Annotated in this window: 45 protein-coding genes and 7 pseudogenes (1 of these 52 cut by a window edge); 22 read left to right on the top strand and 30 right to left on the bottom strand. The window is 73.4% G+C overall.

Annotation, left to right across the window (positions count from 1 at the left end):
* Positions 1-359, top strand: partial view of an aminopeptidase P family protein gene (locus D9753_RS07625; RefSeq protein WP_121786309.1) — the 3' end only. The gene continues 769 nt to the left of window position 1, outside the view; 359 of the gene's 1,128 nt are visible here — the last part of the coding sequence; the start codon falls outside the window, past its left edge; the stop codon is at positions 357-359.
* A gap of 49 nt (positions 360-408) precedes the next feature.
* The gene (locus tag D9753_RS07620) at positions 409-1,344 is read left to right on the top strand and encodes an aminoglycoside phosphotransferase family protein (protein ID WP_121786308.1); all 936 of its coding nucleotides are present in this window, start codon (positions 409-411) and stop codon (positions 1,342-1,344) included.
* Positions 1,345-1,362: 18 nt separating this feature from the next.
* Here D9753_RS07620 and treZ read toward each other — a convergent pair whose 3' ends face one another.
* Positions 1,363-3,108, bottom strand: a complete 1,746-nt coding sequence (gene treZ / locus D9753_RS07615; protein WP_121790955.1) for a malto-oligosyltrehalose trehalohydrolase — start codon at positions 3,106-3,108, stop codon at positions 1,363-1,365.
* Positions 3,109-3,303: 195 nt separating this feature from the next.
* Between treZ and D9753_RS07610 the strand changes: the two genes are divergently transcribed.
* Positions 3,304-3,855 carry a DUF1707 and FHA domain-containing protein gene (locus D9753_RS07610; protein ID WP_121786307.1) on the top strand — a complete coding sequence of 184 codons (552 nt, stop codon included), beginning with the start codon at positions 3,304-3,306 and terminating at the stop codon, positions 3,853-3,855.
* A 108-nt stretch (positions 3,856-3,963) separates the two neighbouring features.
* Positions 3,964-4,377, top strand: a complete 414-nt coding sequence (locus D9753_RS07605) for an SSI family serine proteinase inhibitor (protein ID WP_121786306.1) — start codon at positions 3,964-3,966, stop codon at positions 4,375-4,377.
* A 40-nt stretch (positions 4,378-4,417) separates the two neighbouring features.
* Here the strand turns inward: D9753_RS07605 and D9753_RS07600 are convergent, their stop codons facing one another.
* Both D9753_RS07600 and D9753_RS07595 read right to left on the bottom strand, forming a co-directional pair.
* A complete protein-coding gene (locus D9753_RS07600) occupies positions 4,418-5,668 on the bottom strand; it encodes a M14 family zinc carboxypeptidase (protein WP_121786305.1) in 1,251 nt (416 codons plus the stop codon).
* A 136-nt stretch (positions 5,669-5,804) separates the two neighbouring features.
* Positions 5,805-7,322: a dihydrolipoyl dehydrogenase gene (locus tag D9753_RS07595; protein ID WP_121786304.1), complete on the bottom strand. Its 1,518-nt coding sequence runs from the start codon at positions 7,320-7,322 to the stop codon at positions 5,805-5,807.
* Positions 7,323-7,410: 88 nt separating this feature from the next.
* On the opposite strand from D9753_RS07595, the gene D9753_RS07590 reads away from it, so the two are divergent.
* Positions 7,411-8,346, top strand: coding sequence for a LysR family transcriptional regulator (locus tag D9753_RS07590; RefSeq protein ID WP_121786303.1), 936 nt, complete (start codon positions 7,411-7,413; stop codon positions 8,344-8,346).
* A gap of 15 nt (positions 8,347-8,361) precedes the next feature.
* Here D9753_RS07590 and treY read toward each other — a convergent pair whose 3' ends face one another.
* Positions 8,362-10,731 (bottom strand): malto-oligosyltrehalose synthase, encoded by a 2,370-nt coding sequence (gene treY, locus D9753_RS07585; protein WP_205614085.1) that lies wholly within the window; start codon positions 10,729-10,731, stop codon positions 8,362-8,364.
* Positions 10,732-11,262: 531 nt separating this feature from the next.
* Positions 11,263-13,374, bottom strand: coding sequence for a glycogen debranching protein GlgX (gene glgX, locus D9753_RS07575; RefSeq protein WP_121786300.1), 2,112 nt, complete (start codon positions 13,372-13,374; stop codon positions 11,263-11,265).
* 284 nt (positions 13,375-13,658) lie between these two features.
* Here glgX and D9753_RS07565 point away from each other — a divergent pair.
* From D9753_RS07565 to D9753_RS07555, 3 genes and pseudogenes are all read left to right on the top strand, one after another.
* Positions 13,659-14,152 (top strand): annotated as a pseudogene (locus D9753_RS07565) (copper amine oxidase); the annotation flags it as partial.
* A 115-nt stretch (positions 14,153-14,267) separates the two neighbouring features.
* Entirely contained in the window at positions 14,268-15,506 is a 1,239-nt protein-coding gene (locus tag D9753_RS07560) for an SAV2148 family HEPN domain-containing protein (RefSeq protein WP_121786299.1), read from the top strand.
* A gap of 102 nt (positions 15,507-15,608) precedes the next feature.
* Positions 15,609-16,331 (top strand): 3'-5' exonuclease, encoded by a 723-nt coding sequence (locus tag D9753_RS07555; RefSeq protein WP_121786298.1) that lies wholly within the window; start codon positions 15,609-15,611, stop codon positions 16,329-16,331.
* Positions 16,332-16,348: 17 nt separating this feature from the next.
* Here D9753_RS07555 and D9753_RS07550 read toward each other — a convergent pair whose 3' ends face one another.
* Together D9753_RS07550 and D9753_RS37065 are read right to left on the bottom strand one after the other, a co-directional pair.
* Complete coding sequence (locus D9753_RS07550; protein ID WP_121786297.1) at positions 16,349-17,212, bottom strand: phosphotransferase enzyme family protein; 864 nt, start codon at positions 17,210-17,212, stop codon at positions 16,349-16,351.
* A gap of 152 nt (positions 17,213-17,364) precedes the next feature.
* Positions 17,365-17,532: a hypothetical protein gene (locus D9753_RS37065; protein WP_205614084.1), complete on the bottom strand. Its 168-nt coding sequence runs from the start codon at positions 17,530-17,532 to the stop codon at positions 17,365-17,367.
* Between the two features lie 299 nt (positions 17,533-17,831).
* Here D9753_RS37065 and mgt point away from each other — a divergent pair, with 299 nt between their 5' ends.
* Positions 17,832-19,043, top strand: coding sequence for a macrolide-inactivating glycosyltransferase (gene mgt, locus D9753_RS07540; RefSeq protein WP_121786296.1), 1,212 nt, complete (start codon positions 17,832-17,834; stop codon positions 19,041-19,043).
* 55 nt (positions 19,044-19,098) lie between these two features.
* On the opposite strand, the gene D9753_RS07535 is transcribed toward mgt, so the two are convergent.
* Positions 19,099-21,351 carry an MMPL family transporter gene (locus tag D9753_RS07535; protein ID WP_121786295.1) on the bottom strand — a complete coding sequence of 751 codons (2,253 nt, stop codon included), beginning with the start codon at positions 21,349-21,351 and terminating at the stop codon, positions 19,099-19,101.
* A 228-nt stretch (positions 21,352-21,579) separates the two neighbouring features.
* On the opposite strand from D9753_RS07535, the pseudogene D9753_RS07530 reads away from it, so the two are divergent.
* Together D9753_RS07530 and D9753_RS07525 are read left to right on the top strand one after the other, a co-directional pair.
* Positions 21,580-21,762, top strand: a pseudogene (locus D9753_RS07530) (ketopantoate reductase family protein); the annotation flags it as partial.
* Positions 21,763-22,456: 694 nt separating this feature from the next.
* Positions 22,457-22,780: a hypothetical protein gene (locus tag D9753_RS07525; protein WP_121786294.1), complete on the top strand. Its 324-nt coding sequence runs from the start codon at positions 22,457-22,459 to the stop codon at positions 22,778-22,780.
* A 187-nt stretch (positions 22,781-22,967) separates the two neighbouring features.
* Here the strand turns inward: D9753_RS07525 and D9753_RS07520 are convergent.
* From D9753_RS07520 to D9753_RS07450, 15 genes and pseudogenes are all read right to left on the bottom strand, one after another.
* Positions 22,968-23,709, bottom strand: a pseudogene (locus tag D9753_RS07520) (sirohydrochlorin chelatase).
* Between the two features lie 6 nt (positions 23,710-23,715).
* Positions 23,716-24,600, bottom strand: a complete 885-nt coding sequence (locus D9753_RS07515; RefSeq protein WP_121786293.1) for an ABC transporter permease — start codon at positions 24,598-24,600, stop codon at positions 23,716-23,718.
* Positions 24,587-25,367 (bottom strand): annotated as a pseudogene (locus tag D9753_RS07510) (ABC transporter ATP-binding protein). Before D9753_RS07510 ends, D9753_RS07515 begins: the two are co-directional and overlap by 14 nt.
* 36 nt (positions 25,368-25,403) lie before the next feature.
* Positions 25,404-26,507 carry an ABC transporter substrate-binding protein gene (locus tag D9753_RS07505; RefSeq protein WP_121786292.1) on the bottom strand — a complete coding sequence of 368 codons (1,104 nt, stop codon included), beginning with the start codon at positions 26,505-26,507 and terminating at the stop codon, positions 25,404-25,406.
* Positions 26,508-26,730: 223 nt separating this feature from the next.
* Entirely contained in the window at positions 26,731-28,062 is a 1,332-nt protein-coding gene (locus tag D9753_RS07495) for a sulfate adenylyltransferase subunit 1 (RefSeq protein WP_121786290.1), read from the bottom strand.
* Positions 28,063-28,064: 2 nt separating this feature from the next.
* On the bottom strand, positions 28,065-29,000 hold the full coding sequence (gene cysD / locus D9753_RS07490; protein ID WP_121790954.1) for a sulfate adenylyltransferase subunit CysD: 936 nt from the start codon (positions 28,998-29,000) through the stop codon (positions 28,065-28,067).
* Complete coding sequence (cysC, locus tag D9753_RS07485; protein ID WP_240468074.1) at positions 28,997-29,533, bottom strand: adenylyl-sulfate kinase; 537 nt, start codon at positions 29,531-29,533, stop codon at positions 28,997-28,999. The genes cysD and cysC overlap by 4 nt, the downstream gene beginning before the upstream one ends.
* A 26-nt stretch (positions 29,534-29,559) precedes the next feature.
* Complete coding sequence (locus D9753_RS07480) at positions 29,560-30,270, bottom strand: phosphoadenylyl-sulfate reductase (protein ID WP_121786288.1); 711 nt, start codon at positions 30,268-30,270, stop codon at positions 29,560-29,562.
* Positions 30,267-30,449: a hypothetical protein gene (locus D9753_RS07475; RefSeq protein WP_121786287.1), complete on the bottom strand. Its 183-nt coding sequence runs from the start codon at positions 30,447-30,449 to the stop codon at positions 30,267-30,269. The genes D9753_RS07480 and D9753_RS07475 overlap by 4 nt, the downstream gene beginning before the upstream one ends.
* Positions 30,446-32,144, bottom strand: a pseudogene (locus tag D9753_RS07470) (nitrite/sulfite reductase). Before D9753_RS07470 ends, D9753_RS07475 begins: the two are co-directional and overlap by 4 nt.
* Before the next feature lie 125 nt (positions 32,145-32,269).
* Complete coding sequence (locus D9753_RS38945; protein ID WP_309486338.1) at positions 32,270-32,353, bottom strand: putative leader peptide; 84 nt, start codon at positions 32,351-32,353, stop codon at positions 32,270-32,272.
* A 127-nt stretch (positions 32,354-32,480) separates the two neighbouring features.
* A complete protein-coding gene (locus tag D9753_RS07465; RefSeq protein WP_121786286.1) occupies positions 32,481-33,053 on the bottom strand; it encodes a GNAT family N-acetyltransferase in 573 nt (190 codons plus the stop codon).
* A 48-nt stretch (positions 33,054-33,101) separates the two neighbouring features.
* Positions 33,102-34,433 (bottom strand): hypothetical protein, encoded by a 1,332-nt coding sequence (locus tag D9753_RS07460; protein ID WP_121786285.1) that lies wholly within the window; start codon positions 34,431-34,433, stop codon positions 33,102-33,104.
* Positions 34,434-34,572: 139 nt separating this feature from the next.
* Positions 34,573-35,913: a helix-turn-helix domain-containing protein gene (locus D9753_RS07455; RefSeq protein WP_121786284.1), complete on the bottom strand. Its 1,341-nt coding sequence runs from the start codon at positions 35,911-35,913 to the stop codon at positions 34,573-34,575.
* 356 nt (positions 35,914-36,269) lie between these two features.
* Positions 36,270-37,904: an acyl-CoA dehydrogenase family protein gene (locus tag D9753_RS07450; RefSeq protein ID WP_121786283.1), complete on the bottom strand. Its 1,635-nt coding sequence runs from the start codon at positions 37,902-37,904 to the stop codon at positions 36,270-36,272.
* Between the two features lie 151 nt (positions 37,905-38,055).
* On the opposite strand from D9753_RS07450, the gene D9753_RS07445 reads away from it, so the two are divergent.
* The 4 genes and pseudogenes from D9753_RS07445 (at position 38,056) to D9753_RS07430 (ending at position 40,951) form a co-directional block, all read left to right on the top strand.
* On the top strand, positions 38,056-39,210 hold the full coding sequence (locus D9753_RS07445) for a YihY/virulence factor BrkB family protein (protein WP_205614083.1): 1,155 nt from the start codon (positions 38,056-38,058) through the stop codon (positions 39,208-39,210).
* Positions 39,211-39,276: 66 nt separating this feature from the next.
* Positions 39,277-39,660 (top strand): annotated as a pseudogene (locus D9753_RS07440) (ThuA domain-containing protein); the annotation flags it as partial.
* A gap of 158 nt (positions 39,661-39,818) precedes the next feature.
* On the top strand, positions 39,819-40,682 hold the full coding sequence (locus D9753_RS07435) for an isocitrate lyase/PEP mutase family protein (RefSeq protein WP_121786281.1): 864 nt from the start codon (positions 39,819-39,821) through the stop codon (positions 40,680-40,682).
* The gene (locus D9753_RS07430; RefSeq protein ID WP_240468073.1) at positions 40,679-40,951 is read left to right on the top strand and encodes a hypothetical protein; all 273 of its coding nucleotides are present in this window, start codon (positions 40,679-40,681) and stop codon (positions 40,949-40,951) included. The genes D9753_RS07435 and D9753_RS07430 overlap by 4 nt, the downstream gene beginning before the upstream one ends.
* 135 nt (positions 40,952-41,086) lie before the next feature.
* Here the strand turns inward: D9753_RS07430 and D9753_RS07425 are convergent, their stop codons facing one another.
* Positions 41,087-41,290 carry a hypothetical protein gene (locus D9753_RS07425; protein WP_121786280.1) on the bottom strand — a complete coding sequence of 68 codons (204 nt, stop codon included), beginning with the start codon at positions 41,288-41,290 and terminating at the stop codon, positions 41,087-41,089.
* Positions 41,291-41,320: 30 nt separating this feature from the next.
* Positions 41,321-42,397 (bottom strand): LacI family DNA-binding transcriptional regulator, encoded by a 1,077-nt coding sequence (locus tag D9753_RS07420; protein WP_121786279.1) that lies wholly within the window; start codon positions 42,395-42,397, stop codon positions 41,321-41,323.
* Between the two features lie 154 nt (positions 42,398-42,551).
* On the opposite strand from D9753_RS07420, the pseudogene D9753_RS07415 reads away from it, so the two are divergent.
* Positions 42,552-42,923: pseudogene (locus D9753_RS07415) on the top strand (carboxylesterase family protein); the annotation flags it as partial.
* Between the two features lie 18 nt (positions 42,924-42,941).
* On the opposite strand, the gene mmuM reads toward D9753_RS07415, so the two are convergent.
* The gene (gene mmuM, locus D9753_RS07410) at positions 42,942-43,868 is read right to left on the bottom strand and encodes a homocysteine S-methyltransferase (protein WP_121786278.1); all 927 of its coding nucleotides are present in this window, start codon (positions 43,866-43,868) and stop codon (positions 42,942-42,944) included.
* Between the two features lie 304 nt (positions 43,869-44,172).
* On the opposite strand from mmuM, the gene D9753_RS07405 reads away from it, so the two are divergent.
* The 3 genes from D9753_RS07405 (at position 44,173) to D9753_RS38655 (ending at position 46,965) form a co-directional block, all read left to right on the top strand.
* On the top strand, positions 44,173-45,267 hold the full coding sequence (locus tag D9753_RS07405) for a glycoside hydrolase family 43 protein (protein ID WP_121786277.1): 1,095 nt from the start codon (positions 44,173-44,175) through the stop codon (positions 45,265-45,267).
* A gap of 1 nt (position 45,268) precedes the next feature.
* Positions 45,269-46,678, top strand: coding sequence for an RICIN domain-containing protein (locus D9753_RS07400; RefSeq protein ID WP_121786276.1), 1,410 nt, complete (start codon positions 45,269-45,271; stop codon positions 46,676-46,678).
* A 161-nt stretch (positions 46,679-46,839) separates the two neighbouring features.
* A complete protein-coding gene (locus D9753_RS38655; protein ID WP_276209425.1) occupies positions 46,840-46,965 on the top strand; it encodes a hypothetical protein in 126 nt (41 codons plus the stop codon).
* Positions 46,966-47,018: 53 nt separating this feature from the next.
* Here the strand turns inward: D9753_RS38655 and D9753_RS07395 are convergent, their stop codons facing one another.
* From D9753_RS07395 to D9753_RS07380, 4 genes are all read right to left on the bottom strand, one after another.
* The gene (locus D9753_RS07395) at positions 47,019-47,720 is read right to left on the bottom strand and encodes an alpha/beta fold hydrolase (RefSeq protein ID WP_121786275.1); all 702 of its coding nucleotides are present in this window, start codon (positions 47,718-47,720) and stop codon (positions 47,019-47,021) included.
* The gene (locus D9753_RS07390) at positions 47,713-48,297 is read right to left on the bottom strand and encodes a TetR/AcrR family transcriptional regulator (protein WP_205614082.1); all 585 of its coding nucleotides are present in this window, start codon (positions 48,295-48,297) and stop codon (positions 47,713-47,715) included. The genes D9753_RS07395 and D9753_RS07390 overlap by 8 nt, the downstream gene beginning before the upstream one ends.
* 71 nt (positions 48,298-48,368) lie before the next feature.
* Positions 48,369-51,299: a glycoside hydrolase family 2 TIM barrel-domain containing protein gene (locus D9753_RS07385; protein ID WP_121786274.1), complete on the bottom strand. Its 2,931-nt coding sequence runs from the start codon at positions 51,297-51,299 to the stop codon at positions 48,369-48,371.
* Positions 51,300-51,747: 448 nt separating this feature from the next.
* Positions 51,748-53,106, bottom strand: coding sequence for an FAD-binding protein (locus D9753_RS07380; RefSeq protein ID WP_121786273.1), 1,359 nt, complete (start codon positions 53,104-53,106; stop codon positions 51,748-51,750).
* Positions 53,107-53,214: 108 nt separating this feature from the next.
* On the opposite strand from D9753_RS07380, the gene D9753_RS07375 reads away from it, so the two are divergent.
* The 3 genes from D9753_RS07375 to D9753_RS07365 all read left to right on the top strand — a co-directional run bounded on the left by D9753_RS07375 (position 53,215) and on the right by D9753_RS07365 (position 57,591).
* The gene (locus tag D9753_RS07375; protein ID WP_121786272.1) at positions 53,215-54,222 is read left to right on the top strand and encodes a hydroxyacid dehydrogenase; all 1,008 of its coding nucleotides are present in this window, start codon (positions 53,215-53,217) and stop codon (positions 54,220-54,222) included.
* 181 nt (positions 54,223-54,403) lie between these two features.
* On the top strand, positions 54,404-55,747 hold the full coding sequence (locus D9753_RS07370) for a radical SAM protein (protein ID WP_121786271.1): 1,344 nt from the start codon (positions 54,404-54,406) through the stop codon (positions 55,745-55,747).
* Positions 55,748-56,064: 317 nt separating this feature from the next.
* A complete protein-coding gene (locus D9753_RS07365; RefSeq protein WP_121786270.1) occupies positions 56,065-57,591 on the top strand; it encodes a cellulose-binding domain-containing protein in 1,527 nt (508 codons plus the stop codon).
* Positions 57,592-57,671 lie beyond the last annotated feature (80 nt).

The following is a 57,671-nucleotide window of genomic DNA, read 5'->3' as shown; positions in this document are numbered from 1 at the left end:
AGGAACGCCGCGTCCACGACGTCGTGCGCGCCGCCCAGGAGGCCGGCTTCCGGGCCGTACGCCCGGGCGCGGCCTGTCAGGACGTCGACCGCGCCGCCCGCGCGGTGATCACCGACGCCGGGTACGGCGCGTACTTCATCCACCGCACGGGGCACGGCATCGGCGTCACCACGCACGAGCCGCCGTACATGATCGAGGGCGAGGCGCAGCCCCTGGTGCCCGGCATGTGCTTCTCCGTGGAGCCCGGTGTCTACCTGCCCGGCCGCTTCGGAGTGCGCATCGAGGACATCGTCACGGTCACCGGGGACGGCGGTCGCCGACTCAACAACACCACGCGTGAGATGGTCATAGTGGACTGAGAGCACCTGGAGACACCTCGACCACACCCGGAACGGCGACGCGCGATCCATGACCCAGGCACCGGCACCCACCGCGGACACCGTCCGCCGACTGGTCCGCTCGCTGCTCAAGGAGGGCGGTGACGGCAGCGGAGGACCCGATGTGCGCCCCGTGTCGCAGGAACGGGAGCACACCTGGTGGGTCGGCAGCCGGCATGTGCTGCGGCTGGCGCCCGACCGCGAGGCCTCCCTGCGCCGCCGCCGGGAGCTGCGCCTGCGCGACCTGGTCCGGCCGCACCTGCCCGTCGCCGTCCCGGCCAGCGTCGCGCACGGTGACTGGGCGCCCGGCCTCGCCTACACCCTCGACACCAGGGTGCCCGGGGGCACCGCCGACGAGTACGACGTCTCCGCCGTCGGCGAGGCCGACCTCGCCGGGCTGCTCGGCGGGCTGCGCGCGGTGCCCGTGCGCCAGGCGGAGGCACAGGGTGTGCCGCGGACCGCGCCGCGCTCCCTGGAGGCGCTGCGCCGGATGGCCGTGCACGCCGCCGAACGGCTCGCCGCGGCCGACGAGTTCGACACCGCCCGGCTGAACCAGCTCACCCCGGCCGGCGCGGCCCAGCTCGCCGCGCAGGCCGCCACCGCCGTCCTCACCCACCACGGGCTGACCGGCGCGCACGTGCTGGTCAGCGCCGACGGCCGGGTGCGCGGCATCCTGGACTGGACCGCGGCCAGCGTGGGCGACCCCGCCGAGGACATCGCCGGGCTCGCCCTCGCCGTGGGCTCCCCGGCGGCCGTCCGCGCCGCCACCCTGGCCGGTTACGGCGCCCGTCCCTGCCTGCGCGGCCTGTGGCTCGCCCGCTGCGACACCGTCCTGCGCCTCACCGGCCGCCTGGAAGGCCGCACGGACGGCTCCCTGCCCCTGCTGCGGATCCAGTTGGGGCGCGCCTGGGAGCCGATCCTGCTGGAGCGGGTGACGGACTTCCAGGAGGGCGGGACGGAGCCCTGAGAGAGCCGCCGGGGCCCCTCAGGGCTGTGTCAGCACCACGCAGGACTCCCCGGGCACCTGGAGCAGTCCGTCCGGCCCCGGCTCCTCGACCTGGCCCCAGGCCGCCAGGACCTCCACCCGGCCGGTGCCCAGCGGGATCGCCGCCGGTCCCTTGCCCAGGTTCACCGCCACCCGTACGTCTCCGCGCCGGAAGGCGAGCCAGCGGGCCTCCGTGTCGTAGGCCACCTTGGTGTCGGCGAGATCCGGGTCGGTGAGGTCGGGCTGTGCGCGGCGCAGGGCGATCAGCTGCCGGTACCAGGCCAGCACGCGCGCGTGCGGCTCGCGTGCCGGCTCCGACCAGTCGAGGCAGGACCGCTCCCGGGTCGCCGGGTCCTGCGGGTCGGGCACGTCCTCCTCGGCCCACCCGTGCTCGGCGAACTCCCGCCGTCTGCCCCGCCGTACCGCCTCGGCCAGCTCGGGGTCGGTGTGGTCGGTGAAGAACTGCCAGGGCGTGCCCGCCGCCCACTCCTCGCCCATGAACAGCATCGGTGTGAACGGCGCGGTCAGCGTGAGCGTGGCCGCGCAGGCCAGCAGGCCGGGGGAGAGGTGGGCGGCGAGCCGGTCGCCCTGGGCGCGGTTGCCGACCTGGTCGTGGGTCTGGCTGTAGCCGAGCAGCCGGTGGCCGCCCACGCGCGCGCGGTCCAGCGGGCGGCCGTGGTGGCGGCCCCGGAAGCTGGAGTACGTCCCGTCGTGGAAGTAGCCGCCGGTGAGGGTCTTGGCGAGCGCGGCGAACGGTTCGCGCGCGAAGTCGGCGTAGTAGCCCTGGGACTCGCCGGTCAGCGTGGTGTGCAGGGCGTGGTGGAAGTCGTCGTTCCACTGGGCGTGCAGGCCGAGGCCGTGCTCCGTGCGCGGGGTGATGAACCGCGGGTTGTTCAGGTCGGATTCGGCGATCAGGAACAGTGGCCGGCCCAGTTCCCCGGCGAGAGCGTCCACGGCCGCCGACAGCTCCTCGAGGAAGTGGCTCGCGCGCGTGTCGTACAGCGCGTGCACGGCGTCCAGCCGCAGCCCGTCGAGCCGGTAGTCCCGCAGCCAGGCCAGCGCGCTGCCCAGGAGGAAGGCGCGCACCTCGTCCGAGCCGGGCGCGTCCAGGTTCACGGCCGAACCCCACGGCGTGGTGTGCGTGTCCGTGAAGTACGGCCCGAACAGCGGCAGATAGTTGCCCGACGGGCCCAGGTGGTTGTGCACGACGTCCAGGACGACGCCCAGTCCGAGGGCGTGCGCGCGGTCGACGAAGCGTTTCAGGGCCTCGGGGCCGCCGTACGGCTCGTGCACCGCCCACAGCGACACCCCCTCGTACCCCCAGCCGTGCCGCCCCGGGAACGGGCAGAGGGGCATCAACTCCACGTGGGTCACGCCGAGCCCCGCCAGGTGCTCCAGTTGCTCGGCGGCGGCGTCCAGCGTGCCCTCGCGGGTGTACGTGCCCACGTGCAGCTCGTACAGGACCGCACCCGGCAGCCCGCGCCCCGCCCACTCGCTCCGCCACGTGTACCGCCCGTGGTCCACGACCGCGCTCAGCCCGTCCGGGCCGTCGGGCTGGCGGCGCGAACGCGGATCCGGCAGCACGGGACCGTCGTCCAGCGCGAAGCCGTACCGTGCCCCGTCCCCGGCCTCCGCCTCCCCCGCCCACCAGCCGACGCGCCCGGGGTCGCGCGTCAACGCGCGCGTGCCGCCCTCGCAATGGAGCGTCACTCGGTCTGCCTGCGGTGCCCACACCTCGAACTGCACGGACGGCTCCCCTTCGTCTACCTGTGTCGGTGCGTCTGCCACCGTGATCTCCCGCGTTCCCATCGTGCCGTTCCGCACAACCGGTCCGCCCGCGAATCCTCCGTTTCCCGGCGGGTGTCGTGGAAGTACCCGCACACCGGCACCGATCCCACGTCTTCTGGACACCCCAGGGTCCACTGCCCGACAATCACCCTCGTGACGCCGTCCTTCGAGTTCTCCACCTACCCCGCGCGTCCGTCCGACGCGGAGCGCGACAAGGCGCTCCAGGTGCTGCGTGACGGCGTCGCCATGGGCAGGCTCTCGCACGACACGTTCGTGCGCCGCATGGAACTGGCGCTCGTGGCCCGCCGGTCCGACGAACTGGCCGTGCTCGTCGCCGACCTGCCCCGGGAGAACCGCTTCTCCCGCGTGGTCCTCGGCTCCGTGGAGGCCGTCTCCGGGTTCACCGTCCGGCTGCGCCGGGCCTGGCAGGCCGAGCGGCTGCCCAAGTTGCTGCTGCCGCACCCGGCGCACACCCATCCGCTGCGCATCGGCCGCGACCCCGCGAACGGGCTGCGCCTGAACAACGAGACCGTCTCGCGCGTGCACGCCGAACTCCGCCGCCAGGACGAGCTGTGGATCCTCCGGGACCTGGGGTCCACCAACGGCACCACCGTCAACGGCCGTCGGCTCGTCGGGTCGGTCGTCGTCCGCGAGGGCGACCAGGTCACCTTCGGCAGGGTGGCGTTCCGGCTCGCGGTGGCCTGAGCGGTCCTGGCCGGCCGCGTTCGAACTGAGGTGCGTCGAGGGGCGCGTACCGCACCGATCGGGTGAGCCGGACTGCGGAAGACGGGCCGCCGTGCCGATCAGACGGACATGACCTTCCTCACCAGAGCGGCAGCGGCGGCCGGTGCCCTGCTGGCCGCCGCCGGCCTCCTCACCGCCGGCCCGGCCCACGCCGCCTCCCGCGACAGCCGCCCGGACAACTGGCTCCACCTGACGGTCACCAGGGGTGACGCCCGGTCCGGCGACACGCGTAGCGCCGTACTGCTGTGCGACCCGCCCCAGGGGCACGCCCACGCGGCCGACGCGTGCGCCGAACTGGACGCCGCCGACGGCGACGTCGGACGCATCCCCGCCAAGAAGGTGTTCTGCCCGATGATCTTCGCCCCGGTGACCACCCACGCGCGCGGGCAGTGGAACGGCCGGGCGGTCGACTTCCAGCAGACGTACACCAGTGTGTGCGTGATGAACGCGCGGACCGGGTCCGTCTTCGCCCTGGACGGCTGACCGGCCCGCGGTGACCGGGCGGGCGTGGGCCGGCACCGGCTCACGCCACCCGGTCACGCGCCTGCTGCGCCGCCACCAGCACCGTCCGCGACTGGTGCTCCACCTGGTGCTCCAACGGCACCCAGCGGGCCCCGAAACGCTCCGCGAAGGCGTCGCACCAGGTCGCGACCAGCCCCTGCAGCCGGGGCGCCGCCCGGTCGTCCGCCTCCCGCAGCACCCGGAGCAGCATCGACGCCGCCCGCAACGGCAGCCGTCGCCCGAAGGCGTCCACACTGCCGACGTACGCCATCGTGGTGCCGGCCGGCGGCGTGTGGACCCAGTCCTCGGCCAGGCCCGGTGCCAGCTCCAGCGCCCACCGCGCGGCCCGCAGCAGCGGCCCGTCCCGGCCGTCCAGCCGGGGCAGTGCCTCGGCGAGGACGCGCTCCACCTCCCGTGCGTCCCGCAGCAGCCGTGCCGCCAGGCGCTGTATGGCCGCGGCCGGTGCCGGGTGCGGTGCCGGGTCGTCCACCAGGTCGCTGGCCCACATCGGCACCTCCACGACGGCCGTCAGACCGCCGTACCGGTGCGCGTGGTACCAGGTGCTGTGCCGGGCGTCGTCCGGCATGCTCGGGTAGGCCACGCCCGTCTCCGGGCCGGGCATCACATGCACCCCGGGACCGGAGGCCGGCCAGAGCGCCGCGTCCGAGGCCCCGGTCTCCACCGGAATGCGCAGCTCCGCCGCGGATTTGGCGAACGGCTCGGCCAGCCCCGGCACGTCCTTCGTGAGCTGCACCCAGCTACCGCCCAGATCGGTGCCGTGCAGCGTCACCTGGAGATACGGGCGCAGTTCGTCGATGACCCCGGTCAGCGTCCGCGTCTCCGGCGGCAGCCGGTCCGGGGGCAGCACCGACGGCGACCACTCCGGCTGCTCCGCGCCCGTCGGCCGGTAGAACCCGAGGTGGTAGTCGAGCAGGCTGCGCGGCGCCGGGGTCACGTGCAGGCTCGCCCCGTCCGGGTCCGCGCACAGCAGGAAGTGCCAGGAGGTGTCCCCCCGCAGTTCCCGTTCCGACAGCACTCTTTCGGCCAGCACCCGCAGGGTGGAACCGCCCGCCGGCTCGTTGGCGTGGGCGCCCGCCACGACCAGCACCGCCCGGCGGGCATGACCCACCGACAGCAGGTGCAGGGGTCTTCCCGCGCGCGACACACCCACCTCGCGCAGCGCGCACAACCCGGGTTCACGAGCGGCCAGCGTCCGCGCGCAGGCGACCAGTTCGGGAACGCTGGGATAGCGCAGCTCCGGCAGAAGACTCACCCCCGTCTGGTTCCGCCCGGCTTCGCCCTCTCAGTCCCGCACGGCAGGGGTGAACTGTCAAGCAGGCGGCGGGCGACGCCCCGGCCCCCGGGCGGGATCCCCCGGCGGGGCCGCGGCCCCGCCGTGTGCCGTGGGCTCACTGCTGGTGCAGGCCGCGTCCCGCGAGCGTCAGGAACACCTCGCCCACCGCCTCCGACAGCGTGGGATGCGCGTGCACATGCCGGGCCACGTCCGCGGGCTCGGCGTCCCAGCCGACGATCAACTGGCTCTCGGCGATCATCTCCGACACGTGCGGGCCGACCAGATGCACGCCGAGCACCCGCCCGCCACCGGCCTCCGCCACGACCTTCACCATCCCGCCCTGCCCGTGCACCATCCCCTTGGCCACGGCGGTCAGCGGCATGGTGTTCACGCACACGTCGTGCCCGCGCACGCGTGCCTCGGCCTCGCCGAGCCCCACCGCGGCGGTCTGCGGCGAGGAGTACGTCACCCGGGGCACGGCCGCGTAGTCGACCGGCGCCGACGGCAGTCCCGCCAGCGTCTCGGCCACCAGCAGGCCCTCCGCGAACGAGGCGTGGGCGAGGCCCGGCGAGGGCGGCGGCAGCAGGTCGCCGACCACGTGGATGCCGGGCACGGCCGTCTCCAGCCGGCTCCAGTCCGCCGGTACGACGAACCCCCGCTCGTCCGTCGTCAGCCCGGCCGCCTCCAGGCCCAGTCCCTCGGTGACCGGGGCCCGGCCGACGGCCACCAGCAGCCGCTCCGCCTCCACCGTCCGGATCTCGCCCCGCGCGTCCCGCAGGCGCGCGCGCACGCCGTTCTCCAGCAGCTCCGCGTCCAGCAGTCGCGCTCCCGCCCGGACATCGACCCCGCGCTTCTTCAGACCCCGCGTCAGATACCGGCTCACGTCGGCGTCCTCCAGCGGCACGATCCGGTCGGCGGCCTCCACGAGGGTGACCTCGGCGCCCATGGAGCGGTGGAAGGAGGCGTACTCCACGCCGATCGCGCCGCCGCCGAGCACCAGGACGGACGCCGGGAGTCCCGGCGCGAACAGCGCGTCGTCGCTGGTCACCACGCGCCGCCCGTCCGGCGCCGGCCCCGGGAGCGTGCGCGGGCGCGACCCGGTCGCCAGGACGACGGCGCGGCGCGCGACGAGGTCGCGGGTACGAGGGGCGGTGAGGTCGTGCGCGCGGGGCGCGGGATCGTCCCGTGCGCCCGGCGCGGCATCCGTGCGCACGCCCGGCACCCCCTGGGCGCCCTCCGTACCCGGCACGTCCTCCACGCGCACGGTGCGCGTCCCCGTCAGCCGTGCGCTGCCCCGCACGACCCGCACACCGGCGTGCGCGAGATGCGCCTCCACGCCCTTGTGGTTGCGCGCCACGATGTCGTCCCGCGTGGCCACGAGGGCCGGCCAGTCGACGGAGTCCACCGTGGCCCGCACGCCCCAGCGCTCACGTGCCTCGGTGATCCCGTCGACCAGCTCGGCGGCATGCAGCATCGCCTTGCTCGGGATGCAGCCCCGGTGCAGGCACGTTCCGCCGACCTTGTCGCGTTCGACGAGGACGACGTCCAGCCCGAGAGCGGCGGCGCGCAGAGCGGTGCTGTAGCCGCCCGTGCCGCCACCGATGACGATCACGTCGGATGTGTTGATGGTCATGGCATCCACCCTCCGTCCACCCCTTGTCATGCGTCCAAGGCAATGTTGTTGTGGGATCCATGCACGATCGTCATGGGAGGGCGGGACGTTGAGCCTGCGGCAGATGGAGTACTTCCTGACGGTCGTCCAGGAGGCGTCCTTCACCCGCGCGGCGGACGCCCTGCACGTCACCCAGCCCGCGCTCTCGCACCAGCTCAAGGCGCTGGAGAAGTCGGTCGGCGGCCCACTGCTGGAGCGCCTGTCGCGGGGCGTGCGCCTCACCCCGATGGGGCGCGCCTTCCTGCCGCACGCCGAACTCGCCGTCCGCAGCGCCGCCCGGGCACGCCGCGCGGCCCGCGCCACCGCCGGCGCCGAGGGCGGCGAACTGCACGTCGCGACCCTGCACTCCCTCGCGGTCGGCGGCCTGCCCGACGTCTTCGCCCGCTGGACCGCGGCCCACCCGCGCGTCCTGCTGCTCCTGCACGAGTACGCCACCGCCGACGCCCTGGAGGAGGCCGTGCAGCGCGGCACCGCCGACCTCGCGGTCGGCCCCGAGCCCGCCGGCCGGCCCGGCACCGTGATCCCCGTCGGGGAGGAGGAGATCGTCCTCGTCGTACCCTTCGACGACCGGTTCGCCGGCCGTACGACGGTCACGCTGCCGGAACTCGCCGACCGCCCCTGGATCCGCTGTGCCATGGAACCGGTCGTGCACGGCGAACGCTTCCTTGACCGGGTCTGCGGACAGGCCGGGTTCCGGCCCCGGACCGCGGTGTGGACGGAGCACACCTCCACGGCCGTGCGCATGGCCGCCGCCGGCGTCGGGGTGTGCACCGCGCCCGCCCACCTGGTGCGCGGTGCCGTCGGCGAGGACTGCGTGGTTCTCAGCCCGGAACGGGCCTGGAAGCGCCCCGTGACCGTCTACGCGCGCGTGCCGCCCACCGGGGCCGCCGCGGCCTTCGTGGACCTCCTGCGCGACACCTGGCCGGCCCCGGGCGCCACCGGTCCGTCCGAGGACTGCGTGGCGCCCGCCGCCCCGGCCCTGTGAGCCGGCCCCGCTCCCTCAGTCCTCCCCGGCCCGCTCCAGCAGCACCACCGGCGACCGGTCGAAGAGGTCCGCCACGCGCGCGTGGCCGGTGAACTCCCGTCCCGGAGCGAGGACGTCCGCCCAGCGCCCCGGCGGCAGCGCCAGCCGCGTGTCCCCCCAGCCGCCCGCCTCCGCGAGCCGCAGCGACAGCCGGGTCACCGCCGTGACCACCTCGCCGGAGCGCGCGAACGCCAGGCAGTGCCCGGCCGCCGGACCCTCGGCGGCCAGCGGCTCGTACGACGCGCCCGCGCCGAACGCGCCGGGCCGCCGGGCGCGCAGCCGCAGCGCCGCCGCGGTCAGCGCGTCCTTCTCGCCGGGTCCCTCCGGCGGGAACGCCACGGGCCGCCGGTTGTCCGGGTCCACCAGCGCCCGGTACTCGCCCTCCGTGCCCTGGTACACGTCCGGCACGCCCGGCATCGTCAGGTGGACCAGCGCGGTGCCGAGGACGTTGGCCCGCACATGCGGCTCCAGCGCCTTGCGGAACGCGGCCACGCGCTCGCCGGGCGGCCCGCACGGCCCCGCGGCCAGGAAGGCGGTCACCGCCTCCTCGTACGGCGGCTCCTGCTCCGTCCAGCTCGTGTACATGCCCGCCTCGCGCACGTGCTTCAGCAGCGCCTCCCGGACCCGCTCCTCCTCGGCCGGTCCCAGCCCGAACACCGTCTGCCAGGCGGCCCAGGCGAGCTGCCCGTCCGGCACCCCCTCCTCGGCCCGGGTCACCTCGGCGAGCAGCTCCGCCCAGCGGTCCGGGCACTCGGTGAGCACGGCCAGCGCCGCGCGCACGTCGGCGCTGCGCTTGGTGTCGTGCGTGGTGACGACCGTGCCGGTGAGCGGCCAGTCGCGCTGCACGCGCGCGCAGTACGCGTGGAAGTCCTCCGGCGACACACCCGGGCTGCCCGGGTCGCCGCCCACCTCGGTCGCCGACAGCAGCGGCACGAAGCGGTAGAAGGCGGTGTCCTCCACCGACTTGGCGCGCAGCGCCGACGCGGTCTGCGCGAACCGGGTGCGGAACTCCACCCGGTCGGCGTGGTCCGGCGCCGACGGGTCGCCGGGCGGCTCCACCAGCAGCCGGCGCACGATGCCGACGGCCTCGGCCTCCTCCGGCACCACGAAGGCCAGCCGGGCCTCCTCGGCGGCCTCCTCGGTGACGACGGCGGCGGCGTCACCGGAGGCGTAGGGCCGGTAGACCCGCAGCCGGACCAGCAGCTCCTCCACGGCCGTGCGCAGCGCCCAGGGCGCCCGGTCGCGCAGCGACAGGTCGGGCGACGTGGCGCACAGCCGGGTGGCGACCCGGGTCAGCCGGTCGGTCTCGGTGGCCAGTTCGTGCGTGAGCACCTTGTAGGCGGCCCGCCGGGCCGTGGCCTCCCAGTTGCCGCCCCGGTCCGTCTGCGGCGCCGCGAAGGCCCGGTAGCGGCCCAGGAGTCCGTACGCCCCGGTGCGGTCGGTGAACAGGCCGTCGACGTGGCGCAGGGCGTCGTAGCCCGTGGTGCCCGCGACGGGCCAGGCGGCCGGCAGGTGCTCACCGTCGGCCAGGATCTTCTCCACGACCGTCCAGCGCCCGCCGGTCGCCTCGTGCAGCCGCGCGAGGTAGCCGTCGGGGTCGGCGAGCCCGTCGGGGTGGTCGACGCGCAGCCCGTCGAGCACGCCCTCCGCCAGTAGCTGGAGGATCTTGGCGTGGGTGGCGTCGAACACCTCGGGGTCCTCCACCCGCAGCCCGATCAGCTCCGAGATGCTGAAGAAGCGCCGGTAGTTCAGTTCGGTGCGGGCCAGCCGCCACCACACCGGGCGGTACCACTGGGCGTCCAGCAACTGCGGCAGCGGCAGGTGCGCGGTGCCGGGGCGGAGCGGGAAGGCGTGGCCGTGGTAGCGCAGCACGTCACCGTCGACCCGCAGGTGTTCGAGTTCCGCGCCGACCGGGCCCCCGAGCACGGGCAGCAGCACCCGGCCGCCCTGCGCCTGCCAGTCGATGTCGAACCAGCGCGCGTACGGGGAGCCGGTGCCTTCGCGCAGCACCTCCCACAGGGCGTGATTGTGCCGGGGGGACATCGCCATGTGGTTCGGCACGATGTCCGCCACCAGGCCGAGGCCGTACTCCCGCGCGGTGTACGCCAGGGCGCGCAGGCCGTCCTCGCCGCCCAGTTCCTCGCGCACGCGCGTGTGGTCCACCACGTCGTAGCCGTGCGCCGAGCCGGGGACGGCCTCCAGGACCGGGGACAGATGCAGATGCGAGACGCCGAGCGACGCGAGATAGGGGACGGCCGCCGCGGCGGCCGTGAACGGGAACGCGGGCTGGAGCTGGAGCCGGTAGGTGGCCGTGGGCACCTGCGGACCGGGGCGCGCAGAAGTCATGGGAACCTACGTACCCCGCTCGCCGTGTTTCGTGTCACCCCGGCACCGATCCACGCGCACGTGCCCGACGCCGGGCGGGGGACGCCGCGGCCGACTGGGGCGGCGGCAGACGGTCAGCCCGCCGCCGTGCGGCCGGTCGGGGGCTGCTGCCCGGTGACACACACGCTCGGCCGGACGGCCTGCAACCCGCCGGGGCACCTGCCCACCGGCCCCCACGGCGGCCCCCCCGCCGCCAGGCCCGCCGGGAGGCCCGCCGCCAGGCCCGCCGGGAGGCCCGCCGCCAGGCCCGTCGGGAGACCGCCGCCAGGCCCGCCGTCAGGGCCGTTGGGAGGCCGCCGCGAGGCCCGCTGGGAGACCGCCCGGAGGCCCGCCGTCAGGGCCGTCGGGAGACCGGCCCGGGCTCGCTGGGAGACCGCCGCGAGACCCGCCGTCAGGGCCGCCGGGTGACCGCCGTCAGGCTCGCCGGGAGGGCGTCGGCAGGCCGGTGCCGTCGGTGTTCGCGGCAGTGCCCTCCTCCCGGCGGCACGGTGCTCACGCGGGGCGTTGCAGCACCGTCAGGCTGCGGTCCGGCAGGGTGATCCGGTCACCGGCCGCGACCTTCTCGCCCGTGTTCGGCGGCACCCCGTCCGTGCGGGCCGTGTCGACCACCACCTGCCACTGCCGGCCGAGGTCGGCCGGCACCAGGAAGTCCAGCGGCTCGGGCGAGGCGTTGAACATCAGCAGGAAGGAGTCGTCGGCGATGTGCTCCCCGCGCGGGCCGGGTTCCGAGATCGCGTTGCCGTTCAGGAACACCGTCAGCGCGGACGCCGGTGCCGAGTCCCAGTCCTGCTGGGTCATCTCGCCGCCGTCGGGGGTGAACCAGGCGATGTCGGACAGCTCGTCGTGCGGGCCCTCCACCGGGCGGCCGTGGAAGAAGCGGCGCCGGCGGAAGACCGGGTGGTCCCGGCGCAGCCACACCATCGAGCGGACGAACTCCAGCAGGTCGCTCTCCAGGGAGTCCGGCCAGTCCACCCACGACAGCTCGTTGTCCTGGCAGTAGGCGTTGTTGTTGCCGCCCTGGGTGCGGGCGAACTCGTCGCCGTGGCTGATCATCGGCACGCCCTGGGACAGCATCAGCGTGGCGATGAAGTTCCGCATCTGCCGGGCGCGCAGCCCCAGCACCTCGGGGTCGTCGGTGTCGCCCTCCGCCCCGCAGTTCCAGGACCGGTTGTGGCTCTCGCCGTCCCGGTTGTCCTCGCCGTTGGCGTCGTTGTGCTTGTCGTTGTACGCGACGAGGTCGTGCAGCGTGAAGCCGTCGTGGCAGGTGACGAAGTTGATGGAGGCCAGCGGACGGCGGCCGTCGTCCTGGTAGAGGTCCGAGGAACCGGTGAGCCGGGAGGCGAATTCCGCCAGCGCGCGCGACTCGCCCCGCCACAGGTCCCGCACGGTGTCCCGGTACTTGCCGTTCCACTCCGACCACAGGGGCGGGAAGTTGCCCACCTGGTAGCCGCCCTCGCCGACGTCCCAGGGTTCGGCGATGAGCTTGACGCGGCTGATCACCGGATCCTGCTGGATGAGGTCGAAGAACGCCGAGAGCCGGTCCACCTCGTGGAACTGCCGGGCCAGGGTGGCCGCGAGGTCGAACCGGAAGCCGTCGACGTGCATCTCGGTGACCCAGTACCGCAGCGAGTCCATGATGAGCTGGAGCACGTGCGGGGACCGCATGAGCAGCGAGTTCCCGGTGCCCGTGGTGTCCATGTAGTAGCGGGGGTCGTCCGTCAGGCGGTAGTACGACGGGTTGTCGATGCCCTTGAAGGACAGCGTCGGGCCCAGGTGGTTGCCCTCGGCGGTGTGGTTGTAGACGACGTCCAGGATGACCTCGATCCCGGCCTCGTGCAGTGCCCGGACCGCCGACTTGAACTCCAGCACCTGCTGGCCGCGGTCGCCCCAGGAGGCGTACGCGTTGTGCGGGGCGAAGAAGCCGAGGGTGTTGTAGCCCCAGTAGTTGTTCAGGCCCATGTCGACCAGCCGGTGGTCGTTCACGAACTGGTGGACGGGCATGAGTTCGAGCGCCGTCACACCGAGCTTGGTCAGGTGTTCGATGACCGCGGGGTGGGCGAGCCCCGCGTAGGTGCCCCGCAGCTCCTCCGGGAGCCCGGGGTGCCGCATGGTCAGGCCCTTGACGTGGGCCTCGTAGATCACCGTGCGGTGGTACTCGGTGCGGGGCGGCCGGTCGTCGCCCCAGTCGAAGTAGGGGTTGATCACCACCGACGCCATGGTGTGCGGCGCCGAGTCCAGGTCGTTGCGCCGTTCCGGGGCGTCGAAGTGGTAGCCGTACACCTCCTCGCCCCACCGGACCGACCCGCTGACCGCCTTCGCGTACGGGTCGAGCAGCAGCTTCGCGGAGTTGCAGCGCAGTCCGCGCGCGGGGTCGTACGGGCCGTGCACCCGGAACCCGTACCGTTGTCCCGGCATCACGCCCGGCACGTACGCGTGCCGCACGAACGCGTCGCTCTCGCGCAGTTCCACGGCCGTCTCCGAGCCGTCGTCGTGGAGCAGACACAGTTCTACTCGGTCCGCGGCCTCCGTGAAGACCGCGAAGTTGGTACCGGCGCCGTCATAGGTGGCGCCGAGTGGATACGCCTCGCCAGGCCAGACCTGCATGGATACGACTCTCCCAGGTGTGCTGCCGCCGGGAGCCGTGTTGACCCCCGAATGTGCCCGTAAGTGGCGGAACCTTCCGCGACTTACGTCTCTCTTACCCACCGACCAGTGCGCATGGCGGTTCTGGTACCCGCCCTGCGCCGAACCAGCGGGGCGGAACACGTACTCCCGAGGACCACACGCAGCAGGGGGAGGATGTGCGCGGGAAAGTCCACCGCCATCTGGGGAAATCACCGGGGGCGGCGGCCTGCGGGCCGCGGGGCAGGTCCTCGACAGCGCCGGACTCGGTCAAGGGCCTGTGCACGGCCACCCGTTCCCGCGGCCACGCCTACCGGATGTCGGACTCCGGCACCGGCCGGGTCCATCAGACCCAGGGCAAGGACCTGCTGGTGTACACGGTCAACCAGGTCCGCTGGTACGAGTACGTCACCGAGTGGCGGTTGCGGGACGACGGCACCGTCGACATGAACGTCGGCGCGACCGGCAGCCTCTCCTGGGAGGACCGCAACGCCCAGGACGGACGCGGCTGGCCCATCGGCAAGGATGCCAAGGACTACTCCACCAGTCCGTCGACAAGTGGGTCAACGGCCGGACCCTCAGTCACCCGGTGGTCTGGATGAACGTCGGCTTCCACCACATCGCGCGGGACGAGGACCAGCAGCCCATGCCCGTGCACTGGCAGGGCTTCTCCATCGCCCCCGGGGACGTCACGGCTATGAATCCGCTCACTCCCAGGGACCTGGCATGGCAGAACGGTCACTGGGAATGGCGTAGTTGAGCGCGACGGCCGGGCAACCTTCCTGACCGTCCGGCTGCACCGCCGACCCCTCGCGGAGTACCCTTCCTTGATCGTTGAGACGGGAAAGGCCCGGGGGGCGGAAGGCGGTGCGCGGGTGGGCTCGGGAGGGCTGGAGCTGCCTTCTGGTGACGAGGGTCACGGGGGGAACTCCGCAGACGTCCCGCCCGGCGCGGTGTCCCTGGCCCGGCCGATGGACGCGGGATCCATCGGGCCGGAGCTGGACTGGGACGCCGACGCCTGGCGCGAGGTGCACACCCGCGCCCAGCGGGCCGGCCGGGCCTACATCTGGCTGAACCTCGTCGAACAACGGCTGCGCGCGGTCGTGGCCGCCGTGCTGCGGCCGGTCTACGAACCCGTCCACGGCGACGAGTGGGTGGTCGCCGCGGCCGGGCCGGCCGGGCAGGAGTGGGTGCAGCGCGCGGTCGCCGTACGCGAGGTCAGCCGCCGCAAGGGCTATCTGCTCGACCCGGCCGACGACAACGTGCTCAGCTTCCTCACGCTGCCGCAGCTTCGCGAGCTGGTGGTGCAGCACTGGCCGTGCTTCGAGCCCTACTTCGACGAGCGCCGGGACCTCGAACTCGCCCTGGACGAGTTGGAGGTGACCCGCAACGTCGTCTCCCGCAACCGGGCCCTGTCCGAGGCGGTGCTCGGCCAGGCCGAGCGGGCCTCGGCACGGCTGCTGGAGATGCTCGGCGCCGGCGGCGACGTCCCCTCGGCGCGCAGGCTGCCCGTCGACGCCGTCGAGGACCTGGTCGGCGACCGGTACGCCGACGTCGTCGCCGTCCACTCCGACCGGGTGCGGCTGCTGCGCCAGTTCCCGGCCGAGGACATCTTCGACGGCGCCCGCCGGCTCGACGCCATCGGCATCGGGCTCAACCTGCTGGTGCAGAACTTCTCCGGACGGCGCCTGATGCGGCTCGCCGAGTCCGGCTGCCGGGTGCGGCTGCTCTTCCTCAACCCGGCCTCCAGCTCGGTCAAGCGCCGCGAACGCGAACTCGGGATGAAGCGGGGCGAACTGGGGCGCTCTGTGGAGATGAGCATCCTGCACATGCGCCGGGTGCGGTCGAGGCTGCGCGACCCGGGCGCCTTCGAGATCCAGGTGTACGACGAGACGCCCCGCTTCACCGCCTATCTGGTGGACGGCGACGGCGCCGACGGCGTGGCCGTGGTGCAGTCCTATCTGCGCGGGGCGCGGGGGATGGAGTCACCGGTGCTGGTGCTGCGCAACGGCAGCCGGGTGGTCAGGGCGGACCAGGCGGGCGAAGCCGGACTCTTCCGCACATATCGCGAGGAGTTCGAGCTGGCCTGGGCGGATTCGCGCCCTGTGTCCTGAACGGTTCGCGCGGGGAAGTGGAACGCGGTCCTCGGATTGTCAGTGGCGCGTGCGAGGGTGAAGGCCACTGGGGGAAAGCACCACCAAGAAGGGGGGCCGCCCATGGGCTGGCACCAGGAGCTGCTGATCGGCTTCGACCTGGAGACGACCGGAACCGATCCGCGTGAGTCGCGCATCGTCACGGGTGCCGTGATCGAGGTGCGGGCCGGTGAGCCCATGGGGCGCCGGGAGTGGCTGGCCGATCCGGGCGTGGAGATCCCGGCCGACGCGGTCGCCGTGCACGGCATCAGCAACGAACGCGCGACGGCCGAGGGCCGCCCGGCCGACCGGGTCGCCGACGCCATCGCGGACGTCCTGGTGTCCTACTGGACGACGGGCGTCCCGGTCGTCGCCTACAACGCGGCCTTCGACCTGAGCCTGCTCTCCGCGGAACTCCGCCGGTACGGCCTGCCGTCCCTCTCCGACCGGCTGGGCGGCATGCGGCCCGCCCCGGTCATCGACCCCTACACCATCGACCGCTGGGTCGACCGTTACCGCCGCGGCAAGCGGAACCTGGAAGCGGTCTGCGCCGAGTACGGCATAGTCCTCGGCGCGGCCCACGACGCGTGCGCCGACGCCCTGGCCGCGGCCCGTCTCGCCGCCGCGATAGCCGACCGCCACCCGAAGATCGCCGCCCTCGGCCCGGCGGAACTGCACCACCGTCAGATCGAGTGGTACGCGGCCTGGGCGGCGGACTTCCAGGCGTTCCTGCGCCGCAAGGGGGACGCCGGGGCCGTGGTGGACGGGGTGTGGCCGCTGCGGGAGCCGGTGGACGAGCGGGTCTGAGCGGGACGGCCGCCGGCTCAGAACGGATACCAGCGCACCGTCTCGTCGCCGTCGCGCAGGGAGGTCACCCGGCGCCGGAACTCGGCCAGCGCCTTGGCGTCGGCCGGCGCGTGCTGGGCCACCCAGGCGCAGCTCGCCGTCTCCCGGGCGCCACGCAGCACCGCGCAGCCCTCCCACTCCCGCACGTCCCAGCCGTACGCCGAGGTGAAGGAGTCGTAGGCCTCTGCGGGCAGTCCGTACCGGTCGCGGGAGAGGGCCATGACCACCAGGTCGTGCTCGCGCAGATCGGCCGAGAAGGTCTCCAGGTCGACCAATACCGCGCCGTCCGGCCCGATGTGCACGTTGCGGGGCAGCGCGTCGCCGTGGACCGGTCCCGGGGCCAGGCGCGGGGTCAGTGCCGCCGCCCGGGCCGCGAAGCCGTCGCGGCGCGCGCGGAGATAGGCCGCGTCCTCGGGGTCGATCGCGTCGCCCGCGAGCCGCAGCCAGCGCTCCACTCCGCCCAGCAGATCGCGGGGCGGAAGGGCGAAGGGGGGCGGGGGGAGTGCGTGCACGATCCGCAGCAGCCCGGCCAGGTCCCGCGGTTCGGCGGGCCGCACGGGGTCCGGCAGCCGGTGCCACACGGTCACCGGATGGCCGTCCACCAGCAGCGGCTCGGGCTCGGCCGCCCGTACCGCCGGGACGCCCGCCTCGGCCAGCCAGGCGGCGACGGCCAGTTCGCGCCCGGCCCGCTCCAGCAGTTCGGCGTCGCGGCCCACCTTCACCACCAGGCCGCCGGCGACGAACACCGCGTTCTCACCGAGGGCCAGGAGCCGCGCGTCCCGGGCCGGGCCCGGCAGCACTCCCGCCAGGGCCAGTACGTCCCGTGCCCGTGCCTCGTCCATCGTCGTGCCTCCGTGCCGTCCACCGCGCCGTCCATGGGCCCATCGCGTGCGGCGGACGCGGGGCCGTTCCCCGGCCAGTCTCCCATCCGTCCGGTCGGGCCCACGGGCGCGGTCCCTTGACGAGGTGTAGGGCCTTCACGAACCCGAACACGTCAATCAGGGCGGGCGAAGGGGCTGATCCCCGTGACGTCACCGGCCCAGGCGCGGACCCCGCAGGCCGGTGCGCGGCGGCCGGCCGGGCGCCGCGCCACCGGTGACGGCGCCTGGTGCTGCCCGCGCCCCTGCCGATCCTCCTGTTCGGCGTCGGTCCGCTGCTCCACGGCATCCTGCTCGCCTTCACCGACGGCCGGTCCGGCCGCACGACCGCCCCCCGCTGGAGCGGTGCCCGCAATGCCCGGTCCGTCCGCGGCTGCCCGGAGTGGAAGGACACGGTGGCCGCCCCGGCCTACCAGGACCAACAGCGGCGCCATCAGCCTCGCCGAGCTGCGCGACCGGCTGGAGAAGGACGGCAACCTGGTGCCGGCCGGCTGTCAGCGGTGAACGGCCCAGGGGGCGGGGGAGGAACCGGCGCGGGGAAATTTGCTAGACGAGACGTATCGTCTCGCATAGTCTCCGGTACATGACTCCAGTGACCGCACCCGCCCACATCGCCATGTTCTCCATCGCCGCCCACGGCCATGTGAACCCCAGCCTGGAGGTCGTCCGGGAACTCGTCGCCCGCGGCCACCGGGTCACGTACGCCATCCCGCCGGTCCTCGCCGACAAGGTGGCCGCCACCGGCGCCGAACCCGTGCCCTACACCTCCACCCTGCCCGGCCCCGACGCCGACCCCGGCGCGTGGGGCACCACCCTGCTCGACAACGTGGAGCCGTTCCTGGACGACGCCGTCCAGGCGCTCCCGCAGCTCGCCGCGGCCTACGCCGGTGACACACCCGACCTCGTCCTGCACGACATCGCCTCCTATCCGGCCCGCGTCCTCGCCCACCGCTGGGGCGTTCCGGCGATCTCCCTCTCCCCGAACCTCGTCGCCTGGGAGGGCTACGAGGAGGAGGTCGCCGAGCCGATGTGGAGGGAACCGCGGCAGACCGAGCGCGGGCAGGCGTACTACGCCCGGTTCGGTGCGTGGCTGGCCGAGAACGGGATCACCCAGCACCCGGACCCCTTCGTCGGCCGCCCCGCCCGCTCCCTGGTGCTCATCCCGAAGGCGCTCCAGCCGCACGCCGACCGGGTCGACGAACGCGTCCACACCTTCGTCGGCGCCTGCCTGGGCGAGCGCGCCGACCAGGGCGACTGGCAGCGGCCCGCCGGCGCGGAGAAGGTCGTGCTCGTCTCCCTCGGCTCGGCGTTCACCAAGCAGCCCGCGTTCTACCGCGCGTGCGTGCGCGCCTTCGCGGACCTGCCCGGCTGGCACCTCGTCCTCCAGACCGGCCCGCACGTCACCCGCGCCGAGCTGGGCGACGTACCGGCCGGTGTGGAGGTCCATGGCTGGGTGCCCCAGCCGGCGATCCTGCGGCAGGCCGACCTGTTCGTCACCCACGCGGGCGCCGGCGGCAGCCAGGAGGGCCTGGCCACCGCCACGCCGATGATCGCCGTACCGCAGGCCGTCGACCAGTTCGGCAACGCCGACATGCTCCAGGGCCTCGGCGTCGCCCGGCACCTGCCGGCCGAGCAGGCCACCGCCGAGCGGCTCCGCGAGGCCGCGCTCGCCCTCGTGGACGATCCCGAGGTCGCGCGCCGCCTGGCGGAGATCCGGGCACAGACGGTCCGGGAGGGCGGCACCCGGCGGGCCGCGGACCTCATCGAGGCCGAACTGCCCGGCCGCCGCCCTTAGCGGGGACCCGTCAGAGGCAGGTCGCAGTGGGGAAGCCGCGCGGCCACGGGCGGAATCAGACGGTCAGCCGCTCGCCCCGGTCGGGCACCGGCGTCGCGACCGCCTCCGGCACCTCGTCGTGGGTCAGGTCCGGCAGCCGGTGCAGCCACTTCGGCAGGTACCAGTTGCGCTCGCCGAGCAGCGCCATCACCGCCGGCAGCAGCACCCCTCGGATGACCGTCGCGTCGATGAGCACGGCCGCGGCCAGGCCCACGCCCATCTGCTTCATCGACTGCATGGACAGCGTGCCGAAGATCGCGAAGACGGCGACCATGATGACGGCGGCACTGGTGACCACCCCGGCCGTGGTGACCACCCCGTGCCGGATCGCGTCCTTCGTCGCGAGGCCCCTCATACGGGCCTCGCGGATCCGGGACACCACGAACACGTGGTAGTCCATGGACAGTCCGAACAGGATGACGAAGAGGAACAGCGGCAGCCAGGTCACGATCGCGCCGACGCCCTCCGCGCCCACCAGGGAAGCACCCCAGCCGTGCTGGAAGACGGCGACGAGGATGCCGTAGGCGGCGGCCACCGACAGCAGGTTGAGCACGATCGACGTGATCGCGACGGTCAGCGAGCGGAACGACAGCAGCATCAGCAGGAAGGCGAAGACGACCACGAACGCGAAGACCGGGACGACCGAGCCCATTAGCTGGTCGTTGAAGTCGTGGTTGCCCGCGACCTGCCCGGTCACCGGCGCCTGCACGCCCTCGACCCTGCCGAGCGTGGCGGGCCGCACCTCGTCGCGCAGCGTCACCAAACTCGTCGTCGCCCGGTCCAGGTCGGAGCCGCCGACCAGCGGCACGGAGACCAGGGCGACGTTCCGCGCGCCGTACACCTTGACGTCGACCGGGCCGTGCGAGGCGCCCGAGGTGACCGCCCGCTTCCTGAAGTCGGCCAGGGCCCGCCGCACCCCGGGGCTGTCGATGTCCTTGGCCCTGACAACGACCTGGGCCGGCGCGGTGCCGCCCGGGAAGGCGTCGTTGACACGGTTGTACGTCTGCACGATGGGCAGCGAGTCGCCGAACTCCTGGTCCAGGGTGAGCTGCTGGGTCTTCATGCCGAGCGCCGGCGCGGCGACCGCGAGGAGCGCGCCGGCCGCGACGAGGACCGAGACCAGCGGCCTGGCCAGCACGCCGCGCAGTACGGCCGTCCAGAACCGGCTGCCGCCGTCCGTGGTGCCCCGCCGCGGGCGCCGGCGATCCGGGAACGGCAGCCGCCCCTTCTCGACCCGCCCGCCGAGCAGCGACAGCAGCGCCGGCAGCACGGTCACCGACCCGACCATGGCGACGGCCACGACCATCAGCGAGGCCAGGCCCATCGCCTCGAACTCGGCGAGCCCGGTGAACAGCATGCCCGCCATCGCCACGCACACGGTGACACCGGAGACGATGACTGCCCGGCCGCTGGTGGCCGCGGCGATCCTGAGGGCGGTGCCCGGGTCCCGCCCGGCGGCCCGTTCCTCGCGCTCGCGGCGCAGGTAGAACAGGCAGTAGTCGACGCCGACGGCCATGCCGACCAGCAGCATCACGGAGTTGGCGGTGTCGCTCATCGGCTGCAGGTGACTGACCAGGCCCATCAGGCCCATCGTCGCCATGATCGCGGTGACCGCCAGGGCCACCGGCAGCAGCGCGGCCACCAGGGCGCCGAACGCGATCAGCAGGATGCCGAGTGCCACCGGCACCGCCGAGTACTCGGCCTGCTGGAAGTCGTTCCCGAAGGCGTCCTTGTACTGCTTCTGCATGCTGGCGCCGCCGATCTCCTCGATCCGCAGCGAGCCGTGGTGCGCGCGCACCCCGGCGACGGCGTTCAGGACCGGCTCGATCCGGTCGGCGGCGGTCTCGGCGTCACCGCGCAGGTCGAACCGCACCAGGGCGCTGTGGCCGTCACGGGAGATGGTGTGCGTGTCGTACGGCGAGGTCACGTCCGTGACCCTGCCGGTGCCGTCGAGGGCCTTGACGACATCGGTGACGGCCGTGCGGAACTCGCCGCCGGTGGCCCCGACGGAGCCGTCCTCCGACTGGATCAGCACGGTCTCGGAGGCCGGCTCCTTGATCCCGGCGTCGTCGATGATCTCCGCGGCGGTGTGCGTCTCGCCCTTGAGCTGATCGTTCTCGTCGACGTCGGTCCGGCCCGCCGCCGAGCCCAGCCCCATCGCCAGGACGACGAACAGCACCCATATGCCGACGGCGGCCCAGCGGTGCCGGGCGCTCCAGCCGCCGGCGCGGGCGGCCAGCCCCCGTACCCGTACCTCTGTGTTCCCCATGACGGGTCTGCCCCCTCGTGTGCGGTGACGGCCCCCTGCCGCCACCTCTGCACTTGCTCCGGTTCGACGGTAGGCGCCGGATCAGGCCGTCTCGTCGTACTGCCCGGTGAGGTGGGCGGGACCCGGCTCACCGCTGGGGAGGACGGTGGTCCCTTACATATACCGGCGCTTCTCGGGGGTACGGCTCGGGGGTGAGGTACGGGGTGCGGCTCGGGGCGGGGCCGGCGCGAACTGCTGCCGCTGGTCTGCCTCCAGAACGGCGTCGAGAGCGGACGGCTGGCGCTGCGCCGCTTCCGGCACGTCCACGGCGTCTGCGTCTGGCTGCCGTCGGCCTTCGTGGAACCCGGCGTCGTCTCCGCCGCGGGCACCCCGCTGACCGGCATCCTCCACCTCGGCCGCATCCCGCACGGCGTCCAGGGCGAGTTGGCCGATTTCCGCCCCTGACGCGCGCCGACTCCGGCACCTCTGTGACGCGGACGCCGAGCCCGGCGCAGAACAAAGAGCCACCGCGGTCCGACGTCACAGGGGAACGCCGGACCGCGGCGGCCGATAGCACACATCCGCCCCCGGACGGGCCGCCTCACCGAACCTCGCTACAGCGCCCGCGCGGCGTCCCTAGGGTGAAACGCATGGAAGGCCTGAGGGGGCGGATGACGGTGACGGACGCACCATTGAGCGACACACCGGGGCGGAGTCCCGCCCGCGAGCCGACGCCCCCGGCGCCGTCCTGCGCCCGGGACGCGCGCGCGGCCGTTCGCCGTGCCGTCTCCGGCCACCGGTGTGCCGGCTTCCGGACGCCGGTCAACCCGCACCCGTCACCCGGACGGGTGGCTGTTTTCGGCCCTCTCGGCGTCCCCACGGCCGTGCGGAACGTTCCCGGCGACCTGCCGTGGGCGAAAGGCCACCGGCGCCCGCCCCATCGGCAAGACCCCACCCGTCATCGGCGCGCGGACCCGCGACATCGGCAACGTCGGCCGTCCCGGCACCTTCGGCGTCCACGGGACGGTCCTGCCGTGCGGGCAGCGTGCCGAAGCCGCGATCCCCAGCCATTCGACGGCTCCTGCGGCCCGGACCCGAGCCGCCGCCCCAGAAGCGAGGACAGGACATGAGCACCTACCACTTCGGACCCGACCACGGCCCGGCCGGCCCCGGTGACCGCGGCCGGAACCGCACCCCCTACGCCACCCCGGACCTGCCCGCCCTCATGAACGTCGCCGACCGGTTCACCGAGGCGCTGCGCGCCGAGTACCCCCGGCTGGTGACCAACGGCGAGGTCGTCCAGCGGGAGCTGGCACAGTCCGCTCAGGACGGTCTGCCGCCCAACCGGGGCCGGATCCGCACCGCCCTGGAGAACGTCGCCATCGGCGCGGCGGCCGGCACCGCCAGCCTCACCTTCACCCAGCAGCTCACCGACGCCCTCGGTCTGTGAGCAGCCGGGGCCCCGCCGCCACGGGCCCCGGCACCGGGACAAGGCCGAGGGAGAACCTCCCGCGTGCTTCCCTGGCTGTTCCACCGGCACCGGCCGCACCACCCGCGCGGGGCGGCAGGACGACCGCCGGCCCGGCGGCAGCAGACGGTCAGGTGCTGCCGGGTGCCTCGTCGGCCGGGGCCGGTCGTCACGCGCCGAGTGCCGCCACGGCCGGGCGGCGGGCCGCGTCGTACCGTTCCAGCAGTACCCGCGCCACCTCCGGCGCCGCACCGAGCACATCGGCCAGTACGTCCGCGCCGGCCGCGCCGCGTGCGATGCGGTCCGGCAGGAAACCGGGGGCCAGGACGTACGGCGCGACGGCGACCCGTGCGCAGCCGAGGGCACGCAGTTCCCGTACGGCGTCCTCGGTGCGCGGAAGGGCCGCGGAGGCGAACGCGGGCCGCACGGCGCACCAGCCGGTGCGCCGCCACTCCCGCGCGATGCCGGCGATCACCGCGATCGCCTCGGGGGTCGGAGGACCCCGCCGAGGCCAGTACGACCCCGGTCGAGGACTTGTCGGCGGGCGTCAACCCCGCCTCGTACAACCGCCGTTCCAACGCGGCCAGCAGCAGCGGGGACGGGCCGAGGACCTCAGCCTGCCGGATCCGCAGCCGCGCAGGTGCGTCCCGCAGCACGGCGGGGATGTCGGCCTTGGCGTGGAAGGCCCGGGTGAGCAGCAGCGGCAGCGCCACCACGTCCCGCACACCCTCCGCCGCCAGCGACTCCAGCACCCCGGGCGCGGACGGCACGTTGAAGTCGAGGAAGCCGGTCTCCACGCGCAGGCCCGGCCGCAGCGACCGTACCCGCTCCACGAGGTCGTGCACGGTCGCGGCATGCCGCGGATCGCGGCTGCCGTGGGCGATGACGAGGAGGACCGGCTCACTGCGCACGGGACGTCAGCTCTTCACCAGCAGGCCGCGGTTGCGCAGCACCCGCCGCTCCAGCGGACTGAAGATCAACAGGTCGATGGCGATGCCGACGAACAGGATGAGCAGGATGGCCTCGAACACCATGGCCATGTCGGCGGCGGTGCGGGCGTTCTCCAGCAACTGGCCGAGGCCCACGCCCAGGTCGGGGTAGTTAGCGATGATCTCCGCGGCCATCAGCGACCGCCATGAGAAGGCCCAGCCCTGCTTCAGACCGGCCACATAGCCGGGCAGCGCGGCCGGCAGGGTGATGTGCCGGATGCCCCGGACGCCGGTCGCCCCCAGCGTGCGGCCGGCGCGCAGGAACAGCGGCGACACCTGGTCGACGCCGGCCACCAAGCCGTTGGCGATCGACGGGACCGCGCCGAGCAGGATCACCGCGTACATCATCGCGTTGTCCAGGCCCAGCCAGATCACCGCCGGCGGCACCCACGCCACCGACGGCAGCGACTGCAGGCCGGACAGAATCGGGCCGATGGCCGCGCGCACGAACTTCACCCGCGCCACCAGCAGACCCAGCGGGGTGCCGATGAGCACCGCGAAGGCGAAGCCCAGCAGACCGCGCGAGACGCTGGTCCAGATGTATCGGAGCAGATCGCCCCGGAGCCAGGCGTCCTTGAACGCGTCACCCACGGCCGCCGGCGAGGGAAGCTTCGTCGGGTTGTCGACCACCGGGTACAGCAGGGCCCAGGCCGTGAGGATCACGGCGACGGCGACGAGCGGAGGCAGGACCTTGCCGGTGAGCGTCTGCCGCAGCGGCGTACGGCCGACGACACTGCTCTCCAGCGCGTCCAGGCCCGCCTCGACGCTGCCGGCGTCCGACCGGACGGTCTTGGTCGTGTCAGTGCTGGCCATGGCGGCGGATCTCCCCACGCAGGACTTCGGTGATTTCGAGGGACAGTTCCGCCACGGGCGCGTCCTCGATGCGACGCGGCTGCGGGATGTCGACCGTCCACTCCCGCGCGATCCGGCCCGGACGGGAGGACAGCAGGACCACTCGCTGGGCCAGACGAACCGCCTCGCGCACGTTGTGCGTGACGAACAGCACGGACAGGCCGGTCTGCTGCCAGATCCGGGTCAACTCGTCGTGCAGCACGTCCCGGGTGATGGCGTCCAGCGCCGCGAACGGCTCGTCCATCAGCAGCAGACCGCTCTCCTGGGCCAGTGCGCGGGCCATGGCCACACGCTGGCGCATACCTCCCGACAGCTCGTGGACACGCTTGCCGTACGCGCCCTTCAGCCGGACCAGTTCGAGCAGCTCCTCCGCCTTGTCCCTGCGCTGTGGCTTGGGAACCCCTCGGGAGTTTGAGCGCGAGTTCGATGTTCTTGCCCGCGGTCAGCCACGGGAAGAGGGCGTGCTCCTGGAACATCAGGGCCGGGCGGCCGTCCGTGGCGATGGCACCCGCGGTCGGCCGGTCCAGGCCCGCCACCAGGTTCAGCAGCGTGGACTTGCCGCAGCCCGAGGCCCCCAGGAGGGTGACGAACTCGCCCGGCGCGACATCGATGCTGATGTCGTCCAGCACGAGCTGCTGCCCGCCCGGTTCCGCGAAGGACTTCGAGACGTGCTCAAGGCGTGCCGCGAAGTCAACGGTCTCGTCGGCCTTGGCGAGGGTCGTGGCCATGGTCGTCACCTCCTGGGAACTCATCGGGGACTTCGATCAGTTGGTGCCGAGACCGGCCGCGTCGACCGGGCTCCGGCCGGCGGCCTTGAGGACCTTGTTGAGGATCGTCAGGTCGTAGATCCCCTTGAGGTCGGGCTTCTCCAGCAGGCCGGCCCTGACCGCGTGCGCCGCCTCGGTGCCGAGGGTGGCGGCCAGCGGGTCATCGGTGAACTGGATGGACTTCCAGGCGGGGTCGAGGACCTTCGCCGGCAGTGCCTTGCCGGAGTCCGTCTCCAGCCGCTTGTTCGCCGCCGCCTTCGCCGCGTCGGGGTTGGCGTTGATCCACTTGTTGGTCTCGACCGCGGCCTTCAGTACGGCTTCGACCGCCTTCGGGTGGTCCTTGAGGAAGCCCTGCCGCACGATGATGTTCGTGATCACGAACCTCTTGTCGGGCCACAGCGCCGACTCGTCCAGCAGCACCTTGGCGCCCTCGGCGACCAGCTTGGACGCGGTCGGTTCCGGCACCCAGGCACCGTCGATCGAACCGGACGCGTAGGCGTCCGGAGTGATCTTGTTGTCGGTACGGACGACGGTGACGTCACCCGTGCCGCTCTGCGCGTCGACCTTCCAGCCCTGGTCCGCCGCCCAGTTGAGGAACGCCACGTCCTGCGTGTTGCCGAGCTGCGGGGTGGCGATCTTCTTGCCCTTGACGTCCTTCAGGGACTTGATCTTCTTCGGGTTCACGACCAACTTCACACCGCCGGACGCCGAACCGCCGACGATCTTCAGGCTCTGTCCGCCGGACTTGGTGTAGCCGTTGATGGCCGGGGAGGGGCCGATCCAGCCGATGTCGATGGAGCCGGAGTTGAGCGCCTCGATCTCGGAGGGGCCGGCGTTGAAGATCGCGGGCTTGACCTCGGTGGCGCCCAGTTCCTTCTGGAAGAAGCCCTTCTGCACGCCGACCAGCGCGGTCGCGTGCGTCAGGTTGCCGAAGTAGCCGATCCTGACGGTGTCGAGACCGTCGGTCTTCTTGGCCCCGGCGGCGATCTTGGCGGTGTTGTCGTCCTTGGCCTCGGAACCGTAACCGCAGGCGGCGAGGGTGAGGAGGGGAAGCGCGGCTATCACCGCGAGGCTGCGGCGGAAGACGTTCGTTGCAGGCACGGGAGGTGTTCCTCTCGGAGGCCCGGCGGTCACGGTCTCTCAGGTCGTGGCCGGGAAATCGGCAGGTCTTCGTCTACGGCGGTGGGGGGTGCGGGCGCGCAGGCGGTGCGCGTACGTCATCACACACATCGGGCGACCCCGCCCTGCCCGCTGCCGAGGGCGCCGCTGCCGACGCGGCCGCCCTCCTTCGCGAACGTCGAGTAGAAATCGGTCGTCGTCATGGTCAGAATTCCCACCCGTCGTCGGTCTCGTCCTTGACCGGTTCGGGGGACGCGAACGACTCGCCGACCATGCCCGCGGTGAGCGTGGTGCCGTCGGCGGGGTCGATCAGGATGAAGGAGCCCGTGCGGCGCGAGTCGGCGTAGGAGTCCACCGGCAGCGGCTCTGCGGTACGGATCTTCACCCGGCCGATGTCGTTGGCGACGAGCTGCCCCGGGTGCGGGTGCAGGGACAGGTCGTCGAGGGTGAGCCGGGACGGGATGTCCTTCACGACCGCCTTGACCGTGCGGGTGCCGTGCTTGAGCAGCACCCGGTGGCCGACGGTCAGCGGGGCGTCGGCGACGTGGCAGACGGTCGCCTCCACGTCCTGCGTGGTGGCCGGGGCGTCCTCGGTCGGGACGATCAGGTCGCCGCGCGAGACGTCGATGTCGTCCTCCAGCAGGACCGTCACCGACTGCGTCGTCCAGGCCGCGTCGACCGGCTCGCCCAGCAGGTCGATCCCGGCGATCCGTGTGGTCCGGCCGGACGGCAGGACCGTGACGTCCTCGCCGACCCGGAAGGTGCCGGCCGCGATCTGGCCCGCGTACCCCCGGTAGTCCCGGTGCTCGGCGGACTGCGGCCGGATCACGTACTGCACGGGCAGCCGCGCGTGGCAGTGCGCCAGGTCGTGGCTGACCGGCACGGTCTCCAGGTGCTCCAGCACGGTGGGACCGCCGTACCAGTCCATGTTCGCCGACGGCTCCACCACGTTGTCCCCGGCGAGCGCCGAGATCGGGACGGCGGTGACCTCGGGGACGCCCAGCTCGGTCGCGTACGCCGTGAACTCCTCGGCGATCGCGGCGAACACCGGCTCCGCGTACCCGACGAGGTCCATCTTGTTCACGGCCAGGACGACGTGCGGGACCCGGAGCAGGGCGGCGATGGCCGCGTGCCGGCGGGTCTGTTCGACCACGCCGTTGCGGGCGTCGACCAGGACCACCGTCAGCTCGGCGGTGGAGGCACCCGTGACCATGTTGCGGGTGTACTGCACATGGCCCGGCGTGTCGGCCAGGATGAACCGGCGGCGCGGGGTCGCGAAGTAACGGTAGGCGACGTCGATGGTGATGCCCTGCTCCCGCTCGGCGCGCAGGCCGTCGGTGAGCAGCGCGAGGTCCGGGCCCTCCTGGCCCCGGCTCGCGGAGACGCGTTCCACGGCTTCAAGCTGGTCGGTGAGGACCGACTTGGAGTCGTGCAGCAGCCGTCCGACGAGCGTGGACTTGCCGTCGTCCACGGAACCGGCCGTGGCGAACCGCAGCAGGGTGGTCTCCGGGAGGACCTCGGTCGTGGTCGTGCTCATCGTTAGAAGTACCCCTCGCGCTTGCGGTCTTCCATCGCGGCCTCGGACAGCTTGTCGTCGGCGCGGGTCGCGCCCCGCTCGGTGAGCCGGGAGGCGGCGATCTCGGCGATCACGTCATCCAGCGTGGTGGCGTCGGAGTCGACGGCGCCGGTGCACGACATGTCACCGACGGTGCGGTAGCGCACCTGCCGCAGCTCGACGGTCTCGGCGTCCTTCGGGCCGCCCCACTCGCCCGCCGTCAGCCACATGCCGCCGCGCCGGAAAACCTCGCGCCGGTGCGCGAAGTAGATCTGCGGCAGCTCGATGCCCTCCCGGGCGATGTACTGCCAGACGTCCAGCTCGGTCCAGTTCGACAGCGGGAACACCCGGACGTGTTCGCCGGGGGCGTGCCGGCCGTTGTACAGGTTCCACAGCTCGGGGCGCTGGCGGCGGGGGTCCCACTGGGAGAACTCGTCGCGCAGGGAGAAGACGCGCTCCTTGGCGCGGGCCTTCTCCTCGTCCCGGCGTCCGCCGCCGAACACGGCGTCGAACCGCTCGCTCTGGATCCTCTCGGTGAGGGGAAGGGTCTGGAGCGGATTGCGGGTGCCGTCGGGCCGTTCCTTGAGCACACCACGGTCGATGTAGTCCTGGACGGAGGCCACATGGAGGCGCAGCCCATGTGCGGCGACCACACGGTCCCGGTATTCGAGGACTTCCGCGAAGTTGTGTCCGGTATCCACATGGAGCAGGGAGAACGGGACCGGGGCCGGGGCGAACGCCTTCAGCGCCAGGTGCAGCATGACGATGGAGTCCTTGCCGCCGGAGAACAGGATCACCGGGTTCTCGAACTCGCCCGCCACCTCACGGAAGATGTGCACGGCCTCGGACTCGAGGGCGTCCAGATGCGACAGGGCGTACGGGCTGTGCGTGCCCTCCTCCACCGTGACGACCGCGGTCATGCCCATCCCCTCTCGCTCAGCAGCGCGTACACCGACGCCGCGGACTCCTGCACCGTCTGGTGCTGCGACTCGATCCGCAGGTCGGGTCCGACCGGCTCCTCGTACGGGTCGTCCACACCGGTCAGCCCGGTCAGCTCGCCCGCGGCCTGCTTGGCGTACAGCCCCTTCACATCGCGCTCGCTGCACACCTCGACCGGGGTCGCCACATGGATCTCCAGGTACGGCGTCCCGTTCTCCTCGTGCCGCTTGCGCACCGCGTCCCGGCTGTCCGCGTACGGCGCGATCACCGGCACCAGCGCCGTGACGCCGTTGCGGGCGAGCAGTTCGGCGACGAAGCCGATGCGCTGCACATTGGTGTGCCGGTCCTCCCGGGAGAAGCCGAGGCCCGCCGAGATGAACTCGCGGATCTCGTCGCCGTCGAGCACCTCGACGCGCCGGCCGTCGGCGCGCAGCCGGCCGGCCAGCTCGTACGCGATGGTGGTCTTGCCGGCGCTCGGCAGGCCCGTGAGCCAGACGGTGGCTCCGGTCGTCACGTGGGTCTCCTGAATCTGGTCGTTCGTCATCCGTGCAGTCCGCACTCGGTCTTGCCGCGGCCCGCCCAGCGGCCGGCGCGCGCGTCCTCGCCCTCCAGGACCCTGCGGGTGCACGGGGCGCAGCCGATGGACGCGTAGCCGTCCATCAGCAACGGATTGGCGAGCACGCCGTGTTCGGCGATGTACGCGTCCACGTCGTCCTGGGTCCAGCGGGCGATCGGCGAGACCTTGACCTTGCGCCGCTTCTCGTCCCAGCCGACGACCGGGGTGTTCGCCCGGGTCGGGGACTCGTCGCGGCGCAGGCCGGTCGCCCACGCCCGGTAGTTCCTGAGACCCGCTTCGAGGGGCCGCACCTTGCGCAGGGCGCAGCACAGGTCGGGGTCGCGGTCGTGCAGTCTCGCGCCGTACTCCGCGTCCTGCTCGGCGACCGTCTGCTTCGGCGTGAGGGTGATGACGTTGACGTCCATCACGGCCTCCACGGCGTCCCGGGTGCCGATGGTCTCCGGGAAGTGGTAGCCGGTGTCGAGGAAGACGACGTCCACGCCCTTCAGCACGCGCGAGGCGAGATGGGCGACCACGGCGTCCTCCATGGAGGAGGTGACGCAGAATCCTCTGCCGAAGGTGTCCACCGCCCACCGGAGGATCTCCAGTGCGCTGGCGTCCTCCAGATCCCGGCCCGCCCGCTCGGCCAGCGCCTTCGAGTCCTCGTCCGTACGGCCTTCCTGAGCCGTCGTCATATGCGCTCGTCCCCTTCGTGGTCGGCTCGCTGGAGCCCCCGGGTCAGCAGCCCGAGGAACTTCAGCCGGAATGCGCGGTTGCACGCGCCGCATTCCCAGGCGCCGTGGCCCTCGTCGCTGGGACGCAGGTCCTCGTCGCCGCAGTAGGGGCAGTAGAAGGGTGCGGCTCGCTCGCTCACGACAGGGCCTCCTCGGACGCCCGCGCCGCCCAGGTCGCGAACCGCTCGCCGTCCTCGCGCTCGGCCCGGAACCGCTTCAGCACCCGCTCGACGTAGTCGGGCAGTTCCTCCGCGGTGACCTTCAGGCCGCGCACCTTGCGGCCGAAGCCCGCCTCCAGGCCGAGCGCGCCGCCCAGGTGCACCTGGTAGCCCTCGACCTGCCGGCCCTGGCCGTCGAGGACCAGTTGGCCCTTGAGACCGATGTCCGCGACCTGGATACGGGCGCAGGCGTTCGGGCAGCCGTTGAGGTTGATGGTGATCGGCTCGTCGAAGTCCGGCAGCCGGCGCTCCAGTTCGTCGATGAGCTGGGAGCCGCGCTGCTTGGTCTCGACGATGGCGAGCTTGCAGAACTCGATGCCGGTGCAGGCCATGGTGCCGCGCCGGAAGGAGGACGGCCGTGCGGTGAGGTCCAGCGCCTCCAGTGCCTCGACCAGCGACTCGACCCGGTCCTGCTCGACATCGAGCACGATCATCTTCTGTTCGACGGTGGTGCGCACCCGGCCCGAGCCGTGCGCCTCCGCGAGATCGGCGATCTTCGTCAGCGTGGCGCCGTCCACGCGGCCGACGCGCGGGGCGAACCCGACGTAGAACCGGCCGTCCTGCTGCCGGTGCACGCCGATGTGGTCGCGCCACTGTTGCACGGGCTGCTCGGGAGCGGGCCCGTCGACCAGCTCACGGTGCAGGTACTCGTCCTCCAGCACCTGCCGGAACTTCTCCGGGCCCCAGTCGGCGACCAGGAACTTCAGCCGGGCACGCGTGCGCAGCCGGCGGTAGCCGTAGTCACGGAAGATCGAGATGACGCCCTCGTAGACGTCCGGCACCTCGTCGATCGGCACCCAGGTGCCCAGGCGCACGCCCAGCTTGGGGTTGGTCGACAGGCCGCCGCCCACCCACACGTCGAAGCCCGGTCCGTGCTCGGGGTGCCGTACGCCGACGAACGCGACGTCGTTGATCTCGTGCACGACGTCCAGCAGCGGCGAGCCCGAGATGGCCGTCTTGAACTTCCGCGGCAGGTTCGAGTACGCCTTGTTGTTCAGGACGCGGCGCTTCATCTCCTCCAGCGCCGGCGTGGCGTCGATGATCTCGTCCTCGGCGATGCCCGCCACCGGGGAGCCGATCATCACGCGCGGGGTGTCGCCGCAGGCGGTGACGGTGGACAGGCCGACGCCCTCCAGCCGTTCCCAGATCGCGGGCACGTCCTCGATCCGGATCCAGTGGTACTGCACGTTCTGCCGGTCGGTGATGTCGGCGGTGCCGCGCGCGAACTCCTGCGACACCTCGCCGATCACCCGCAGTTGCCGCGTGGTGAGCGCACCCCCGTCGATGCGGACGCGCAGCATGAAGTACTCGTCGTCCAGCTCCTCGGGCTCCAGGATCGCGGTCTTGCCGCCGTCGATCCCGGGCTTGCGCTGGGTGTACAGCCCCCCACCAACGCATCCGGCCGCGCAGGTCGTTGGGGTCGATCGAGTCGAAACCGCGCTTGGAGTAGATCGTCTCAATGCGTGTCCGCACATTGAGACCGTCGTCGTCCTTCTTGAACTGCTCGTTGCCGTTGAGCGGGGTGAGGTGGCCCACCGCCCACTGACCCTCACCGCGGTGACGGCTCACCTTGCGGCGGGGCGCGGAGGCGGCGGGGTTCTGTGGGGTGGCGGCCATGGTTCTACGTCCTTCGGGACAGGCGGAAATCGGCTCTGACCTGCGCGTACGTGCGCATGTGGGCAGGCTCGCGCGTCCTTGCGCGGCAGGAATCGGTGCGAGGGGGGTCGGCGGTGCTGGAGCGGTCAGCTCGCCGGACAGATGGCGCTGGACATGCGGCCGAGGTCGACGTGCCGCCGACTCACCAAGGCAATTCCAGTTCCGGACATGACGGAAGCGTGTCACGGCGATCTGGACACAGTCCAGCTTCGTCCATCATGCGGACTTCCTTGTCTCGAAGTACGGGACAAGAGTGTCGTCGCTCACATGCGTCGCGGGGAGTCTTGTCTTGGCAGGTCAGGCGGGGTATGCACCGGGCCACGGGCCCGGTGTCGTCCCTTCCGCTTCCAGCTTCACCTCGGTGTCGAACAGCTTGAAGCCCCGCCGCCGGTAGTTGTCCATCGCGAACTCGCCGTCCTTGCTGCAGGTGTGCAGCCACACCCGCTTCGTCGGCGCCCGCTCCGGCCACCGCTCGGCCAGGTCCCAGGCGCGGGCCGTGCCGTACGACAGCAGGTGGCCGCCGATGCGCCGGCCGCGGAAGGCGGGGACCAGCCCGAAGTAGGCGATCTCGACCACGCCCCCGTCCTGCGGGTCCAACTCCACGTAGCCGGCCGGGGTCCCCCGGTCATAGGCCACCCAGGTCTCCACGCCGGGCCGGTCCAGGTACTCCTGCCACCGCGCGTACGTCCAGGCCAGCCGGTCGGTCCAGTGGATGTCGCCGCCGACGGACGCGTACAGGAACCGGCTGAACTCGGGGGAGGGCACCTCGGCGCGGACGATCCGGACCGCGCCGTCGGGTGCGGCGCCGGGCAGGAGGTCGGCCGGGGAGGTCTGCTCCAGGGACCACGTGGTGACAGGGACGCTGCTCATGCGGGCCAGGGAATCATCCCGCCGCCCGGTCTGTCGATCGGCCCGGGGTCAGCCCAGGGAACGGTCGAGACCGGCCAGGGGCAGGGCGAACAGCATCCGGTCCGACAGCGACCACACCTCGCCGGTCTCCTGCCAGTAGGAGAGGGAGCCCGCGTCCCGCGCCCAGCAGCGGTGCGAGGCGTCCGAGCCGCACCGGGCCGCCTGGGCGCCCTCGGTGTCCTGCCGCCACAGCCCGCCGTGTCCGTCCTGCGAGCCGGGCAGGCGTCCCACATACCAGGACGGGCGGTCGGCCCCGGCCTTCCGGTACGACAGCACGCCCCGGACGCCGGTCGTCCGGGTCCGGTAGGCCTCCACCGCGTCCGCGCGCCCCGCGGCATCCGTGGCGAGCAGCCCGGCACGCGCCGGGTCGGTGCTGAACGCGTACCGCCACAGGCGGGTGTGGCGGTCGCCGCCGGGCGCGGTCCACTCCGCGGCGACCAGGCTGTCGGGCGCCGTACCGCGGTCGAGGGCGAGCGCGCCCGGACACGGTGGCCCGGAGGCGGCGCAGCGGCCGGAGGTGAAACGGTAGGAACCGACCGCGGGCAGTACGTAGCGGTACCCGTCGGCGGACCAGCCGCCCGGCACCCGGCCGATCGCGGACCCGTCGACCGTGGTGCGCTGGATGCGGTCGAGGTCGTAGACGTAGAGCGCGTCGGCGCTGCCCGCCCGGGTGGTGACCAGCAGCTTGTTCTCGTACCAGACCATGCCGGAGATCCCGGAGGTCAGTGGCCGGTAGTCCCGGCCGCCGTGCGTCGGCACGACCAGCAGCACCCAGCGGTAGGCGAGATGGGCGGGGTCGTCCGTGTCGACGAAGGCGACCCGGGCCAGGCCCCGTTCCGCTGGGCGGCCGGCACCGGTGCGGTGGGTCCAGCCGGCCAGGACGACCCGGCGGGTGCCCCAGAGGCCGTCGCCTGCGGCGTCCCCGGAGGTGGTCACCGAGGCCGGCCGCCAGGCGCCGGCGGTGTCGGCCGGGTCCCAGCAGTAGGCGCGGCCGGCGGCCGGGGCGACGGGCAGGGAGGCGCGGTCGTCGGAGGAGCAGTCGCCGGCCTCACGCATGCCACGGTCGGCGCCGCGCAGCACGGCGTCCACACCGACCGGACGGCCCATTCCGGCGGCGAGCCGGTCCAGGGCGGGGGCGGGCACCAGGTGTTCCTGGAGCCGGAGCGGGCCGGTGTCCGCCCGGGAGGTCAACGGCTTGAGCGCGCCGGGGTTCTCGGCGACCTGGGCCTGCGACGCGCTGATCAGGGTCGCGGCGGCGGTCAGCGCCAGCGCGGTCCCGGCCAGCACGCCACGCAGTGCCGCGCCCCGCCTGCGTCGGCGGTGTCTGCCGCGTTGCTTCATCTCTCCTCCAGAAGGCGGGCCAACTGCGCCTGATGGTCCGTACGTTGACGCGAGGAGCAGATGGGGAGGCCCGTACCGGATGCTACGGCAGGAACCGGCCCCGTAGGGCAAAAACCGCGCACATGGACGGAAGACACGCTCACGGGGCCACCACCCGGGGCGCCGGGGTGTGACCCGGGGGCGGTCCGGTCCGGCTGTTCTCCGCGTCGTTCCGTCTCCGGGCCACCGCCGGTGCGGCGGATTGGGGGAGCAGGTCACGGGAGTCGCCGGGGAGCAGCACCTCGACGTCCGCGTCCGCGCGGAAACGATACGGCCGGTGCTGGAGGAACTCCCCGAGATACCGCCGGATCCTGGACATCTCGGCCCGCACGGTCACCGTCCTGGAGGCGTCCCCGAACAGGTCCTCGGCGAGCTTCGCCGCCCCGCGCCCGCCGCGGTGCTCGGCGAGCAGGAACAGCAACTCGGCGTGCCGGGGGCTCAGTTCCCGGGTCCAGGAGGCCGACGGTGCCACGACCGTCACCGTGCGGCGGTCCGGCCGGGCGAGATCCAGCACGATCCGGGGCGCCGCGGTGGCGAGCGGCTCGTCCGCCACCCGCAACAGCCAGCCCCCGGCCAGCGGTTCCACCGTGCACACACCGAGCGCGGGCAGTCGGCGGCGGCCCGGCGCGAGCCCCTTCGGCAGCGCCACCCGCCGCACGTACGGCATCCCGGTCACCGCCGCCGACCAGCCGTCCCGGTCCACGGCCGTCGCCCGCCCGGCCAGCCGCGCCAGCACCGGCGCCGCCACCGTGCGCAGCCGCTCCAGTGACTCCAGATGCAGCTCCCGCAGCCGGGCCTCGGCCAGCTTGGCCACCGAGTCCACCCAGGCGAGGGTCGCCGGATGCATGGTCTCCAGCGGCCCGCTCAGATCCACCACACCGAGCAGCCGGCCGTCCCGGGGGTCGGTGATCGGGGCGCCGGAACAGGTCCAGGAGGTCTGCGAACGCGCGAAGTGCTCGGCGGCGAACACCTGCACGGGCCGCCGCAGCACCGCCGGGGTGCCCACCCCGTTGGTGCCGACGACGTCCTCCCGCCAGTCCGCGCCGAGTTCGAAACCGAGTCCGTCGGCCCTGCGCAGCACCCGCGCCGCCCCCTCCCGCCACAGCACGCGCCCGTCGGCGTCCGCGACGACCATGATGTGCTGGGCGGCGTCCGCGACCGAAAGCAGACCCTCCCGCAGCACCGGCAGCACATGCCGCAGGGGTGACTCCTCCCGCCGGCGCCGCACCTCCTGAGAGGACAGCAGCCCGGACCTGACGTCGCGCTCGGGATCGAGGCCGCTGCGCAGCATCCGCCCCCACGACTGCTCGATCACCGGCCGGGGCGCGATCCGCGCACGTCGCCCCGCGAGCGTGGCCTCGCGCACCTCGCGCAGCACCCGTGCCGCGTGCGCCGCGTCCACGACGGCCAGGCGCGCCACGTCCAGCGGCGGGTATCCCACAGGGCTCCTCCCGGAAACAGGTGCGTCGAACAGACTTGTCAAGCCGTCCGGGCGGCGGTTTCCGGCCCGGCTCCGGCTCCCATACTGCCGCTCCGGGCACGGCGGATGCACAGACTCCGCGCACCTCCCCCGGGAGTTGCAACCCCCTGCAACCCTGGTGGACCGTCGCGCGCCGGCCGAGACTCGACCGCGACGCGTTCGCGCGTCCGCGGGCCCGACGGGCCCGGACGCCGGGGGTGGTGCCGTGTCGGCGCAGCACCACCCCCTGCCACCGGCGGTTCACGGGGAGGCAGGGGGGGGGCGGTCCCGGGCGTGCGGGGCGCCGGCGCGGCCGGGTGCCGTGGTCCCCGGACGGGTCAGGCCGGGCGGGCCCGTTCCACCACCGGCCTCAGGTCCAGGCCGGACGGCAGGGTGCCGAAGGACGCGCCGTGATCGCCGCCGAGACGGGAGGCGCAGAACGCGTCGGCCACCTCCGGCGGCGCGTACCGCACCAGCAGCGAGCCCTGGAGGACCAGCGCCAGCCGCTCCACCAGCCGCCGCGCCCGCCCTTCCGCGCCCTCCAGATCGGCGAGTTCCGTGAACAGGCCCTTCACCGCCCGGTCCAGACGGTGATCGGCGCCGTGCGCCCGGCCGATCTCGGTGAGACAGGCATCCAGCGCGCCCGGCTCCCGCCGCAGTGCCCTGAGCACGTCCAGCGCCTGCACGTTCCCGGCACCCTCCCAGACGGAGTTCAGCGGTGACTCGCGCACCAGCCGGGGCAGGCCGGACTCCTCGACGTACCCGTTGCCGCCCAGACACTCGGCGGCCTCCACGGCCACCGGCGCGCACCGCTTGGTGATCCAGTACTTCGCGGCCGGCACCGCCAGCCGCAGGAAGGCACGCTCCTGCTCGCCGCCGTCGTCGCAGGCGGCGGCGAGCCGCAACGCGAGCGCGGTCGCGGCCTCCGACTCCAGCGCCAGATCGGCGAGGACATTGCGCATCAGCGGCTTGTCGGCCAGCTTCCCGCCGAAGGCCTCCCGGTGGGCGCAGTGGTGCACGGCCTGCGCCACCGCCTGCCGCATCAGGCCCGCCGAGCCGACCGCGCAGTCCAGCCGGGTGGCGGCGACCATCCCGATGACGGTCCGCACCCCGCGTCCCTCCTCACCGACCCGGCGCGCCCACGTACCGTCGAACTCGATCTCGGCGGAGGCGTTCGAGCGGTTGCCCAGCTTGTCCTTCAGCCGCTGGATCAGGAAGACGTTGCGGCTGCCGTCGGGCAGGACCCGCGGCACCAGGAAGCAGGTGAGTCCGCCCGGGGCGTCGGCGAGCACCAGGAAGGCGTCCGACATGGGCGCCGAGCAGAACCACTTGTGTCCCGTCAGCAGGTACGTTCCCGCCTCCGCGAGGGGCCGCGCCCCGGTGGTGTTCGCGCGGACGTCGCTGCCGCCCTGCTTCTCGGTCATCGCCATGCCGAACAGCGCCCCGGGTTTCTCCCCGGGGACCCGCAGCGCCCGGTCGTAGACCGTGGACGTCAGCCGCGGCTCCCACTCGGCGGCCAGCCCGGGGTCGGCGCGCAGCGCGGGCACGGCCGCGTGGGTCATCGACAGCGGGCAGCAGGTGCCCGCCTCGACCTGCGTCCAGACCAGGAACCCGGCCGCCCTGCGCACGTGCCCGGCCGGCCGCGTCCAGGCGCCGGTCAGCCCGGCCGAGACGCCCTTGCCGAGCAGCCGGTGCCAGGCCGGATGGAACTCGACCTCGTCGATCCGGTGGCCGTAGCGGTCGTGCGTGCGCAGCCGCGGCGGCTGCTCGTTCGCCTGCACCGCCCACTCCTGGAGCTGGGCCGAGCCGGCGGCCCGGCCCAGCGCGGTCAGCTCGGCGCGCACCTCGTCCAGGACGTCCGGGGCGGTGTGGCGGCGGACGGCCTCGGTGAGGGCCCGGTCGGCGGCGAAGACGTCGTAGCCGACGAGCGGGGGCGGCTGGTTCGTCACGGTGTGCGTGGAGGTGCCTGCCATGACGGGGAACCTACCCGGGACGGCGGCCGTGATGGCCCCCCACCGTGGTACGACGCCGGAAACCGGTCTCCGGAGCGGAAACCCGGTGCGCCGCGGCGGTGACCGCACCCGAAAGGTGAGGCGGGCCCGGCTCGGCGGATACCGTTAGGACGTGCAGCCAGCAAGTGAACCCCCCGAGCGGCCCGCCGGCCGGCTCCACCGGGCCAGAGCCCTCTACCGGAACGTCTCCAAGCGCAGGACCGCCTGGCTGTTGCTCAAGGACACCGTCAACTCCTGCATGGAGTACCGCATCCTGGGGCTCGCGGCCGAGGCGGCGTTCTTCACGCTGCTGTCGGTGCCGCCGCTGCTGCTGAGCCTCATCGGGCTGCTCGGCTACGTCGACGACTGGACCGGCGCCGACACCATCCACAGCCTGGAGAACAACCTCCTCGAGGCCTCCCGCACGGTGCTGTCGGACAAGGGCGTCAAGGAGATCGCCCAGCCGATCCTGCACGACGTGATGAAGGGCGGCCGGCCCGACGTCATCTCCATCGGCTTCCTGTTCGCCCTGTGGTCGGGCTCGCGCGCGGTGAACGTCTTCATCGACACCATCACCGTCATGTACGGCCTCGACGGCGTCCGGGGCATCGTCAAGACCCGGATCATGGCCTTCCTGCTGTTCGTCGTGGCGCTGCTGATCGGCTCGGTGGCGCTGCCGCTGATGGTGGCGGGGCCGGACGCGGTCGTCCGGATCGTGCCCTGGTCGGAGACGGTCGTGCAGGTCCTGTACTGGCCGGTCGTGATCGTCCTCTCCATCGTCTTCCTGACGACCCTCTACCACGTCTCGGTGCCGGTCCGTTCCCCGTGGATCGAGGACGTGCCCGGCGCGCTGGTCGCCCTCGCGATGTGGGTCCTCGGCAGCTTCCTGCTGCGCATCTACCTCACCAGCACCATCGAGGGCGCCACGATCTACGGCTCCCTGGCCGCCGCCGTGGCCGTCCTGCTGTGGATCGGCGTATCCGCCTTCGCGGTGCTCGTCGGCGCGGCCGTGAACGCGGCCATCGACCGGGTCTGGCCCGCCGCGGCCACGGCCGCCGCCCGCGAGGCCAACGACCGGATGCTCGAGGCGCAGGTCGCCGAGTACGTCGCCCGCGCCGCGGCGGCCCTCGACGCCGATCCGGACGACCCCGACATGCCGTCCGAGTTCCCCGAACGCTGGTCCCGCTTCCTTCCCCCCGAGGACGTGACGGCCCGCCTGCGCACCCACGCGAAGAACCCCCACCACCTCCACAAGAGCAATGGCGACACCCCGCACCCGGACCACTGACCGTCCGGACCACGGGAGGCTGGGGGCTCAGGGGCCCGGGCGCGGCCGTCGTCTTGCTCTCCACCGTACGGGTGGCCGTGGTTCGGCGAACTCCTCGGCGCGCGCTTCACCCGGCACCCGGCCTGCCAGCCCGGCCGCCCCCTCGTCGCGGACCCCGGCCACCCGGCGACCCGGCGGCTGCCGCCGGTGTGGGACTTCACCGACGAGTGGTACGACTGCGACCGCGTTCCGCGCGGACGGACCCGGGTGCTGCTGCGCGCCGACGAGACGTCGTACGACGGCGGCGGGACGGGCGCTGACCATCCGCCGGCCCGGTGCCGTGAGCGGGGCCCGGCAGGCGGGCGCATGTTCTGCACCGCCCTCGGTCACACCGCCGACGCCTACCGCGACCCCGTCTTCCTGGGCCACCTCATCGGCGGTCTCACCTGGGCGGGGCGGTCGGCCGAGTGACGTTTCTGCGGTGAACCCGTTCCCCCATTGGGGTGAGTAAAGCTCGTGTAGGCAGAAGGTCAGGTGAGTTTCTAGAGATGCTCTTGTCTTGGCAAAGGGCGTCGAGACGCGGCGGGCCCTCCCCGACCGCGTCACCCACCCACACGAGGAGCCGGACCTTGACTTACGGTAAGAAGCTGCGCGAGCGCATCGCCGGGCCCGGGACCACCCCGTTGATCGGCGTGTATGACATGTACTCGGCATCGATCGCGGCCAAGCACTACGACGGGATGTTCGTCTCGGGCTTCGGGTTCGCGGCCTCGTACTACGGGCTGCCGGACATCGGATTCATCGCCTGGCCCGACATGGTGGCCTTCGTCCAGCGGTTGCGGGGGGCGTTCCCCCACCACCACCTGCTGGTCGACATCGACGACGGGTACGTCGACCCCGAGGTCGCCTGTCATGTCGTCGAGGGCCTGGAGCGCATCGGCGCCTCCGGTGTGATCCTCGAGGACCAGAAGCGGCCCCGCCGCTGCGGCCACGCCGACGGCAAGCAGGTGCTGCCGCTGGAGGAGTACCTGGAGAAGCTGCACCGGGTGCTGGAGACCCGCCGGGACCTGGTCGTCGTCGCCCGTACGGACGCCACCGACGAGCACGACATCCTGCACCGCGCCGAGCGGCTGGCGGCCACCGACGCGGACGTGGTCCTGGTCGACGGGGTGCGCAGCGTCGAGTGGATCCGGCGGACCCGGGAGGTCGTCGGGGACAAGCCGCTGCTGTTCAACCAGATCGCCGGCGGCAAGTCACCGCGGCTGTCCCTCGGTGAGCTGTCCGACCTCGGCGTCGACGTGGCGATCTACAGCACCCCGTGCCTGTTCGCCGCGCACGAGGCCGTCGACTCCGCGCTCTGCGGCCTGAAGGCTGCCGACGGCCGGCTGCCGGAGGTGGATCCCGCGAGCGGCGTCGGCGTGAAGGCCGCCACCAGCCTGCTGGAACGCAACATCGCCCCCGAGCGGCTCGCCCCCGAAGGGGTGGGCGTGTGACCGGTGCCGTGCCCCGGCTCGCCATGGTCACGGCGGTCGCCGCCGCCCTCCTCGGCGCCGGTCCCGGCACCGTGTTCGCCGCCGGGACCGGAGGTCTCATCACCGTGATCGACAACTCCCACGCCGACTCGATCCTGGAGGTCGACCGGACGGCCAACCTCCAGACCGGCAGCGGCACCGCCGGCAGCGACCACGACGGCAGCGCCGTGGACGTGGTGGAGGCCCTCGCCGGCGCCACCGCTCACGACGAGCCGGACCAAGGCGCCTGAGCCGGGGCGAGGACACCGCGGAAGGGCCGGGCCGAGGCGCGACGGCACAGAACCGACGGGCGACGGAACAGGGCGACAGCCGGACATCCCGTGCGGGAGGCGCCCGGCCGTCACCGTTGCCGGTGGTGCCGGTACTCAGTCCTCCGTGAGGTCGGGGCGGCCGTTCTCGTCCACGTCGACCTCCTCCTCCGGGTCGTGCCCGCCGGTGGGCGAGGCCACGGTGACGCGCTGCTGTCCGGGGGCGAGGGTGCGGCAGGCGGCGTGGGCCGTGCCGTAGGCGGTGACCAGGGCGACTGCGGCCACGGCGAGGGCCGCGGCGGTACGCGTGGTGTGGTCCATGCCCGGCGAACGGTCCCCGCCGGGCCCGGGTCACCGTCCTGCGTCCGAACGCGCCGTTTTCACGCAGTCGGCCGGTGGGGCCGTGCTCGCCCGCAACACTAGCCGGGTCGGCAGCTCCGTCCGCGTTCCCTCCGGGCGTTCGCCGTCCATCATCCGCACCAGGAGCCGGAGCGCCGTCGCCGCCATCTCCGCCAGCGGCCGGCGGACGGTGGTCAGCGCCGGGGCCGCCCAGCGGGCCTCGGGCAGATCGCCGAAGCCCACCACACTGACGTCGTCCGGCACGCGCAACCCCCGTTCGGCCAGCGCCGCGTACACCCCGAGCGCCATCCGGTCCGAGGACACGGACACCGCGGTCGGCGGCTCGGGCAGGTCCAGCAGCTCGTGCGTGCGCAGCCGGACGGTGGCCTCGTCGAGGCCCGCGTGTGGCAGGTACTCCGCGCGGTGCCGGATCCCGGCCGAGGAGAGCGCCGAGACGTGGCCGGCCACCCGGGCGTCGCCGGCCACCGTGCCCGGGTGCCCGGTGATCACCGCGATCCGCTCGTGGCCGAGCGCGAGCAGATGCCCGGTCGCACTGACCCCGCCCCGCCGGTCGGTCGCCCCGACCGACACCACGCCGGCCGGCGGCTCGTGCGCCGGGTCGATCAGCACGTACGGAACGCGGTGGTGTTCCAGCCACGCGTACTGCGCCGCGGACAGTTCCGCCAGATGCAGCAGGGCGCCCGACGAGCCGCGCACGGCCAGCCGGTCCAGCCAGCCGCGTTCCGGCCGGCCGCCCCGCGTCCGGGCCGGCCCGGCCGAGACCACCACCTCCAGTCCGGCCGCGTACGCCGCCGCCTCCACGCCGCGCAGCACCGCGCCCGACGACGAACTCTCCACCGAGTGCAGCAGCAGGTCCACCAGAGCCGGTGCCTTCGCCGCGCCGAAGCGGGGCCGGCGCACGTAGCCGAGCCGGTCGAGTGCCTCGGTGACCCTCCGGCGGGTCTCCGGGGCGACGTCCTCGCGGCCGTTGACCACCTTCGACGCGGTGGGCACGGACACGCCCGCCTCCCGGGCCACCACTGCCAGCGTGGGTCCGGCCGCCACGCCCGCGTCTCCCGCTCGGACCATGGGGAACCACCTCTCCGGCCCGTCCGTGGGCCCTGCGGAGTCGCGACCGTCACCGCTCCCGCCCCGGTCTTCGACCGGACAGAAAGCGCTTCCTACGATAGACGTCCCGTGACCATGGCGGAAAGGTGCATGGCCCGCACGGCTCCTCGCCGGCCGGGTCCGGACGCCCGCGCCGCCCGAGCCCTGGGACGGGCTGCGCGACGCCGGCGCCTTAGGGCCGACCGAGCCGAAACCGCCGTACTCCGAGGCGTTCACCCCGTACCCGTCCGACCCGGTGATGCGCGGGGGCGACTGCCTCAACCTCAACGTACGGACCCCCGAACCCGGCCCGCACGCCCGGCCCCCGGTGCTTGTCTGGCGCCACGGCGGGGCCCTGACCAGGGGCTCCTCGGTCGTGCCGGTGTACGACGGCGCCGCCTTCGCCCGTGCCGGGGTCGTCCGCGTCTCGGTCGATCACCGGCTGGGCGTGGAGGGCTGCGGACTCGTTCGCCGCCCTGCGCCGGGTGCACGAGACGATCGGGGCGCGCCCGGACGGTCCGTTGCCTCAGGCCCCGTCCAGCGCCCGCCCGATCGACGTGATCGCGTCCGGGCCCACCCGGCAGCATCCGCCGATCAACCGCGCTCCGGCCTCCCGCCACGCCGTGACCTGCTCGGCGGTGAACGTCGTACGCCCCGTCCAGGCGCGGGCCCCGGGGTCCCAGGCCTCGCCGCTGTTGGGGTAGACGACGACCGGCTTGCCGGTGACGCGGGCCGCGATCCTTGCCGCGGGCTCGACGTCCTGGGGTGCACAGCAGTTGACGCCGACCGCGATCACCTCGTCGGCGTCGGCGGCGAGCGCGAACGCCTCCTCCAGGGGCTGGCCGGCGCGGGTCCGCCGGCCGTCGACCGTGTACGACAGCCACGCCGGCACCCCCAGCCCGCGTACCGCCCGCAGCAGGGCGGCGGCCTCGTCGGCGTCCGGGACGGTCTCCAGCGCGAGGACGTCCGGCGCGGCGGCGGCGAGCACCTCGATCCGCGGCCGGTGGAACCGCTCCAGCTCGGCCACGCTCAGCCCGTACCGGCCCCGGTACTCGGAACCGTCCGCCCGCATCGCCCCGTACGGTCCGACCGACGCCGCCACCCACAGCGGCCGGCCGATGCCCGTGCCGGCGGCCTGCCGGGCCGCCGTGCGGGCCAGTTCCACGCTGAGCGCGATCAGCCGCGCGGCCTCCTCGTGGCCGAGGCCGCGCTGCGCGAAGCCCTCGAAAGTGGCCTGGTAGCTGGCGGTGATGGCGACGTCGGCGCCCGCGAGGAAGTAGGCGAGGTGGGCCTCGGTCACCGCCTCCGGCCGTTCGGCGAGCAGCCGTGCCGACCACAGCTCGTCGCTCAGGTCGTGCCCGGCCGACTCCAACTGGTTGGACATGCCGCCGTCGAGTACGACCGTGCCACCGGCGAGGGCGTCGGCGAGGCTGGGGGTGAGGTCGCTGGTCATGTCACGACGCTAGTCGAAGCGGAACCCGTACGGCCCCCGGTGTCCAGCAGGTGAGCATCACGCCCGGGGCTCTCACCTGCGGCAACCCGGTGATCGGAGCGAGGGGGTCCGCAGCCGTCGCGCACCGGCCGGGGTGTTCGTCCGGCGGCCGGGGAGGGAAAGGGCTTTCCCCTCTCCCGTCATACCCATTGACCCTCCCGTGGCCCGCCTCTACCTTTTCGACGTTCGTAATCACAGATGACGTACGAGATATCGAACGGACGATTGCTCGAAGCAGCTCCGCCCCCACCGAGAGGCAGTCCGCATGAGCCGCGACCACGACCTGCCCGGAGCGCACCTGCCCGGAGTCCCCAGCCGCAGACTGATGCTCAAGGGTGCCGCGCTCGCCGCCGGCGCCCTCTCCGCCACCCCCGGCCTCGCCCAGGCGGCCCCCGTCCCGCCGAGGGGGGCCCGCTACACCAACCCGCTCGTCCTCCAGCGAGCCGATCCGCACATCTCCCGCCACACCGACGGCCGCTACTACTTCACGGCCACCGTCCCCGAGTACGACCGCGTCGTCCTGCGCCGCGCCCACACCCTGAACGGCCTGTCCACGGCCACGGAGTCGGTGATCTGGCGGGCGCACACCACCGGCCCGATGAGCGCGCACATATGGGCGCCCGAGCTGCACCGCATCGGCGGCAAGTGGTACGTCTACTTCGCCTCGGCCCCCGCCGAGGACGTGTGGGCCATCCGTATCTGGGTGCTGGAGAACGCCCACCCCGACCCCTTCCGGGGCACCTGGGTGGAGCGGGGCCGGATCAGGACCGCCTGGGAGACCTTCTCCCTCGACGCCACGACCTTCGCCCACCGCGGCAGCCGCTATCTGGTGTGGGCGCAGCACGAGCCCGGCATGGACAACAACACGGCGCTGTGGATCTCGAAGATGGCCGATCCGTGGACACTGACCGGCCCCCAGGTCCGGCTCTCCACCCCGGAGTACGACTGGGAGTGCGTCGGCTACCGGGTCAACGAGGGCCCGTCCGTCCTGAAGCGCAACGGCCGTGTCTTCCTCACCTATTCGGCCAGTGCCACCGACTGGCACTACTGCATGGGCCTGCTGACCGCCGACGCCGGCGGCGACCTGCTGGACGCGCGGAGCTGGGCCAAGTCACCCGTCCCGGTCTTCACCAGCAACGACACCACGCGGCAGTACGGCCCCGGCCACAACTGCTTCACCGTCGCCGAGGACGGCCGCAGCGACGTCCTCGTCTACCACGCCCGCCAGTACCGGGAGATCACCGGCGACCCCCTGGACGACCCCAACCGGCACACCCGCGTCCAGAAGTTCGGCTGGAAGCCCGACGGCACCCCGGACTTCGGGGTCCCCGTCGCCGACACCGTGAAGGGGAGTGCGTGAGATGAGGCGTGCGTACGCGGTCCTGCTGGCCCTGTGCTGCGCACTCGCCGCCGCGCTGGCGACAGCGGCCCCCGCCCGGGCGGCACCGCGGACGATCACCAACGGCACCCGGTTCACGGACACGTCGGGGGACCCCGTGCACGCCCACGGCGGCGGGGTCATCAAGGTCGGGTCCGCCTACTACTGGTTCGGCGAGGACCGGGACAGCGACAACACCTTCCGGTCCGTGAACGCCTACCGCTCCACCGACCTGAAGAACTGGGAGTTCCGCGCCCGCGTCCTCACCCGCTCCTCCGCCTCCGAACTGGGCACCGCCTACATCGAGCGCCCCAAGGTCGTCTACAACGCGGCCACCGGCATGTTCGTCATGTGGATGCACAAGGAGAACGGCACCGACTACGGCGAGGCGCGCGCCGCCGTGGCCGTCTCCAGCACCGTCGACGGCAGTTACACCTACCGGGGCAGCTTCCGCCCCCTCGGCCAGTACATGTCCCGCGACCTGACCACCTACGTGGACACCGACGGCGCCGGGTACCTCGTCTCCGCCGCGAACGAGAACTACGACCTGCACATCTACCGGCTCACCGCCGACTACACCGGCATCGCCGCCCTGGTCGCCAACCCCTGGCCCGGCGGCCACCGTGAGGCACCCGCCCTGTTCAAGCGCAACGGCGTCTACTTCATGCTCACTTCGGGCGCCACCGGCTGGAATCCCAACCAGCAGCAGTACGCCACCGCCACCTCCCTCGCCGGCCCCTGGAGCTCCTGGTCGAACATCGGGGACTCCACCGCCTACGACTCCCAGACCGCCTACGTCCTGACCGTGCAGGGGGGTTCGGGCACCTCGTACCTGTACCTGGGCGACCGCTGGGGCGACTCCTTCGGCGGCACCGTCGACGACTCCCGGTACGTGTGGCTGCCGCTGACCTTCCCGGCCGCCACCTCGATGAGCATGTCCTGGTACCCGGAGGTCACCGTCGACACCACCGCGGGCACCGTCACCGGCACCGGCGCCACGTACCGCACGCTGATCGCCCGGCACAGCTCCAAGTGCGTGGACGTACCGAGCCGCTCCGCGTGGCAGGGCGTCGCCGTCGTCCAGTACACCTGCAACGGCGGCACCAACCAGAAGTGGTGGTTCAAGGACCTGGGCAACGGCTACTCCGCCCTGCTGGGCCGCGGCAGCTCCCTGTGCCTCCAGGAGAACGCGAGCGGCGTCACGCAGGAGGACTGCACCGGCGCCACCGCCCAGCAGTGGTCGGTCGTCGCCTCCGGCTCGTTCGTGACCGTCCGGGCCCGGGCGAGCGGCGCATGCCTGGACGTCTCCGGCGCGTCCACCGCCGAGTCCGCCGCGGTCATCACCTACACCTGCACCTCAAGCACCAACCAGCAGTGGCAGCGGAGTACGTGACGACGTCTCATCCGTCCTCGCGTCCGCGCCGGCGGGTACGGACGGGGTGAACTCCCGGGGCGCCCCGGCCGGAACCGGGCGCCCCGGGGCCCGCGAGGAAGGATGGCCACCGCCGTGCTGGAACTGCCCGCCGACGACCGCGCGTCGAGCCCGTACACCGGTTGAACGCGCGCCCACTGGGAAGCCGCCGCCGACGGGCCGAACTGCTGCCCGCCGTGGGCCTGTCCGGCACCCTCACCGGCACCACCGGCGAGGGCCCCACAGCGGACGTCACCGTGCGGGAGTGAGGCCACCACCCCGACCGCCGCCCTGACCACCCCGGCTTCCCCCGGGGCCGGCCCTATGCGGTGCCGGGGAGGAACGTGTCGCTGAGCAGGGTCGCGTACGCGTCCGGGTGGTCCAGGACGCCGAGGTGTCCGCCCGGGTACTCCACGAAGGGGCTGCGGAGGTGGTCGGCCACGCGGCGGGCGGTGTCGTGGAGGAGCTGACCGCGTGAGGCGGATCCCGCGGCCACGGTGAGGCGGTCGGTGGTGAACCGGGGCGTCCACGCGGTGAACGGACGCAGGACGTGGGCCAGGAACACGCCCATCGGCGTCGCCGTCGGACCCTCGGCGGGCGGTCGTCCGGGACCGTCGAGACCGTCGATCAGCTCCTGGCGGCGCCGCGCCCCGTCCGGCAGCAGGGTCACGCACGGCGGTTCGTGGGCGACCACGTGCGCCAGCCGCCCCGGATGCCGGGCGAGCAGGTCGAGGACCGCGATGCCGCCCGAACTGCTCCCGAAGGCGTAGGCCCGCTCGCCGGGCGGCAGGACCTGCTCCAGCACCCGGTGCGCCCCCTCGCTCCAGTGAGCCACCCGCTGCTCGGCGACCGGCAGCCCGAGCCGGCCGTGGGCGAGGCCGAGCGGGTCGTACGTCACCACGGTGAAGCGCCGCGCCAGCCGCTCGGTCAGCGGGCCGAGACCCATCGGGTGCCCGGCCCCGCCGGGCATCAGCAGCAGGACGGGGCCGCGGCCGATGATGTCGTGGTGCAGGGGGTCAGTCATCGCTCTGCTTCTCCCGGGGCCAGTGTTCGAGGGTGAGGTGCAGGGCGTCGACCGCCTTGGCCCAGGACTCGGCGACGGGCCGTGCCGCGCCGAATCCCCCGGCCGCCTCCAGGACGCAGTAGCCGTGGAAGGTGGCGCGCAACAGCCGTACCGCGTCCGTCAGGTCGGGCTCGTCCAGGCCGTAGGCCCGCAGCATGCCGTAGGTGATCTCCGTGGTGCGGCGCAGCGCGGGGGAGCCGGCGACCAGGGTCTGGTCGACGCGGATCTGGGTGGCCGCGTACCGGCCCGGGTGCTCCAGGGCGTAGGCCCGGTAGGCGCCGGCGAACGCGGTCAGTGCCTCCTTGCCCGCTCGGCCGGCCACGGCCACCGCGATCCGGTCGATCAGTTCGCCGCCCGCGTGCAACGCGAGTCGCGTCCGCAGGTCCTGGAGGTTGCGGACGTGCGAGTACAGGCTGGCGTCCCGGACGCCGAAGCGCCGGGCCAGCGCGGAGATGCTGACGTGGTCGAGGCCGGCCTCGTCCGCCAGGTCCGCGGCGGCTGCCACCAGCCGCTCGGCGGTGAGCCCCACCCGGGCCATGCGCCCACCTCCCTTGGTCCACTAGGAGTGATCCTAGAGCCTCTAGGCAGCCGGGGCCAGTCGGGGGCGGATCAGGCGAGGTGGGTGCCGGGATGCGGGGAGAAGACGAACGAGAACTCCGCCGGTTCGGCCCGCAGGTGGTAGCGGGGCAGTGGGCCCGGGCCGCAGGACTGGGAGCCGATGCCGTGCTGTCCGTGGTCGAGGTTGACCCAGACCGTGTCGCCCGGGACCAGGTCGGTGCGATGGGCGGCGGCGTCGAGCTGCTCTGTGGTCCAGCGGCGGGCGGTGAGGAGGAACACCGGGTCGCCCTCCACGCGCAGGCCGCCCAGCTCCGCCCAGCGGACGTCGATGCGCGCGCCGTTCTCCTGGGGGCGGACGTACGGGGTCTGCATGTCGTCCACGGTCGACTCCCAGCGGCCGACCGCCGACGCCGACCTCGTGTCCGGATACGCCTCGCCGGGGCCGCCGCCGTACCACCGCACCCGGTCGGCCCCGGACAGACCGAAGCGGATGCCGAGGCGGGGCAGGGGCACGGTCCAGTGGCCCTCCGGGGCCGTGGACACGGTCAGCCGGAGCCGGTCCCCGTCGGACGTCCACCGGTACACCGCCGACAGCCCCAGTTCCCCGCCGGCCGGCGCCACCCGGGTACGGACCGTCAGCGCGTCGCCGCCGGCCTCGACCGCGTCCAGGCGGTGCCGCATCCGGTGCAGGCCGAGCCCGCGCCACAGCGGCCCGTGGCGCGGATCGCTCTGCCAGGCGGCGCCGTCGTCGTTGTCGGTGGTCGCCCGCCACACGTCCAGACGCAGACCGGTCAGGGCCACCCCGCCGATCGTCCGCGGCGCTCCGGTGCGGGCGTCGAAGACACCGGGGCCGAGGGCGACCAACCCGTCCCCGTGCGCCGGCCGGGCGGTCGCGGCGACGTACGGGACCCGGCGCGGCGACACCGGGGCCTGACCCCACGCGACGACATGACCGGGAGGCGCCCACGCCGTGCCGGACGCCAGTACGGCACGGACGGTCCAGTGGGCCTCCCCGGCGGAATCGCCGGCCGGCACGGCGGGCAGCTCCACCTCGGCGCTCTCGCCGGGGGCCAGCGCGGGCACGGGCAGGGTGCCGGACCGCACCGTCCCGCCCTCCGCCTCGTACGCCCAGGTGAACGCCAGCGCCGACAGGTCGGTGAAGTCGTAGCGGTTGGTGACGCGGACCGTGTCGCGCGGGTGCGTCCCCGGCCGCCGGCTCCGCTCGCGCGAGGGTGACACGGTGAGGGCGACCGGCTCGATCACCTTCTTGTACTCGGCCAGGCCGGGGGAGGGCCGGCGGTCGGGGAACAGCAGGCCGTCGCAGACGAAGTTGCCGTCGTGCAGCTCCTCGCCGAAGTCACCGCCGTACGCGTGGCCCAGCCCGGGGTGGGTGATGCCGTGGTCGATCCACTCCCAGACGAAACCGCCCTGGAGCCGGCCGTGGGCCTCGAACAGCCGCTGGTACTCGGCGAGTCCGCCGGGGCCGTTGCCCATGGCGTGCGCGTACTCGCAGAGCAGGAAGGGGAGCGCGCGGCGCCTGCGGGGGCCGCCGTCCAGGCCGCGGCCGATCCGCTCGACCTCGGCGTGACCGGCGTACATGCGTGAGTAGACGTCCGTGTCACGGCAGTCGCGGTCGCCCTCGTAGTGGATCGGGCGGGAGGTGTCGCGGGCGCGGATCCACCCGGCCATCGCCGTCAGGCCCCGGCCGGTGCCGGCCTCGTTGCCGAGCGACCAGACGACGACCGACGGGTGGTTCTTGTCCCGCTCGACCATGCGGGCCGCCCGGTCGAGCAGGGCCGGGGTCCAGCGGTCGTCGTCGACGGGGTTGTCCCGCCAGCCCTGCTCGGTGAAGCCGTGCGTCTCCAGGTCGCACTCGTCGATCACCCACAGGCCGTACGTGTCGCACAGATCGAGGAAGGCCGGGTGCGGCGGGTAGTGGGAGGTGCGGACGGCGTTGATGTTGTGCCGCTTCATCAGCAGCACGTCCCGGCGCATGGTGTCCAGGTCCAGGGCGCGGCCCCGCTCCGGATGCCATTCGTGCCGGTTGACGCCCTTGAAGAGCACCGGGCGGCCGTTGATCTCGATCAGGCCGTTCGACAGCTCCACCGTGCGGAAGCCGATGCGCAGTGGCACCCGTTCGCCCCCGGTGGCCAGCACACCGTCGTAGAGCCGGGGTGACTCGGCGGACCACGGTGCGACGGGCGCGGTCGCCGGTTCGCCCGTCGCGATGTCGATGCCCAGCTCCGGTACGGTCACCCGGCCCGCCACGTCGGAGTCGACACGCAGGGTGCCCTCGCCGGCCGTGTGGTCGTAGGAGGCGTGCACGAAGAAGTCCACGACACCGCCGGCCGGCCGGTGCAGCAGGGTGACGTCGCGGAAGATGCCCGGCAGCCACCACTGGTCCTGGTCCTCCAGGTAGGAGCCCGCCGACCACTGGTGGACGCGGACCGCCAGGACGTTCCCCGCGGCCCTCAGCAGGGGGCCGACCGGGAACTCGTGCGGCAGCCGGGAGCCCTTGAAGTCGCCGAGGTCCGTGCCGTTCAGCCAGACCCGGGCGCAGGACTCCACCCCGTCGAAGCGCAGGCGGGCACGGCCGTCGGCCGCCGTCGGCCAGTCCGCCGGGAGATCGAAGACGCGCAGGTGGTCGCCGGTCGGGTTCTCGGTCGGCACCCGGGGCGGGTCGACCGGGAACGGGTAGCGGTGGTTGGTGTAGACGGGGGAGCCGTGGCCCTGGAGCACCCAGTGGCCGGGGACGGAGATCTCCGCCCAGTCACCGGCGTCGTACGCCGGCGCCGCGAAGGAGTCGTCCTCGGCGTCGGCCGTCGGCGACAGTCTGAAGCGCCAGGTTCCGTTCAGGGACAGGGACCCGGCGTCCGAGGAGGCGTACCAGGCGCGGGGCGGCAGTGCCCCCGAACCCGGTGAGACGTCCTCGACGTGGTCGACGGTGCGGGTGTGGTCGACGGTGCGGGTGCGCAAAGACATCGGTCTCCTGGCTCAGCCCTCGATGCGGTCCGTACACGTGCGTCCCGCGTCGCCGTACCGGCGGTGCGGCACGGCTCCTCGCGGTGGCGCGCCCCGCTGTCCGCCGGCCGGCGGGGTCGAGCGTCCCTCGGCGCGCGAACGTGGCCGCGCCGAGGGGCACCGGGGCGGCGGGCATCGGCCAGGGGGGCTGTCACGGGTTCCTGCCGGCAAGTGGTGGACCCGGCGGTGAACCGGCGCCGCGCCTCGTCGCGTTGCGCGGTACGGAGGTCACGTGACATGGGCTTCACGCGGCTGTCCTTCCGGTGCCGTCCGGCCGGGCCGGGGCGGCATCGGCACGGGCGCGGCCGTCAGGCTATGGGCTGGGGCGGACCTTCGACAAGAGCCCCGGGGGAGGGCTGCCGGAGGCCGTGACGGGAGGCTGCCGCGAGGGACGTTCCCGCGGGGGCCGTCAGCCGTCGAGGAGGTCCCGTACGAAGGCGTTGGTGAAGGTGCCACCGGGGTCCAGGGAGCGGACCAGGGCCCGGAAGCCGGGCAGGCGCGGGTACCGCCGGCGGACCACGGCCGGCGGTGTCGTGTACACCTTGCCCCAGTGCGGACGCGGGTCGAACGGGTCCAGCACCTCCTCCAGCCGGCGCACCACCGGCAGGACCGCCGCCTCGTCGCGCACCCAGGTGAAGTGCAGCGCGACCGAGTCCCGGCCGTGGGCCGGGCCGAGCCACTGCGGGTCGGCGGCGACCGTACGCACCTCGCAGATCTGCAGGACACCGGCGACCGTGGGCCGTATCCCGTCGACCGCGTCCAGCGCGTCGCGCGCCGCCGACCGCGGCAGCAGGTACTCCGACTGGATCTCCTCACCGCTGCTCGGCGTGAACTCCGCCCGGAAGTGCGGCAGCCGCTCGTGCCACGGCCCCGGCACACCGAGCTGCCCGGTGCAGTTGGCCGCGGGCATCCCCGGCACCGGGTGCAGCGGTACGGCCGCGGGCGCCGCCCACGGGAAGTCCACCGCCGGCCGGTCCGTGCGCCGCTTGACCCACACCTGCCGGAACCCCGGCTCCCGCCAGTCCGTGAACAGGCTCACGCTGTACCCGGCCGCCGCCACCGCCTCGAAGTCCAGCCCCTCCAGCGGCAGCCCGGTGTACACCCGCTGCTCCACCTCGTAGGCCGGCTCCAGCGCGAGCGTGAGCGCGGTGACGACACCCAGCGCGCCGAGCGAGGTCACGGCCCCGTCGAAACGGGCGTCGTCCCGGCCGATCGTCACCGCCGTACCGTCCGCGAGGACCAGCTCCACCTCCCGGACCGCCGACGCCAGCGGTCCGTTGGCGACACCCGAGCCGTGCGTGCCGGTCGCCACCGAACCGGCCACCGAGATGTGCGACAGGGACGCCATGTTGGGCAGCGCCAGGCCGTGCGCGTGCACCGCGCGGGCCAGTTCGGCGTACCGGACCCCGCCCGACACCCGGACCGTACGCGCCGCCGTGTCCACCTCCGTCATGGGCGGCAGCCCGGCGGTGGACAGCAGGACGCCGTCCGGGCCGGGGTCGGCGATCCGGTTGAAGGAGTGCCCGCTGCCCAGCACCCGCACCCGCGCACTGCCCGCCACCAACGCCGAGAGCTCCTCCGGCGTGCGCGGACGATGGAACTTCCGCGCCGAGTACCGCACGGTCCGCGCCCAGTTGGTGAACACGCCCGCGTGCTCCCGCTGGCCCGGCAACACGGTCCCTGCCCCCACGCCCGCCGTCGCCGGTTGCGTGGCACCCGCCTCCACGCCCGCCGTCACCGGTTCCGTCGCCCCTGCGCTCTCCGTCATTGCTGCGTCCCTCCCGGGAAGTCGCGAGTCCGTTGATCTCTTGTCCGCCGCGACCTACCGTAGAGAACGCTTGCTGTCCGCGTGCCACCGAGCCGGAAGGCCACCTTCGTGCCCGAGCGCCCCCAGGCACTGTTCGCGATGGCCGCCGAGAACCTGCCGCACCTCTTCCCGCCGGAGCTGCTCGCGCGGCTGCGGGCGTGCGTGGCGATCGATCCCGCCCTGGTGGCGCACGACCTCACCGAACCCCGGGTGCGTCAGGCCCTGGCCCGCACCGAGATCCTCATCACCGGCTGGGGCTGCCCCCGCCTGGACCCGGCCGCCCTGGACGCCGCACCACGACTGCGCGCCGTGCTGCACGCGGCCGGCTCCGTCAAGGGGTTCGCCACCCCCGAGGTCTGGCGGCGGGGCATCCTCGTCTCCTCGGCCGCCGCCGCCAACGCCCTGCCCGTCGCCGAGTACACGCTCGCCATGATCCTGCTCGCCGGCAAGGACGTCCTCGCCTTCCGCGACCTGCTGCGCATCCGGCGCGCCTTCCCCTACGGGGGCATCGTCCCCGGCATCGGCAACCACGGCCGGCGCGTCGGGATCGTGGGCGCCTCCCGCGTCGGCCGCCGCCTGATCGAACTGCTCCGCCCGCACGACCTGGGGGTCGCGCTCGCCGACCCCTACGTGGACGCGGCGGAGGCCGACCGCCTCGGCGTACCGCTGCTGCCCCTGCACGAGCTGCTGCGCACCAGCGACATCGTCACCCTGCACGCCCCCGGGACCGCCGGGACCCGCCGACTGATCGGCGCCCGGGAACTGGCCCTGATGCCCACGGGTGCGGTGCTGATCAACACCGCGCGCGGCACCCTGGTCGACCACGAGGCACTGGTGGGGGAGCTGCGCACCGGACGCCTCCGCGCCGTCCTGGACGTCACCGATCCCGAACCGCTGCCCGCCGGCTCCGAGCTGTACGACCTGCCGAACGCCTTCGTCACCCCGCACCTGGCCGGCTCCCAGGGCAACGAGCTGGCCCGGCTCGGCCGCACCGTGGTGGAGGAGGCCGAGCGGCTGGTGTCGGGCGCCGGCCTGCGGTGCGCCGTCGACCCCGCGGCGCTGGAGCGGACGGCCTGACCGGCGCGGACTGCCGGCGGCTCCTACGCGGGCGGCGGGCGGCGGGCCGTGGGCGGTAGGTGGTCGACCCGGTGGCCCGGCCGCAACTCGGCGCGCGTCCGGCCGGGGACCCGGCACGGGGAAGCCGGAGGCGGGGGCATACGGTGAGGGGAGTGCGCCTGAGCCGGGAGGAGACAGACGGATGGGCAGTCGTACCGCGCTGGTCGAGGATCTGATGGAGCGCTTCCCGCATGTGCCGCGGGAGGCCGTCTTCAAGGAGGACCTGCTCCGGGGCGGTGTCGCCTTCGACGATTCCGCCCTCAGCGACAACGAGGACGGGGACGTCAAGCCGAAGTCCTACTTCATCTTCTCCTTCGACCACGGCACCCTGCCCGAGCTGGGCGAGGCCGCGCTGCGCCGGCCCCCGGAGGAGATCATCCTGACGGGCGGCCCCTACGACCTGAGGCGCACGGTCGTCTCCGTACGGGTGAACCCCGCCTCCCCCTACCGGGTCGCCTCCGACGAGGAGGGGCTGCTGGGCCTGTACCTGGACGGCAGGCGCATCGCCGACGTGGGCGTGCCGCCGATGCCCGAGTACTACCGGCACACCCTGTCCAACGGGAAGTCCGTGATGGAGGTCGCCCCGACCATCCAGTGGGGCTATCTGATCTATCTGACCGTCTTCCGGGTGTGCCAGTACTTCGGCGCCAAGGAGGAGTGCCAGTACTGCGACATCAACCACAACTGGCGCCAGCACAAGGCCGCCGGCCGGCCGTACACCGGGGTCAAGGACGTCGAGGAGGTCCTCGAGGCGCTCGAGATCATCGACCGGTACGACACCCAGAAGGCCTCCACCGCGTACACCCTCACCGGCGGGGCGATCACCAAGACGGTGGCCGGCCGGGACGAGGCCGACTTCTACGGCCACTACGCCAAGGCCATCGAGGAGCGCTTCCCCGGCCGGTGGATCGGCAAGGTCGTCGCACAGGCGCTGCCGAAGCCGGACGTGCAGCGGTTCAAGGACCACGGCGTGCAGATCTACCACCCCAACTTCGAGGTGTGGGACCGCCGGCTGTTCGAGCTGTACTGCCCCGGCAAGGAGCGCTACGTCGGCCGCGACGAGTGGCACAAGCGGATCCTCGACTCCGCCGACGTCTTCGGCGCGCGCAACGTCATCCCCAACTTCGTGGCCGGCGTGGAGATGGCCGAGCCCTTCGGTTTCACCACCGTCGACGAGGCGATCGCCTCCACCACCGAGGGCCTGCGGTTCTTCATGTCGCACGGCATCACGCCCCGCTTCACCACCTGGTGCCCGGAGCCCACCACCCCGCTCGGCAAGGCCAACCCGCAGGGCGCGCCGCTGGAGTACCACATCCGGCTGCTCCAGGCCTACCGGCAGACGATGGACGACTTCGGCCTGTCCTCCCCGCCCGGCTACGGCCCGCCCGGACCGGGCCGCGCGGTGTTCTCCGTCAGCTCCTTCATGGACAGCCTGCCCGCGCGGGAACCGGCGGCGGAGGAGACGGAGACGCCGGCCGGGAGCTGACCCCGCCGGACGCCCGATGTCGGGTGCCGGTCGCGGTGCGCGGGGGCGGTGGTGTGGGCGCGTTGGTGAGGGTGCGGTCGTGTGGGACGGCCCGCGGGTGCGGCCGGTGAACGGGGCCGCGTCCGCGTCCGTACCGGAGGGGGGAGCCACGGGCCCGTCGTGCCGCGCGTCAGGTTCATGACCTTCGGTCACCGGATGTGAACAGGCAGCTTGTCAGTTGTGTCGGAGGCGTGAAAGGCTCTGTGTCCTCCCGCGAGGTCCCCTACAACTCCACTCCCCCTCTGGTGAGTTGACTCGCACGTGGATGCAGGAGTCCCATGCCCGACCTGCCGACCCCCCAGGACGACACCGAGGCCGCGCTGTTCGCGGAGTGCTGGGACGCGGTGCTCTCGTACGCGGACCTGTGCACCTCGGGCTCCCTGACGGCCCACCAGTTGGCGACCGAGGCGTTCACGCTCGGCATGCGCGAGGTCCGCGCCGCCGCCGGCCCCCACGTGCGCGGCGCAGGCCGCCGCACCGCCCGGCTGCCCACGATCCCGGCGCTGCTCACCGCCGTACGCACCACCGCGGCGGCCTGGGAGTCCGGCGGGCAGGGACACAGACTCGACCCCGACCTGAGACTGTGGCTCAACTCGTCCGGCGCGGCCCGCTTCACGGGACCGCCCCTGCGACGCCCGGTCGCGCTGCGCGGCCTGCGGGACATGCAGGAGGCCGACGCCGCGCTGCTGTGGCTGGCCGAGGTGGAGGCGCTGCCCCTGCCCATCGTGGCCCGCCGGCTCGGCCTGGACCCGGCCACCGCCGCCGGTGAACTCGACCAGGTACGCACCCTGTTCCGGGACCGCTGCCACCGCGCCCACCTCGACTCCCTGACGGACGCCGAGTGCCGCTCCTACGCCCGCCTGCTGGACGCGGTCACCCGTTCGGCCGCCGCCGAGACCCCCGGCGACCTCTCCCGGCACCTCGCGACCTGCGTGCAGTGCGCCGAGGCCGCCGCCTGCCTGCGCCTGCACGGCGGCGGCCTGCCCGCCGCGCTGGCCGGCGGGGTGATCGGCTGGGGCGGCCTCGCCTACCTGGAACGCCGTCGCCGTGCCGCCGAGGTCCGCCTCGGCGCGGGCCGCCCCGGCCCGCCCGGACCCGGCACGGGGGAATCCGAGGAAGGTACGGGCCGCAGCCGCGTCGTGCGCGGCGGACTGCTCGCCGCCGCGGTCCTGCTGTCGGCGCTGGCACTCGGCGTGTCGATGATGCCCTTCGGCGGCTCCGGCGACGGCGTCGCCGCCGCCCGCGACAACCGGCAGACGGCCGCCGACCGCGGCGCCCCCCGCACCACCGTCCGCCCGGCCACCACCGCACCACCGTCCGCCACGCCGTCCGCGACTCCTTCCGCGGCCGGCACCGCGACCGCGCCCGTGCGGGAGAAACCGGACCCCGAACCACAGGGCACTTCCTCCGCCACGCGCAGGCCTCGCCCCACGAGCGCCTCCGCCACCCGCGGGCCCCGCCCCACGAGCGCCCCCGCCACTGCGCGCACCACCGGCTGCCGGATCGCGTACCACCTGGTCGGCCAGTGGCCCGACGGCTTCCAGGCCACCGTGACCGTCACCACCGACCGGGCCCTCACCGGCTGGCGGGTGTCCTGGTCCTTCCGCGACGGCCAGCAGGTCGGCAACATGTGGGATGCCACCGTTCACCAGGACGGCTCCCGCGTCACCGCCACCGCCGCCGACTACAACAGAACCGTGGCGGCGCACGGCACCGTGTCCTTCGGGTTCATCGGCTCCTGGCGAGACGCGAACCGGACACCGGACGCCTTCACCCTCAACGGCGCCGCCTGCGCAACGCGCTGACGTCGCGGAAGTGAGAGCGGGAGGGTGCGGAGGGAAAAGGCGGCCCCGGGCGTGCCGATAAAGCGGCCACCGGCTGAACC

The organism is Streptomyces dangxiongensis, from assembly GCF_003675325.1.
GTDB classification, from domain to species: domain Bacteria; phylum Actinomycetota; class Actinomycetes; order Streptomycetales; family Streptomycetaceae; genus Streptomyces; species Streptomyces dangxiongensis.
Note: the sequence above shows the minus strand (reverse complement) of the source record. Positions and strands in the feature narration are given on the sequence as shown.

Excerpts from the sequence above, each read along its gene's own strand:
- D9753_RS07620 (WP_121786308.1), top strand. The coding sequence starts at position 409 with ATGACCCAGGCACCGGCACCCACCGCGGACACCGTCCGCCGACTGGTC.
- D9753_RS07390 (WP_205614082.1), bottom strand. The coding sequence starts at position 48,297 with ATGGCCCGGGTGGGGCTCACCGCCGAGCGGCTGGTGGCAGCCGCCGCG.
- D9753_RS07385 (WP_121786274.1), bottom strand. The coding sequence starts at position 51,299 with ATGTCTTTGCGCACCCGCACCGTCGACCACACCCGCACCGTCGACCAC.
- glgX (WP_121786300.1), bottom strand. The coding sequence starts at position 13,374 with ATGCAGGTCTGGCCTGGCGAGGCGTATCCACTCGGCGCCACCTATGAC.
- D9753_RS07555 (WP_121786298.1), top strand. The coding sequence starts at position 15,609 with ATGGGCTGGCACCAGGAGCTGCTGATCGGCTTCGACCTGGAGACGACC.
- D9753_RS07605 (WP_121786306.1), top strand. The coding sequence starts at position 3,964 with ATGACCTTCCTCACCAGAGCGGCAGCGGCGGCCGGTGCCCTGCTGGCC.
- D9753_RS38945 (WP_309486338.1), bottom strand. The coding sequence starts at position 32,353 with ATGTCCGGAACTGGAATTGCCTTGGTGAGTCGGCGGCACGTCGACCTC.
- D9753_RS07425 (WP_121786280.1), bottom strand. The coding sequence starts at position 41,290 with ATGGACCACACCACGCGTACCGCCGCGGCCCTCGCCGTGGCCGCAGTC.
- D9753_RS07535 (WP_121786295.1), bottom strand. The coding sequence starts at position 21,351 with ATGGGGAACACAGAGGTACGGGTACGGGGGCTGGCCGCCCGCGCCGGC.
- D9753_RS07465 (WP_121786286.1), bottom strand. The coding sequence starts at position 33,053 with ATGAGCAGCGTCCCTGTCACCACGTGGTCCCTGGAGCAGACCTCCCCG.
- D9753_RS07480 (WP_121786288.1), bottom strand. The coding sequence starts at position 30,270 with ATGACGACGGCTCAGGAAGGCCGTACGGACGAGGACTCGAAGGCGCTG.
- D9753_RS07515 (WP_121786293.1), bottom strand. The coding sequence starts at position 24,600 with ATGGCCAGCACTGACACGACCAAGACCGTCCGGTCGGACGCCGGCAGC.
- D9753_RS07400 (WP_121786276.1), top strand. The coding sequence starts at position 45,269 with ATGAGGCGTGCGTACGCGGTCCTGCTGGCCCTGTGCTGCGCACTCGCC.
- treY (WP_205614085.1), bottom strand. The coding sequence starts at position 10,731 with ATGACTTCTGCGCGCCCCGGTCCGCAGGTGCCCACGGCCACCTACCGG.
- D9753_RS07380 (WP_121786273.1), bottom strand. The coding sequence starts at position 53,106 with ATGACGGAGAGCGCAGGGGCGACGGAACCGGTGACGGCGGGCGTGGAG.
- D9753_RS07450 (WP_121786283.1), bottom strand. The coding sequence starts at position 37,904 with ATGGCAGGCACCTCCACGCACACCGTGACGAACCAGCCGCCCCCGCTC.
- D9753_RS07365 (WP_121786270.1), top strand. The coding sequence starts at position 56,065 with ATGCCCGACCTGCCGACCCCCCAGGACGACACCGAGGCCGCGCTGTTC.
- D9753_RS07370 (WP_121786271.1), top strand. The coding sequence starts at position 54,404 with ATGGGCAGTCGTACCGCGCTGGTCGAGGATCTGATGGAGCGCTTCCCG.
- mmuM (WP_121786278.1), bottom strand. The coding sequence starts at position 43,868 with ATGACCAGCGACCTCACCCCCAGCCTCGCCGACGCCCTCGCCGGTGGC.
- D9753_RS07525 (WP_121786294.1), top strand. The coding sequence starts at position 22,457 with ATGAGCACCTACCACTTCGGACCCGACCACGGCCCGGCCGGCCCCGGT.
- D9753_RS07460 (WP_121786285.1), bottom strand. The coding sequence starts at position 34,433 with ATGAAGCAACGCGGCAGACACCGCCGACGCAGGCGGGGCGCGGCACTG.
- D9753_RS07595 (WP_121786304.1), bottom strand. The coding sequence starts at position 7,322 with ATGACCATCAACACATCCGACGTGATCGTCATCGGTGGCGGCACGGGC.
- D9753_RS07395 (WP_121786275.1), bottom strand. The coding sequence starts at position 47,720 with ATGACTGACCCCCTGCACCACGACATCATCGGCCGCGGCCCCGTCCTG.
- D9753_RS07405 (WP_121786277.1), top strand. The coding sequence starts at position 44,173 with ATGAGCCGCGACCACGACCTGCCCGGAGCGCACCTGCCCGGAGTCCCC.
- D9753_RS07495 (WP_121786290.1), bottom strand. The coding sequence starts at position 28,062 with ATGAGCACGACCACGACCGAGGTCCTCCCGGAGACCACCCTGCTGCGG.
- D9753_RS07420 (WP_121786279.1), bottom strand. The coding sequence starts at position 42,397 with ATGGTCCGAGCGGGAGACGCGGGCGTGGCGGCCGGACCCACGCTGGCA.
- mgt (WP_121786296.1), top strand. The coding sequence starts at position 17,832 with ATGACTCCAGTGACCGCACCCGCCCACATCGCCATGTTCTCCATCGCC.
- D9753_RS07550 (WP_121786297.1), bottom strand. The coding sequence starts at position 17,212 with ATGGACGAGGCACGGGCACGGGACGTACTGGCCCTGGCGGGAGTGCTG.
- cysD (WP_121790954.1), bottom strand. The coding sequence starts at position 29,000 with ATGACCGCGGTCGTCACGGTGGAGGAGGGCACGCACAGCCCGTACGCC.